This window comes from Streptomyces sp. B21-105, assembly GCF_036898465.1.
Taxonomy (GTDB): domain Bacteria; phylum Actinomycetota; class Actinomycetes; order Streptomycetales; family Streptomycetaceae; genus Streptomyces.
Map to the genome: position 1 here is coordinate 7,619,102 of NZ_JARUMJ010000001.1, position 56,756 is coordinate 7,675,857.

Consider the following 56,756-nt stretch of genomic DNA (forward strand, 5'->3'; position numbering starts at 1 on the left):
CCCGCCTCGGCGATGATCTCCACCTCCACGTGAGGTCCGCCAAGCTGCTGCTGTAGTTCGTGGACCGTCTCGGTCACCGCCTGCCGGGCGACATCGTGGAGCTGTTCGTAAAGGGTGGTGGCACCCTCCGGCACGGCCATCCATCCGTAGCCGGTGTAACGAGCGGGGGTGTAGTCGTAGGCACAGACCGCCCGCAGACCGGCGCCGCGCAGCTGTGCCTCGCGCAGAGCGAAGAGCACGGCGTGCCGGGCGTGCGGGGAGCCGTCCGTGCCGACCACGATCGGACCAGCCGGGACAGGCGCGGGAGTGTCGGTCATCGTGAATCCTTCCAAGGCGGCTCGCGTCGGCCGGGCAGCAATCTGATGAGCGTTCAGGAAGCGGTCATCGCATCTGTTACACCACTACCGGTGCGGCCACTGCCCTTACTGACCTCACTGCACCGGCCGCGATCATCGCCGCTCGCTCAACCGCTCACCGGTGCTCGACGCTGGGGAGGAGAGACTCGAGAGGCACCTGTGGGTCGGTGAGCATGCTTGTGTCGACGGGCTGGGCGGTGCGGACGAGGGCCTGGAGCTGGTCGTTGACGTCCCAAATATTGACGTTCATGGCTGCGAGCACCCGGTTGTCTGCGAGCCAGAAGGCGAGGAACGCGCGTCCGGCCACGTCACCGCGGAAGACGACCTGGTCGTATCCGCCGGGCTCGACGTACCCGGCGTACTCCATGCCCAGGTCGTACTGGTCGGTGAAGAAGTAAGGGACGCGGTCGTACACCGCGTCCTGCCGGCCGAGCATTGCCCTGGCCGCGGTCTGCGGCTGGTGCAGCGCGTTGGCCCAGTGCTCGACGCGGATGTGCTTGCCCAGCAGCGGGTGGAAGGCGTTGGCCACGTCACCGGCCGCGTAGACGTCCGGGTAGGAGGTACGCAGCCGCTCATCGACGCGGATGCCGTTGTCGACCTCCAGGCCCGCCTCCTGCGCCAGCCCGATGTTCGGCATGATGCCGACCCCGACGATGACCACATCGGCTTCGATGCGGGTGCCGTCGGACAGCCGCACCCCGTCCGCCGCGCCGCCGTTGCCGGTGATCTCGGCGACCTGAACGCCGAACCGAAGATCCACACCGTGATCGCGGTGCAGGTCCGCGAAAACCTGCGCGACCTCGCGGCCGAGGACCCGCAGCAGCGGCAGCTCGGCCATCTCCAGCACGGTGACCTCCACACCGGCGATGCGAGCGGCAGCAGTGGCCTCCAGCCCGATCCATCCCGCACCGATGACCACCGCCCGTGAGGCGGACTGGAACGCCTCCTTGATCCGGTCGCTGTCCTCGACCCGCCGCAAATACAGCACCCGCTCCAGGTCCGCACCCGGGACAGGCAGGCGGCGCGGCGAGGATCCGGTGGTCAGCAGCAGCTTGCCGTAGCCCACCCGGCTGCCGTCCGCGAGCGTCACCTCGCGCGCGCCCGGGTCGACGGCGGTGACCGCGATGCCGAGCCGCAGGTCCACGTCGTGTTCGGCGTACCACTGCGGCGGATGGACGTAGATCTGCGCCCGCGCGTCCTTACCCGTCAGGTAGCCCTTGGACAGCGGCGGCCGCTCGTAGGGCCGTTCGCTTTCGTCGCCGATCAGAACCAGCGGGCCGTCGAAGCCCTCATCACGCAGGGCCTGCGCGGCCTTGGCCCCGGCCAGGCTGGCCCCGACGATCACACACGCGTCGTTCGCGGACATCGTCAGTTCCCTTCCCGGGCTGCGGGACGGCTCCGCAACGTTTCGGCGAGTTGCTCGGAGAGCTGCTCCCAGCTGGCGTCGAACTTCGACACGCCCTCGTCCTCAAGGGTCTGCACGAGGTCGCCATAGTCCACGCCGACGGTCCGCAACCCAGTGAGAACCCGCTCAGCGTCGTCGTAGTGGGCGCGGACCGAGTCGGCCGGTACTCGGCCGTGGTCGGCGACCGCGCGCAAGGTGGCCTCCGGCATGGTGTTGACCACGCCGGGTGCGACCAGTTCGGTCACGTAGCGGGTGTCGGGGTAGGCGGGATCCTTGACGGAGGTCGAAGCCCACAGCGGACGCTGCGGATGGGCTCCCGCCCCCCGAAGGGCTTGCCAGCGGGGTGAGGAGAGAACCCGCTCGTAGTGCTGGTAAGCCAGCCGCGCGTTGGCGATCGCCAAACGGCCGCGCAGCTCGACAGCCTGCGCGGTGCCGGTCTTGTCCAGGCGTGCGTCTGCCTCAGCGTCGACGCGGGAGACGAAGAACGAAGCCACCGAACCGATGCCGGACAGCTCGCGGCCCGCATCGCGGGCGCGTTCCATCCCGTCAAGGAAGGCGTCCATGACCTCGTCATAGCGGGCTAGAGAGAAGATCAGCGTGACATTGATGCTGATTCCCTCGGCCAGGCACGCGGCGATCGCCGGCAGGCCCTGCCGGGCAGCCGGGATCTTCACGAACAGGTTGGGCCGGTCGACCAGCCACCACAGCGCCCGCGCCTCTGCGATCGTCGCCGCCGTGTCGTGCGCGAGTCGGGGATCGACCTCGATGGAGACCCTCCCGTCGACACCGTCCGTCGCGTCGTAGACCGGGCGCAGCACATCGCAGGCCCACCGGACGTCGGTGGTGGTCAGCGACCGCAGCGCCTCACCGACCCCGACTCCGCGGGCGGCCAGGTCACGGATCTGCGCGTCGTACGCGTCACCGCTCGTGATGGCCTTGGCGAAGATCGTCGGATTGGTGGTCACCCCCACCACCCGGTCCCGCGCGACCAGGTCCGCGAGGCTCCCGGACACCAGCCGCTCCCGGCTGAGATCGTCCAGCCAGATCGACACGCCGGCATCGCTCAGTGCGTTCAAGGGATTCATTACGCTGCCGCTCCTCCCGCGCGCCAAGCGGACGAACTTCCTGGTGCTCGTCCACGGCCCGCACCAGAGCCTGCCTGTCGCTCCATCGTCTCTGGAAGGTCGGTGGCCCGCATCCGCACACCGGGCCTGGCCGACGGTGTGTCGCCCTGGCTGCACCGTTCACCAATGCCGAATACGTCCGTGTTCGTGACCCTTGCCATCACGCATACGGCTGCCTCCCTGTTCCGGGCCCGGCCGGTACCGGGAGGCAGCCGGGACGAAAGATGAGGCCATGAACTCTCGCCTCGTCAGGGCACGTCGCCGACGCCGTAGGGCGCGTAGAGGTCGAGCAGCCGCACCCGGGCGGATCTGAGCCGGCTTCCGATGACCTCGGCGACACCCACAGCTCGTGCCACAGCTCCGGGTCCTTCCCGCACAGCTCACGGACCACCGTCGCATCGAACTCGTAGGCGCGCACCGGGTGGTGGCCTCGGCTCCGAGGTACCAGTGATGACGAGGACCAGCCAGGACCAACCCAGCAGTTGCCGAACCCGAGTCTCTCGATGACCGCCGCGGGGCGGCCGGGCACGCGGATGTCGAGAGCAACGGTGCCCGTGCGGATGATCCAGAAGCGGTCGCCCCCGCTGCCCTCGTCGAAGATGCGCTCGTCGACGTCGAACGACACCTCGCGAGCGAACGACATGAGCTGGCGGCGATGCTCTCTGGTCAGGGCGCTGAAACGCCGGTCCTTGCAACCACGATCGCCTTCCCCATCGCTTTCACGATGAGAAGGTTGCGCCCCCCCGGCACCACAAAAACAACCGACCACCGTCGGGGCGGCGACCCCGGTGGCTTTCGCGTAGTAGGCCCCTCGCCCCGAGAAACCTTCGGGCCAACCGAGGTGAGAGGCCAGGACTCCTCGGGGGCGGCAATCCCGGAACCGCAGGTCGGCCCCCGTTGGCGCTCCTGTCCATCGAGGGAGAGCCTGGAAAGGCGTAGCACGGACCAACCGGCCTGGAGGTGCCATGTACAGCAAGATCACCATCGCCAGCCACCCTGTTCACCCGATGCTCGTCGGTTTCCCCATCGCCTGCTACACCGGCACGCTGGTGGGTTTCGCCGTCTATGCGGCCAATGGGCAGCAGTTCTGGCTCAACCTGGCCATCGCCCTCAACATCGCTGGGGTCGGCACGGCACTGCTGGCAGCCCTGCCCGGCATGGCCGATCTGGCGTTCGGCATTCCCCGCCGTTCGGCGGCCAAGACCGTCGGCATTGCCCATGGCGGTCTCAATGTCGCGGCGCTGTGCCTCTTCGGTGCGAGCCTTGCCATCTACGCCACCCATTGGGACAGCCCGGCCAACGGCGTCACTGCTGGACTGGCCCTGTCCGCTGCCGGGCTCGCCTGCACGCTCGGGGCTGGCTTCCTGGGCTGGACGCTGGTCCAGGACTACCACGTCGGCATCCGGCTCACACCCCTCCAGGAAAGCGATGAACAGGCGGTGCAGAACGCCGAACTGATCCACCTGCATCGTGGCTCCCACGTGGCGTGAGCGGCATAGCCCAAACCCTGAGCGGCGGGAGCTGTCGGCCGGCCGTTCCACGGACACTTCCTTTCCGCACCCCTGGCCGGCCTCCTCCTCGACCAGGAGGCAGTGGATTAGCGAAAAAGGGCGCCTTCAGGTGACACCTACACCGTCCAGTTCGGGTTCTCCATTGCCGGCACCGGACATGCCCGGGAGCCGGCAGCCGGACCTGCCAGACCTGTCGGACGTCCCGGCCGGCCGACCGGCACGCGTGGACGGATACACGGAACTGCGGAACTATGCGGTGATCGGGGACGGCCGCTGCGTCGCGCTCATCGCCCGGGACGGCTCGGTGGACTGGCTGGCCTGGCCGGACCTTGACTCGCCGACCCTGTTCGCCGCCGTGCTCGACCACGTCCGAGGAGGACGGTTCCTCCTGCAGCCGGAGGCGCCCTACACCGCCTCCCGCCGTTACCTGCCTGGCACCAACGTGCTGGAGACGACGTTCACCACCGCGGGCGGCACGGTTCGGGTGACCGATGCACTAACTATTCCCGGCCCCCGCTCCCTGGCGCCTGGCCGGGAGCTGGTCCGGCGGATCGAGGGCCTGGCGGGCAGCGTCCCCATGAGCTGGAGTGTCCAGCCGCGCTTCGGCTACGGCACGCACTCCCCCCGGCTGACGCGTCGCGCAGGAGTTCCCGTCGTCACCTTCGGTCCTGAGGCGGTCGGGATCTGTGCCTGGAATGCGGGGGAGCCGCAGCCCACCTCCGACGCCGTCGCATCCCGCTTCCGTACCGACGTGGGCACCCGGTCCCTGCTCGCGCTGCCGTACGCACACCGGGAACCGCTGGTGCTCCCCACGCGCGCCGACTGCGAGGCCCGGCTGGACCACACCGTCGCCACCTGGAGGGAGTGGAGTGACGGCCGCACCTACACGGGGCCCTGGTACGAGGCGGTGCTGCGCAGCGCCCTCGCTCTCAAGCTGCTGGTCTTCGCCCCCTCCGGCGCAGTCGCCGCCGCGGCGACTTGCTCATTGCCCGAGGAGCTCGGTGGGCAACGCAACTGGGACTACCGCTTCAGCTGGATCCGCGACTCCGCTTTCACGCTGAACGCCTTCCTCAAGCTGGGCTGCGCACCGGAAGCGACCGGCTACTTCTGGTGGCTCATGCACGCTTCCCAGCTCACCCATCCCCGCCTGCACGTCCTGTACCGACTCGACGGCGGCGCCCGCGCACCCGAGAAGACCCTTCCCCTGTCGGGCTACCGCGGCTCGACGCCCGTACGCATCGGCAACGCCGCCGCCGACCAGCTCCAACTGGACACCTACGGGGAGTTGATGCAGACCGCGTGGCTGTACACCGCCGCGGGCCATCGGCTCGACGCCGACATCGCCCGCCGACTGGCCCAGACCGCCGACTTCATCTGCAGAACCTGGCAGCAGCCCGACATGGGCATCTGGGAGGTCCGCAGCGCTCCCGAGCACTTCACCCAGTCCAAGATGATGTGCTGGGTCACCCTCGACCGCGCCCTCGACCTCGCACAGCGGCGACTGATCCCCGACCGGCACGCACCCGTCTGGCGGCGCGAACGGCAGGCCATCACCGAATTCATCGACGACCGCTGCTTCAGCCCGCGGCTGAACAGCTACGTGCGCTCCGCCGGCAGCGACGAACTGGACGCCGGCCTCCTACTCGGGCTGCTCCACGGCTACCGGTCGCCCGACGACCCCCGCATGCGCGGCACCGTCGCCGCCATCCAGCAGGCATTGCAGGACGGCCCGTATCTCAACCGCTACCTCGGCGCCGACGGAGTTCCCGGCAGCGAGGGCGCGTTCCTCGCCTGCTCCTTCTGGCTCGCCGAAGCCCTCGCCCGAACCGGCCGCGCCGACGAAGCCGCCCACCTCATGGACCAACTAGTGCCCCTCGCCAACGACGTCGGCCTCTACAGCGAGGAGATCGACCCCACCACCGGCGAATTCCTCGGCAATCTGCCCCAGGGCCTGTCCCACCTCGCCCTGATCAGCGCCGCCTGCGCGATCGGGCAGGGCACACGGTGAGCATCTGGGCCGCACTGGCGGGCGGGCTTGTCGGCACCCTGGTCCTGACCACCGGCCTGCGCGCGGCCAACGCCTTCAGCATCACCCGCATCGATCTGCCGTTCCTCCTCGGGACCGCCTTCACCAGTAACCGGACCCGCGCCAAGGCCATCGGCTACGGCGCACACTTCATCAACGGTCTGATCTTCGCCCTGCTCTACTACGCCGTCTTCGTCGCCATCGACTACAGCAGCTGGTGGCTCGGATGCGTCTTCGGCCTCGTCCATGGCCTGTTCGCCACCACCGCGCTCGTCAACATCCTGCTGCCGCTCGTCCACCCGCGCATGGGCCAACCGGAAACCACCGCCCCCCATGTCGCACTGCTCGAACCACCCGGATTCCTCATGCTCAACTACGGGCCCGGCACACCCGTCATCACGCTCACCGCACACCTCGCCTACGGCACCATCGTCGGCGGGTTCCTCACATGGTCAGGCTGAGAACCCGTGACCGCGTCCCCTGATGGAGGGCCTGCTGGACGCTTCCAGCGAGCACGACACGGTCCGGGTAGCGTGGAGACCGGACCGGGAAACCGGGAAACCTCCCAGGGAAGCCCTCGCATCGCGGTCGAAGTCGGTTGGAAGGGGGCCTTATGGCCTACCCACATGAAGCGGCGTCCTCCGGCCCGCAGCCTGCGCATCTTGCACCGGATTCGGAGCCGACGGGTAGCGGACCGGACGCGCGCGGACCCCGGCTGGCCTCGGTCGTGGTGTTCGTTCACGACCACGACGCATCGGCGGACTTCTACGGGGAGCTGCTGAACATGAAGGTCACCGTACGCACCGCGACTGCCGCACTACTCGTGAGCCGCAACGGCTTCCAGGTGTACCTGCGCGCCGTGGGCTCGCACGCCATCCACCCGACGGGCCACGTCGGCGCGCACTACGTGATCTGGACGGCTGACGGCCCCGACGACTTCCAGCGGTGCGAGCGCGTACTCAGAGCCCGCTCCGACCGTGTCGACACCAGGGAAGCTGAAGGCTTCACCCTCATCGAGGGCCGGGATCCCAGCGGTCTGCCGGTCCTCGTGGCATATCCGGGACCTGACGAAGTTGCACGGCTCGAGATCATCTCTCGCTACTACGTGTGATGCCGGAAGAAGCGAAGACTCGGCAGGAGGCCCTTCATGGCACACAAGCGAACGGTGCACGTCCGCCGCGTCTACGACACACCGGCGCAGACCGACGGCGCCAGAGTGCTGGTCGACCGCCTCTGGCCCCGTGGCATGACCAAGGAGAAAGCCCACCTCGACGAGTGGTGCAAGCAGGTCGCACCCTCGGCAGAGCTGCGCAAGTGGTACCTCCGCAACCCCCATCGTTTCGCGGAGTTCAGCCACCGCTACCAGGCCGAGCTCCAAGATCCCGAACGTGCAGATGCCCTGGCGCACCTGCTTGACCTCGCCGAAGACGCCACCCTGACACTCCTCACCGCCACCAGACATCCCGAGACCAGCAAAGCCGAAGTGCTTGCCGCGCTCATCCGGAGCTGACAGCACAGGAAACCGGTGTCAGGTATCGGATGCCGCCGTCGCCCGCGGTGATGCTGCGCGTGGAGCCGTGCGGGAGCCAGAGCAGCATGCCCTCGGCCACGTGCTGCGGTTCGTCGGCCGTGCCGATGCCGACGGTTCCGTCTCCGTCGACGACAACGAGCAGGACATCCAGGTCCGGTTCGGTGTGGGTCTTGATGCGCTCACCGGGTGGCAAGTGGATGAAGTTGGCGTCGAGCTGGCGTCCGGGCTCGGCCAGTTTCCACAGTGCTCCCATGGTTGCGGGCACCTGGCCGGTCAGCACCCGGGTGTCGCACAGGATCTGCGGTACAGCTTCCTGCGGGTCATCGGCGGCGTGCCGCTCAGTCATCCGAGCCCGCCTGCCGGCCGATGCGGACCTGGTCCGATCGCGCAACCGCTCACCAGCCCCGACGTCTCCGATCAACTGGCCGTCGTCCACCTGGAACTGTCCGCGGGCGGCGCCCTGCCCGAACACGACCACGGCGCGCCTCACGGATCGTGCTGATCCCCCTGTCCGGCTCGGTCGAGCTCTGTCACGAAGGAGCGAGACGGACGCTGTCCGCTGGTTCTGCCGCGCACGTCGCTACCGGGGAGCGCGTCAGCCTCGTCAATCCCGGCACGGAACCGGCATCCCTCATGGTGGTGGCTTTCCCGCCGGAATTCGCAGGCCGGCTGGCGTCCTGGCCCGTCGCCTGACCGCGTATGCGCGCCAAGTTGATCCGTAGGAGAAGGGCAGTGCATCGATGAACCACACGTCAGCCGCCGTAACCGGTGCGGCGGCCTTCGTATGGCTCGGGATGGTGCTGGCCATCTCGTTCCTGGAGACGCCGTTGAAGTTCCGCGCCCCCGGAGTGACCGTCCCCATCGGACTGGGTATCGGCCGACTCGTCTTCCGAGTGCTGAACCTCGCCGAGACGGCACTGGCCGGCGTGGTGGTCGTCGCGGTAGCCGTGGGAAGCGCACCCGCTGCGGTCCCCCTGCTGGCCGTCGTCGTGGCCGGCCTGCTCCTCGGCCAGCTGACCGTGATCCGCCCGCGGCTCAACCGGCGGTCCGACCTGGTACTGGCCGGCGAGGACCTTCCGCGTTCGCGCGGCCACCTGCACTACGTGATCGCCGAGATTGCCAAGGTCATGCTTCTGATCGGCCTCGGCATCAGCGTTTTGGCCGTGTGACCCGCCATCAACGCCGATGCACGGCTCAGGCGGCGCCCTCTCGGTAAACTGCGTCGCATTGTCCTGAACTGATCCGGTATTGGCAGATTGGTCCCTGCAGTAGTTCGCCCGGTAAGTGACCTCACGATCCGAGGAGAGTCGCATGAGTGCGACACCCGACGCCGAAGAAGCGGCGGCAACCGCCCCGTTGCGTGCCGGGCCCAGCAGTGTGGGAAGCATCGTGGTCAGTTGGGCGACCACGACCGACCACAAGAGAGTCGGAACGCTGTACATCACGACATCGTTCGCGTTCTTCCTCGTCGGCGGTGTCATGGCGCTCCTGATGCGCGCCGAGCTGGCCCGGCCGGGTCTGCAGATCATGTCGAACGAGCAGTTCAACCAGGCGTTCACGATGCACGGCACGATCATGCTGCTGATGTTCGCGACGCCCTTGTTCGCCGGTTTCGCCAACTGGATCATGCCGCTGCAGATCGGCGCGCCCGACGTGGCCTTCCCGCGGCTGAACATGCTGGCCTACTGGCTGTACCTGCTCGGCTCGCTGATCGCGGTCGGTGGCTTCCTCACGCCGCAGGGCGCGGCCGACTTCGGCTGGTTCGCCTACGCGCCACTGAACAGCGTGGTGCGCTCACCAGGCATCGGCGCCGACATGTGGATCATGGGTCTGGCCCTTTCCGGGTTCGGCACGATCCTCGGCTCGGTCAACTTCATCACCACCATCATCTGCATGCGCGCCCCGGGCATGACCATGTTCCGTATGCCGATCTTCACCTGGAACGTGCTGCTCACCGGCGTGCTGGTACTGGTGGCCTTTCCCGTGCTGGCGGCCGCGCTCCTGGTCCTGGAGGCGGACCGGAAGTTCGGCGCTCAGGTATTCGACGCGGCCAACGGCGGGGCGTTGCTGTGGCAGCACCTGTTCTGGTTCTTCGGCCATCCAGAGGTGTACATCATCGCGCTGCCGTTCTTCGGCATCGTCTCCGAAGTCCTTCCCGTGTTCGCCCGCAAGCCGATGTTCGGCTACGTGGGCCTGATCGGCGCGACGATCGCGATCGCCGGCCTGTCGATCACGGTCTGGGCGCACCACATGTTCGCCACCGGCGGTGTGCTGCTGCCGTTCTTCGCTTTCATGTCGTACTTGATCGCGGTGCCGACCGGGGTGAAGTTCTTCAACTGGACCGGCACGCTGTGGAAGGGCAGTCTCAGTTTCGAGACGCCCATGCTGTGGGCGCTAGGCTTCCTGGTCACCTTCCTCTTCGGCGGGCTGACGGGCGTCATCCTGGCCTCCCCGCCACTGGACTTCCACGTCACCGACTCGTACTTCGTGGTGGCCCACTTCCATTACGTGGTCTTCGGCACCGTGGTGTTCGCGATGTTCTCCGGGTTCTACTTCTGGTGGCCGAAGTTCACCGGGAAAATGCTCGACGAGCGCCTCGGGAAGATCCACTTCTGGACGCTGTTCGTCGGCTTCCACACGACGTTCCTGGTCCAGCACTGGTTGGGCGCGGAGGGCATGCCACGCCGCTACGCCGACTACCTCGCCGCCGACGGCTTCACCGCGCTCAATTCGGTCTCCACGATCGGAGCCTTCCTGCTGGGCTTGTCCACGCTTCCCTTCCTCTACAACGTCTGGAAGACCGCCATGTACGGGCGTGCGGTCAAGGTCGATGACCCGTGGGGCTACGGCCGTTCGCTGGAGTGGGCCACGTCTTGCCCGCCGCCGCGGCACAACTTCCTCACCCTGCCGAAGATCCGCAGCGAGTCTCCGGCCTTCGACCTCCACCACCCGGACGTCGCAGCCCTGGACCAGGCGGAGAACCTGGGCCGGTACGCCGACGCCCGCCGTGGCTCAGCCCCCGCACGCACGAACGGCCTGGACGACGGTGCCAAGGACTGAGGCGGAGGCGGCGCACAGATGGACAACCAACACGGCGCCGGCATCGCCCCGCCACGGCGTGGCGGTGAACCAGTCAGACCTCGATGCGGCGTCCCGGCAGCGAAACTTGCATGGAGGGGCCTTCGGCGGGACCGTGGAAAGGTGTTCCGCTGGCGAGTGTGGCCTCAGCTCATGGCCGCGTTTGCCAAGATGCGCGGAGGGCTGAGGGCAACGCAAAGGCATGGTGCGCAGCCGCCCGACATCGCGATGATGTCGGTGGTGGCGTTGACCGTTCCTCTTGTCCTGCTGGAGCTGGCGATCAGCGACAGCACGGTGAGACTGTCCCTCCCCTCGTAGCGTAGAGACCATGACTGCAGGGGAAGTTGGGAGAGATGCTCACCTACGCCAACCATCTGGGTCTGTACGCCGAGGAGATCAGCCACACCGGCGAGCAACAGGGCAACTTCCCGCAGGCGTTCACCCATTTCGCCCTGATCAGCGCCGCGTTCAACCTGGACCCTGCGCTCGGCTGAGGAACCGGCATCCAGGCCCTGCCCGCCCGGCACCCCGACGCCGAGATCCTGACCGCCCCGAGAACAGGCCGTGCTGATGCGGCTCTGACGAAAAGTGCAGTAGCTGCTGAGGGAACTGGAGCGTTCCCCTGGCTGGGCATAGGCCCAGCCAGTCGACGCCACACCGTCGCCGGCTGCGTCGACGCCCCGTCATGGTGCGGCCGGACACCGTGACCGGCAGCGATCCATCGCGGACCTAACTCATCGCGGGAGTTTCGCGGTGCGCTCGGGGTGGGCCACGGTGATGTACCGCATCGCGGTCTGGGCGCGGATTCCGAACAAGCGCATCAGGTGAAGCGGGTCGTCGACCTCGAATGCCTCGTCGCGGATCCGGTCTTGCCGCAGCGTCGGCATCGTGAGTCCAGTGGGCCGGAAGATGGCGGTGAACGTGGTGCCGATGGGCGAGTGAGTGGTGTCTACCGCGGTCCAGCGGTTGATCAGCAGATGCGGGTTGGTCGTCACCGGCCAGCGGCGGTGACGTTCGCGGAGCCACGCGGAGGCGCAGCGGTGGGTGAGTTCGTCCAGGTAGATGATGTGCCGTTTGCCAGGACGCCGGACGATGAGCCGCTCACGAGACAGGTCGAGGTCGGTGACCGGAAGCCGGCGGATGTCGGTGCCGCTGAGCGCATGGATGCGGTGAATCTCCTGCAGGAGCCCCGGGCGGTCCGGGTTACCCAGGTCTGATGCACTCAAGTCGGCGGCTGGGTGGGGGAGGAAGTCCCGTCCCGCTCAGGCGCGGCGCGGAACGGATTCGCTCCTTGTGGTCCCGGCGGCGATCAGAGCGAAGCCCAGTGCGAGGCGAGCGTGTCGTGCCTTCGTAGGCACGTCAGGCCGATGAGCGCACGCTGGTGCGGCGGGAGTTTGATCCGCTCGCGGCACGGCCCGCGTCGTCGGCGGCCGGCCAAACTTCACGCCGACAGGGGATACGACTGCGACCACCGACGGTGCGAGCGCTGCCGCTTGGTCAGGGCTGTGGGGTGCTGCCCATCTCGGCGGTGAAGATCACGGGGTCGCTGTCGAACCCTCGGACCATCTCGTGGAACTCCCACGTTCCGGAGGTGTCCCTGGTGAACTCCGCGACCGTCGCGGCGGTGTGTCCGGAGAGCTGTGCGAAGTCGTCTTTCAGTAGCTCTCTGTATCCCTCGACAACCAGAACTCCGGCGTTCGATATGTCACCGAAGGTTTTGGGGCCGCTGTTCTGGTGGATCGCCACACCCACCACCACCCGTGCGAAGGAGGGAGCGAGGCGATCGAACTCCAGGGTCATCGCTTCGACGTAGCCGAAGCCCTGCCCGGTCTGGCTGTGCCGACTCATATTGATGGTGCCGTCCGGTGAGCGGCTGTCGAAGTGGACGACGTACACCGGCCGCCCGTAGGGGGCGTCCGCCGAGTAGGTCGCGGCGATGATGTCGAGATGATGAGGTGGCTGATTCCAGGGACTCGGGTCCCACTTGAGCCGTACCTCGGCCTTTCCCGCTCCGTGGTTGTCGCTGCTCACCGGATGACTGCCTCTCCCGTAACGCGCTGTCACGGGATGGTCCCCGCATGGGCAAGTATGGCTCTCGGCCGTCCTGTTGAAGCCTCGCGCGCTTAGCTCGCGGATCGGGCTGGGCGGTGTCAGACGTCTTTGGCGCCGGCCAGTCCAGGGGCCGGTGAGTTTGTGGATGCGTTCCAGGCGATAGTTCAGGGCGCGCACGCTGAGGGTGAGGCGGCGGGCGGCCTCGGCGGCCGGCAGGTCGGCGGCGCGCAGGACGGGGTCGTCGAGATCGAGGCGCTCGGCGAGTTCCGGGGCGTTGAGAGCTTCCTCGTAGGACTGGACGACGCCTCAGGGACCGGGCTGGGGGCGGCCGACGGCGACCCGGCCTTCGCCGGTGGCGGCGTGCGCCTGCTGCCGGGCACGTACAGCGAAGCGCCCGTCACCAGCCAGTACTGAAGGTCGCGCAGCCTCGCGACTTCCCGATGGGCCCGATTTCAGGCGGAGGTACCGGTGACCGCGGTGCCGGACCTGGTCAGTGTGTACGTCAGTCGCGTCCCGCTCCAGAAGTAGAAGGTGAGGGTCACGGCGGCGCCGTCGGTGACATCGCTGAAGAACGCGGTCGGCAAGGTGATCGTGCCCGCGGTGTAGTCCGGCGTGAAGGCCACGTTGAACTGCTTGTATGTCGTCCAGGACTGCGGACCGGCGGGGCTGCCGTCGGCATATACGGCTTCCATGGTCGCCAGCTTGTCCCCGTTGAACGCGGTGGGTATCACCAGCGAGGCGGTCGTACCCGTCGCGCTCGTCAGCACCGGCTTGTCATAGGTGATGACGTTGACGGCCCAAGGAATTCCCTCCGTGAACCGGAGGGACAGGACGGCGTTCGTGCCGTGCTCCTGCGACGCGGTCAGCCGGCCGAGAGTAGCCGCCGCGATCGTCAGCGTGCTGCCGCTGACGGTGTAGTCCACGCCCCGGACCAGATGACGGGTGCCGACATCGACCCTCGTCAGCCTGGTGCCGTTGAGGTTCAGCGTGATCGTCGCGTCCGCCGGGGTCCTGCCCTTGGGCACAAAGAGCTGATCGGTGGAGGCGGTGCCGGAGCGCCCGGTCCAGCTCGAACGTATCTGCGCATAGAGGCTCGGGTCGTTCCATTGCATGGTGCGGCGGTTGAAGCGACTGCCGTTGTCCCACAGCATCGTGGTCAAGCCCCGGTATCGCGCGTAGTGGCCGAGATACTCGAGGTACTTGAGCGTCTCTCCCTCTTCGACCGTGCCGGGGCCGGAGTCCCAGCCGAGCAGCCCGTACTCACCGACGACGGCCGGGATCCCGTTGGCCACGAAGGCCTTATGGACCAGGTCGAACGTGTCGGTCAGGTCCTGCTGGGTGGCCGCGTTGAAGGTCGTGTAGCCGGCGAGGTTCACGCTGAAGGGCCAGAAACTGTAGTAGTGGACCGAGGCCACGAGATTCGGGTCGTCGAGCGCGGCGAAGGTGGCGACCAGGCTGTCGATCTTGGGCTGATCCGGGGTGTCCCCCAAGGTCGGCATGACAAGCAGCCGGTCGGCATTGCCTCCGCCGGTCGAGCGCACAACGGAGTGGAACGTCGTGTTGAGCTCGTTCATCAGAACGGCGTTCTGCTCGTCGCCTGAACTGCCGGTGAAGAAGGGCTCGTTGACGCTCTCGAAAAGCAGTCGGCGCGACTCGTCCCGGAAGGTGGCCGCGATCTGCTGCCAGGTTGCCGTGTACTGGGCCAGGACCGCGTCATGCTGGGCCGGCATGTTCAGCACCCACTGCCACGCGTCGCCGTGCATGTTGATCAGAACGTGGAAACCATCGGCCAAGGCCCAGTCGACCACCTCCTTGATCCTGGCCAGGAACACCGGGTCGAGGGTGTAGGCCGGAGCCGGGCCCTCGTGCTGGCCCCAGGTCACCGGGATCCGGATGCTCCTGAAGCCCTGCGCCTTCAGCCTGCGGAAGAACGCCCGGGTCACCCGCGGGTTGCCCCACGCCGTCTCGTCGGCGCCGATGGCCTCGAATGTGTTGCCCAGATTCCAGCCCGGCTGCATGTCTGCGACCACGTCCAGCGCGGACGCCGACGCGGCGGAACCAGCGGACCGGGCAGCGGCCTGGGCGGCCGATGGGGTGGACAACGCCGCGACGGCGAGGGCCGCGGAGGTCGTCATGGCCTGGCGGCGAGTGAAACCGGCTGAACTCGGCATAGAACTCTCCATTGAGTCGAAAGGCCTGCCCTCATGTCGGCGGCGTCAACGCAACGTCGAAGCGCTTCGACACGTTGCGGGAGCCTAGCGCAGCCTCGCGACGGAGAGAACGGGCCGATCCGCATGGAAACTGCATCGAGTCCGAAAGGACCTGCGTCGAAGCGCTTCCCTGCAGTGGGTTCGTCAGGCGCGGTGTCGCGCAGGCTCGTCGGGGTTCCCTGCTCATCTGCCGCCGACGCCGACGGGATCGGCGGTCGCCCGGCGGAGGATCTCACGCGGAGTGGGTCAGGCCGGGGAGATCTCACGCCTCCACTGCGCCCCGCCCGCGAGCAACGGCCCGGAACGTCCCGCCAAGCCACGGGCTATCGAGACGCTCGGGCTCTGTCCTGGTCCGGGGCAGTGGGTGCGGGGACGCCTGCATATCAGCTGGGGAGCAGGTTGGGCTTGCGTATGGAAACCGATCGGTTTACTGTGATGGAAACCGATCGGTTTCTCATTCTGTGGAGGCAGTCATGACCGCACTCAAGGGCGCCAACGTCTTCGTCACCGGCGGCAGCCGAGGCATTGGCAAGGCCCTGGTGGAAGAGCTGTACGCGCGCGGTGCCGGCAAGGTGTACGCCACGGCCCGCGACCCGCGCACGGTGAGGCACCCGGACGCGGTCCCGGTGGCGCTGGAGGTCACCGATCCGGCCTCCGTGGCGGCGGCCGCCGCGCAGGCGCAGGACGTGACCGTGCTGATCAACAACGCCGGTGCCGTGGTCGGCGCGTCGTACCTCGACTCCCCGGTCGATGACGTACGACGGGAGTTCGAGACCAACTTCTACGGCCCGCTGCTGCTCACCCGGGCCTTCGTGCCGGTCATCGAGCGCAACGGCGGCGGCCACCTCCTCAACGTGCACTCCGTGCTGTCCTGGCTGGCCCTCGGCGGCTTGGGGCGGTACTCGCCCTGACCACCGCGGCCGACCTGCCCGAGCGGGTCCGGCGCGTCGTCGCGGTGAACACGTACGACTTCCCCGGCGGGATCGCCCGGTCCAGTCTCCTCGCCCGGGTGGTGGTCAGCGGTGTCCTCACTCCGGGGGTGGGCCCAGTGGTCGCCGGGGTGGAACCCAAGCCCGTCGTCCGCAGGATCCTGCAGGGCGGGCTGGTCGACAAGACCGCGCTGCGGGAGGACTACCTCGACGAACTCCTCCAGGTGGGCAGCCGCCCCGGCTACTCGACCGTCGCCCGGGCGGTGTACCAGAGCCTGCCCGGCCTCATCGCCGCCCGCTCGCGCTACCCGGAGGTCAAGGCACCCGTCCACCTCGTCTACGGGGAGAAGGACTGGTCCCGTCCTTCGGACCGGCAAGCCGACAAGGAGCTGCTGCCGGCCGCCGATTTCACGCAGGTGCCGGGAGCAGGCCACTTCATCGCCTTGGAACGGCCCGACCTGCTGGCCGACCTGCTCAACGCGGTGGCGTGACCGCCCCGAGGGCGCCGTAGCCACCCCCGTTCGGGTGTAGTGCGGGACGGGGGCCACGTTCGACCATGTGTCCGACAGCGTCGTGGCATGCAAAGGAGCAGGCCCGTGGCAGAGATTCAGATCGAGTTCGATGTTCCGGCTCAGATGCGTGACGGCACGGTGCTGCGCGCCGATGTCTACCGCCCCGGAGGTACGGGGCCGTGGCCGGTGCTGCTGAGCCGGCTGCCGTACGGCAAGCAGATGGCCCTGGCGATCGCCCTCCTCGATCCCCTGGCGGCGGCTCGGCGTGGCTTCATGGTGGTCATCCAGGACACCCGCGGCCGGTTCGCCTCCGAGGGTGAGTGGGAGCCGTGGACGTACGAGGAGAGCGACGGTTACGACACCGTACGGTGGGCCGCCGCCCTTTCCGGCTCGAACGGCTCCGTCGGCATGATCGGCGCCAGCTACTTCGGCAACACCCAGTGGATGGCGGCGCTGTCCAAGCCGCCGGAGCTGAAGGCGATCGCGCCGATGGTCACGTGGTCCGACCCGGACGACGGACTGTGGACGCGCGGCGGCGCGATCGAACTCGGCATCACCGCGCCCTGGTCCCTCATGATGGGCGCCGACGCGCTGATGCGCCGTCACAGCACCGACCCGGCCACGCTCGTGAGCAGCCTCGGCGGTCTCGTGCAGGATCTCGACGGCCTGGCCGACGGCGGCTACGGCGAACTGCCCGCCGGGCGGTTCCCCGCGTTCGTTCGGCATGATCTGCCCGAGCTGGGCTACGAGCGTTCCCGGCGGGAGCCCGAGTGGGCGCGGTCCTGCCGTGTCGCGGGCCGGCACGACGAGGTCGACCTGCCCACCTTCCAGGTCGGCGGCTGGTACGACATCTTCGCCCAGGGCACGCTCGACAACTTCACCGCCATGCGCCGCGCCGGCCGGTCCGCCACGCTGATCATGGGTCCGTGGAGTCACGCCAACCAGCAGCACGTCATCGGCGACGTCAACTTCGGGTTCGGCGCGAACTCCGCTTTCATGGGCATGCGCGGACCCCTGCACGGCCTCCAGTTCGACTGGTTCCAGCGTACGATCGGCGACGGTGAGGCGCTGGAGCCGGACACGGGCAGGGTGCTGCTGTTCCTCATGGGCGTCAACCAGTGGCGCGAGGAGACCGAATGGCCCCTGTCGCGGGCCGTGGACACGGACTTCCACCTGCGCGCCGACGGACGCCTGACGCGGGAGCCGCCCGCTGTCGCCGAGCAGGCCGAGGAGTTCACCTACGATCCGACGGATCCGGTGCCCACCACCGGCGGCGCGTCGCTGCTGTCCGACGAGTTCCGTCCCGGGCCGCTCGACCAGAGGGCCGTGGAGGCGCGCGAGGACGTCCTGGTCTTCACCACCGAACCCCTCGCCGAGGACGTCGAGGTGACCGGCCGCGTCCGGGCGCTGCTCTTCGCCGCCACGGACGGCCCCTCGACCGACTGGGTGGCACGCCTGTGCGACGTAGACGAGAACGGTGTCTCCCGCAATGTGGCCGACGGCATCGTGCGGGTGCGCGCGGCGTCACCGGGCGAGGCGGCCGAGCACGTCGTGGACCTGTGGTCGACCAGCATCGTCTTCCGGGCAGGTCACCGGATACGGGTCCAGGTCACCTCCAGCAACTTCCCCCGCTGGGACCGCAACCTCAACACGGGCGAACCCGAGGAGCGCGCGACCACGGCCCGAGTGGCCCGCCAGCAGGTCTTCCACGACCCCACCCGGCCCTCCCGCATCATCCTGCCCGTGGTGCCTGCGGCCTGACCGCAAGCGACGGGAAGGCCGACCGATCGGCTGCTCCAGTGGGCAAGAGCGCCGGAGCAGTCATGTCGGCTCGGTCGAAGAGCGGCAGGCACCCTGCGGCAGAGGCGATGACCTCCCACGGGCGCCTGCCCCTCGGCAAACGCCGCGGTGAAGATTCCTCGGTCAGCAGACCGACCGGGTTCCGCTCGACCGGCCTGCGATGGCGAGGCCGGATCCGGAGGCGGCGGCCACCCGGTCGAGTACGGCACCGAGGGCCTGGGCCAAGGGGGCACGAGTGGCCCGCCTGCTCGATCTGATGCCAGAGTTGGCCACCGCATGCCAGTACCCGGATCCCGAGGGCGTGCAACAACAGGCCCTGGACCTGGAGTTTGAGCCCAACACGGATCCACTGCGCCGAATGCTCTTGGAGTTCATCGTCGGCAGGCCCGGCGGGCGGATGGTCGAGGACCTTCAGCAGTACACGCTGTTCGAGACGGTCTACCGTCCCGCGCAGGTAATCTCGCTCATCGAGAAGACGCGGGACGGCAAGGTCGTCGCAACAGGGCCACGCCGTGTCACCAAGAAGACCCGGGTGTTCCGTACGCCGAGAAGCCTGGACAAAGCGAGCTTTTTAGGGCTGATACGTCGCGTTGGCGGGTTCCACGGCTTGAGCTGTGCGCGCGGCGGCGAAGACAGCCCTGCGGGCACTGAACGGGTCGTGGGTCGTGGGCAGCCCTGGGTGGGTCGCCAGTACGGCGGCCAGTCGCCTGCACTCTTCCCGGGCTGCGAGCCACCGCTCTCGTTCTGCGTGCGTGAGGTCGATTCGTCCCGCCGCGATGTCCGCTCCCACCGGGAGGGTGTCGGCGAGTGCCTTCAGGCGCTGAAGGGCGGAGTCCAACGCCGGCCTCGCCGCCACTACAGCGCCGGGAATCTCCCAGCCGTCCACGCTCCAAGTGGACCTGTACTCGGGCGGCGGTTCCTTCGACAGCCAGTCGGGGACATCGATGGGATCGCCACTGTCGCAGGGACGCGCGAGGATCGGGTAGATCGCCGTCGGCGCGGCAAACCGGATCCGCTTGATGCTCAGAATGCGGCGCGAGCCGTATTGAGCGGGCGTGCCCGCGCCCGGGCGAAATCGGGCGACGGGCCGGTGCAGATCGCGAGAATGTACAAACTAACGAAGGTGTCGGCCGTCAAAGCGCGCACGCAGGCCATCAATGAGCTCAAGTCCCCCCTGATTACTGCGGATTCTGCCTTGCGGGAAGAACTGGCCGGACTGGGCAATGCCGAACTCTTCCGGACCTGTACGCGGTTCGCCGCGCGAGCAGTTGCGAGGAGGAGGACGGTGAGGAGTGGGTGCTGCAGGCCACTCGGATCACGCTGGGTCTGCTGGCTCACCGGATCGGCCAGCTCTCCGAGCAGATTCGGGAGGTGGACGTTCGTCTGACCCGGCTTGTGGAACGGCATGCCCCACAGCTGCTCGACGTGGTGGGGATCGGCCCGGACACGGCGGTCACGTTGCTGATCACGGTGGGGGACAACCCGGAACGGCTGGACAGCGAGGCGTCGTTCGCCGCGCTGTGCGGTGTCAGCCCTGTCGAGCGTTCCTCGGGACGCAGGCGATTCCGTCGCCTCAACCGCGGCGGCGACCGGCAGGCCAGCGCCGCGCTTCACCGCATCGTGTTCACCCGCCTGCGGGTCGACCCGCGCACTCAGGACTAATACGAGCGGCGGATCAAGGAGGGCGAGACGCGGCGCGAAATCGTCCGCTGTCTCAAACGCTACGCGGCCCGGGAGGTCTTCCACCTGGTAAAACAGCTACAGCCAGCCGTTGCTCAGAGCCTCAGCGGCTCTCAGCATTCCGGGCATTCCGGCCCGGAAGGTCCGTCTCATCACCAGAGCGTGAGGGCTTCGGCTTGAGTACGGTCTCTCGCTTCCGTCTGCCGCTGGTGCGGCAGGGTTGCGCCACCTGCCCGCCCCGCGCTCGCCTTGCGGCGGGGGCGGGTGGCGCGGGTCTTGTGGTCGGCTCCACGAGGCTTCGACACCGCCGGGGCGGTGTCCTGGTCTCCGGCCACTCCGGTACCAGTCACGCAGGCTGCCGCGAGAGCGGCGAGGTTGAGTGCGGCGTTGTCGTCCCGGTCGAGAACCAGGCCGCAGGCGTCGCATTCGTACGTCCGGACGTGCAGCGGCAGCTTGGCTTTCACCGCGCCGCACCCGGAACAGGTCTTCGAGGACGGGTACCAGCGGTCCGCGACCACCATGCGGGGGCGTGGCGCTGGAGGGTCTTGTAGTCGAGCTGGCGGCGAATCTCCCCGAACCCGGCGTCGGCGATACGGCGGGCCAGGCGCCGGTTGCGGAGCATCCCGGCGACGTTGAGGTCCTCGACGACGACAGTGCCGTACTCGGCCGCGACACTCGTGGTGAGCTTGTGCAGGGCGTCTTCGCGGAGGTTCGCGACGCGGTGGTGGACCTTGTTCCGCTGGGCGTTGGCCTTCTCCCACCGCTTCGAGGGCTTCTGGCCGGTCCTGCGGTCGGGGCCCTGGCGGCGGGAGACGACACGGGACGCGCGGCGCAACTGTTTGCGCGCCTGGTCGTAGTGTCCGGGGTTCGCGACGGTGCGGATCTCGCCCGTGCTGTCGGCCGTCACCGCGAGGGTCTTCACCCCGAGATCGATGCCGACCGTCACGTCCGGGCGCGTGACGCGCTCGAGGTCGTGCTTCACCTCTGCCTGGAAGGACACGAACCAGCGTCCGCGTTCATGCCGGACCGTCGCGGACAGGATCCGGGCCGTCCCGCCCTGGACACGGTTGAGGAGCTTGTGCGTCGGCTCGTGGACGCGGACCGTGCCCAGCCGGGGCAGCGTCACGTGCCGGCCGTCGGTGTCGACACGGATCGTGCCGGTGGTGAACCGGCAGGACGGACGAGCCTTCCGCTTCGACTTGAACCGGGGCGCGCCCACCCGCTTGCCGCGACGCTTGCCGTTCTTCGACTTCGCGTAGTTGTCGAACGCGGCCGACGCGTTGGCCAGGCCGGTGCTGTACGCCTCCTTGGAGTTCTCCTGCCACCAGGACGCGAAACGCGGGTCGGTGTACTTGGCGGTGTTGAACGCCTTCCGCAGGGCGGGCAGCGACCACGGCCGCCACTCGGTCAGGTCCTCCTCGGGGACGCCGTAGGTCTCCTCGGCCTTCCGCTGCCACCACGAGGCGGTCACCCAGCCGACAGCCCAGTTGTAGGCGGCCCGCGCGGCACCGCAGTGCGAGCGCGACGCGGCCTCCTGGGCGGCGTTCGGGTCCAGGGCGAAGCGGAACGCCTGGACCACGAACCCGGGCTGCGGCTGGAACTTCTTCACTCGGCGGCCTCGCCGGTCGCTACGGCCACCGCGCGGGCGGCCCGGTTCTTCGCAGCCCGCCGCCCGTACAAGCGCGCACACATCGACGTCAGTACCTCGGTGATGTCCCGCACCAGGTCATCGGCGGTCTCGGCGGGGTCGAGGACGACCAGCCGCCGCCCGGACGCCGATAGCACGGCCTCCAGGTGCTCGACGCCGAACCGGGCCAGCCGGTCGCGGTGCTCCACCACGATCACCGCCGCTTGCGGGTCGGACAGCAGCCGGTGCAGCTTGCGGCGCCGCCCGTTCAGCCCCGAGCCGACCTCGGTCACGACCTGCGCAACCGGCAGGCCGAGCCCGGTAGCTCCTTGGACCACGCGGGCGACCTGCCGGTCAAGGTCCGGCTTCTGGTCCGCCGATGAGACCCGGCAGTACGCCACGACCCGGCCGGATGCCTCCGAGGCGGGCTCGTCGACCAGCCACGTCCCGGATGGCGTCTGGCGCACAGGGACCGGCATACGGCCCTCTTTCGCCCACGCCCACGCGGTCTGGTAGTGCACGCCGTTGCGTGCCGCCCACTCGGAAAGCTTCACACGATCAAGATAGCAGATGAGAAACACTGAGGTTTACTGATGAACCACGCAGCAGTTGTCAGCCCCCCGCTCATAGGGGCTGTGTGAGAGCGGCGTTCGACGAGGAGCCGGCAGGTGCAGCCCGTCGGGGGTTTCTGAGTAGGCGGGGTTGCAGCGTCCGGGGTGGGCATCATTGTCGTCGTCATCATCGGAACAAGGACGCGGCGACGACACGCGGCTTACACCCGATGCACAGTACGTGACTCGGGAACTCTCCGCGACCAACCAGGCTCGATGATTTGTTTATGCAAAGTTCAGCGCTCTTTTGACGGATCTGCTGCACTGCCTGCCCCTCGAGGCCACGCGGGCGCCCATCACAGCACCACCACCGAGCGCAGGACGTTTCCGTGGTGCATCCGCTCGAACGCCTTCTCCACCTCATCTAGTTGGATCGTCTCGGTCACGAACGCGCCCAGGTCCAGGCGGCCTTGCAGGTGCAGGTCGATCAGCATCGGGAAGTCACGGGAGGGCAGGCAGTCGCCGTACCAGGACGACTTCAGCGATCCACCCCGGCCGAAGACGTCCGACAGCGGCAGCTCCAGCTTCATCTCCGGCGTCGGGACCCCTACCAGGACCACCGTGCCGGCCAGGTCGCGGGCGTAGAACGCCTGCTTGTACGTCTCCGGACGGCCCACCGCCTCGATCACCACGTCCGCGCCGAAGCCGCCGGCCAGCTCACGAATCGCCTCGACCGCATCCGTCTCACGGGAGTTGACGGTATGGGTGGCGCCCATTTCCCGGGCCTTGGCCAGCTTGGCGTCGTCGATGTCCACCGCGATGATCTTCGCCGCGCCGGCCAGACGGGAACCCACCACGGCCGCATCGCCCACCCCGCCGCAACCGATGACGGCGACCGTGTCGCCCCGGCCCACATTGCCGGTGTTGACCGCCGCACCGATGCCGGCCATCACTCCGCAGCCGAGCAACCCGGCCACCTGCGGCGCCACCGACGGGTCGACCCTGGTGCACTGCCCGGCCGCGACCAGGGTCTTCTCCGCGAAGGCGCCGATGCCCAGGGCGGGCGAAAGCTCCTGGCCACTTGCGGCGAGGGTCATCTTCTGCCGGGCGTTGTGGGTGTTGAAGCAGTACCAGGGCCGCCCGCGCCGACAGGCCCGGCAATTCCCACACACCGCACGCCAGTTGAGGATGACGAAGTCACCGGGCGCGACATCGGTGACGTTTGCGCCGACCGACTCCACCACGCCCGCCGCCTCATGGCCGAGCAGGAAGGGGAAGTCGTCGCTGATGCCGCCCTGCTTGTAGTGCAGGTCGGTGTGGCACACCCCGCATGCCTGGACCCGAACCACCGCCTCACCGGGGCCGGGACCAGGGATCACGATCGTCTCCACCCGCACAGGCTCGCCCTTGCCCGGAGCGATCACACCACGTACTTCCTGCGCCATGAGGTCAGCTGCCCTTCTCGGAGTAGTCGTGGAAGCCGCGCCCGGACTTTCGGCCCAGCAGACCCGCCTCCACCATGCGCAGCAGCAGGGGAGGCGGGGCGTGCTGCGGGTCCTTGAAGTCCGCGTACATCGCCTCGGCGATGGCGGTGAGGGTGTCCAGGCCGATCAGGTCGGCCAGGCTCAGCGGACCCATGGGGTGGGCGCAGCCGAGGACCATGCCGGTGTCGATGTCCTCCGCGGAGGCGTGGCCGGACTCCAGCATCCGGATCGCCGAGAGAAGGTACGGCACGAGCAGGGCGTTCACCACGAACCCGGCGCGGTCCTGCGCGCGGATCACCTTCTTGCCCAGCACTCCGGTGACGAACCGCTCCGCACGCGCTTGAGCTTGAGGAGCCGTCAACAGCGACGGGACGATCTCGACCAGCTCCAGCACCGGCACGGGATTGAAGAAGTGCACCCCGATCACCTGCTGCGGGCGCGTCGTGGCCGTGCCCAGTTTCATGATGGGCAGGGAGGAGGTGTTCGATGCCAGGAGGGCGTCCTCCCGGGTGACGATCCGGTCGAGCTCGGCGAACAGCTCGACCTTGACCTTCTCGTCCTCCGTAGCCGCCTCCACCACCAGGTCCCGGTCGGCGAGATCCGTGAGGTCGAGGGTGACCCGCAGCCGGTCGAGTGCGGCGTCCCGTTCCGCGCCGGTGAGCTTTCCACGTCGTACGCCCCGGTCGAGCGAGGCGGTGATCCGGGCCCGGCCGGCCTCGGCCGCCCCAGGACTCACCTCGTGGACCACCACGTCCAGCCCCGCCCGGGCGCAGACCTCGGCGATGCCCGCGCCCATCAGACCGCAGCCGACGACCCCGACTCTGCGAATGTCCGAACTCACCGGAAGGCCGCCTGCCCCGTCAGCGCCTGGCCGATCACCAGGGTGTGCATCTCGACCGTGCCCTCGTAGGTGAGGATCGACTCCAGGTTGTTGGCGTGCCGGATGACCGGGTACTCCAGCGAGATGCCGTTGGCGCCCAGCACGGTGCGTGCGGTGCGGCAGATCTCCAGCGCCGCCCGGGTGTTGTTGAGCTTGCCGTAGCTGACCTGCTCGGGACGCAGGCCCCGGTCGTCCTTGGTGCGGCCCAGATGCAGGGCCAGCAGGAAACCCTTGTTCAGCTCCAGGGACATGTCGGTCAGCTTGGCCTGGGTCAGTTGGAAGCCGCTGATCGGGCGGCCGAACTGGACCCGGTCGCCGGCGTAGGCCAGCGCCGCCCGGAAGGCGGACCGGGCGGCGCCCATCGCGCCCCAGGCGATGCCGTAGCGGGCCTCGCTCAGGCAGGACAGCGGTCCGCGCAGTCCCCGCACGCCGGGCAGGACCGCACTGCCCGGCAGCCGTACGGAATCCAGCACCAGCTCGCTGGTCACCGACGCCCGCAGCGACATCTTGTGCTTGATCGCGGGTGCTGAGACGCCCGGCGTGTCGGTGGGGACGACGAAGCCGCGGATGCCGTCCTCCGTACGCGCCCAGACGACGGCGACATCCGCCACCGAACCGTTGGTGATCCACATCTTGCGGCCGTCGAGGACCCAGTCTCCCCCACTCTCGGCTTCGCTCGAGCGGGAGGTGCCCCCACCGTCGCGGCGGGCGGCGGTGCGCATACTGCCGGGGTCGGAGCCGGAGTCGGGTTCGGTCAGGCCGAAGCAGCCGATGGCCGTACCCGCCGCCATCCGCGGCAGCCACTCCTCCTTCTGCTCCTCGGAGCCGAAGGCGTGGATCGCGTACATGGCCAGGGAGCCCTGGACGGAGACCAGGGAGCGCAGCCCGGAGTCGGTCGCCTCCAGTTCCAGGCAGGCCAGGCCGTAGTCGACCGCGCTCATGCCGGCGCAGCCGTAGCCTTCCAGGTGCATGCCCAGCAGGCCGAGTTCACCGAGCTCCTTGGTGAGTCCGCGGATGTCCTCGATCTCCCCCTGCTCGAACCAACCGGCGATGTGCGGGTCGACGCGCCGGTCGCAGAAGGTGCGCACCGCCTCGCGCACGGCGCGCTCGTCCGGCGTGAGCAGGCTGTCGAGTTCCAGAAGGTCGAGGGGGTCGGCCGGTCGCCCGGCTTGCTGAGCGTGCATCACATTCTCCAGGGATCTCGCAGGGGTCAGGCCGTGGCCGTCGGGCTGATGATGAAGTTGCTGAAGCCGCCGTTGCGCACGGCGATCCCGCTGATGGCCTCGTTGACCTGCTCCAGGGGGTACACCTCGTGCTCCAGGGGGCTCAGGTCCAGCAGACCGGCCTCGACCATGTCGGCCATGGCCTGGCCCTCGCCGGAGGTGAACCACGCCGAGCCGATCAGCCGCAGCTGCTGGTCCATCATCCGGTGGATGTCGATCGGCAGATCACCGGCCATGGCGCCGATGTTGACGGCGATGCCGCCGCGCGCCATCGCCCGCATGCCCGCCCGGAACGTCTCGTGCGGGGCGCCCGGGCCGAGGGCGTCGATGTAGATGTCGGCGCCGTAGCCGCCGGTTTCCTCGCGGACCCAGTCGTCCAGCGGGCCGTCGTCGAGGGAGTGCAGGTGCAGCCGGCCGCCCGCCAGCTTGCCGACCTGGTCGAGGAGGGCCTTGTCCCGGCCGGTGCCGTACACGTGGGTGAGGCCCATGGCGGGAGCGAGGAGCGCGGCAGCGATGCCCAGCGTGCCGCTGATGCCGTTGATGAGGATCGTCTTGCCCGGACCGGCCTCGGCCTTGCGCAGTGCCGAGTACATGGTGCCGATGTAGCCGAAGCGGGCGGCGGCCTCGAAGGAGAGCGAGTCCGGCAGCTTCACCAGACTGTACGCCGGAGCCACCATGTACTCGGCGAGGCCGCCCTGGTAGCGGTCGAGCAGGTCGACAGCGGTCGGGGAGAAACCGAAATATCCGGCGAAGGCGTAGCTGGCACAGTTGATCGAGTCACCGCTGCGACACGAACGACAGGAGCCGCAGGAGCGGCCCGGGTTGACGTAGACCCGGTCGCCCGGCTTGAACGCCTGGACGCCCTCGCCGACCGCCTCGACCACGCCCGCCGGATCGAGGCCGAAGATCGCCGGCAGGGTGGGCAGGGGGCTGTGGGGGAACCACGTGGTCCACATGTTCAGGATGTTGGCGAGGTTGGGGACGATGTTGACGGCGTGGACGGCCACGCGGACGTCACCGCGGCCGGGCTCGGGAACGGGCAGTTCCTCGAGCTTCATCGGCTCGCCGACGCGGTGCATCCGCGCGGCTCGCATGGTCGCACTCATGGCGTCTCCTCGGGGTGAGGGTAGGGATGGGGGAGACGGCACCAACGGCGGCGCGGTCTCGGGGTGTTGTAGGAAGATGAGAGAGGGGTTGAGCGGTTGTTCCGACGGGTGGTCAGCCGTCCAGCAGCGTCATCAGCCGTGCGCGCTGCAGCTTTCCGGTGGCCCCGCGGGGCAGGGCGGGCACCACGCACAGGCGGCGCGGCCACTTGTGCCGGGCGAGCCGGCCGTCGAGGTGACCTCGGACGTCGTCCAGGGTCGGGTTGCCGGACTCGGCGACGAGGAAGGCGGTCACGACCTCGCCCCAGAGGGGGTCCGGCGCCCCGGACACGGCGACCTCGACGACGCCGGGAAGGTCGGCGAGGGCGTTCTCGACCTCGGCGGGATCGACGTTCTCCCCGCCGGTGATGATGATGTCCTTCAGCCGTCCGACGACCGACAGCCGGCCGTCCTCGTCGAACACCCCGCGGTCCCCGGAGTGGAACCAGCCTTCGCCGTCGGTCACCGGCACCGGCCCGGCGGCGGTCCAGTACACGGAGGCAACCGAGGGGCCGCGCACCCAGATCTCGCCGGGCGTGCCGGCCGGTGCGGGCGTCCCGGTCGCGTCCACGACCCTCAATTCAGCCTGCGGGACGGGTGGTCCCGTGCAGGTCGCCGGTTCGTCGGGCGCCGAGTACGTCACCCCGGCCGCGGTCTCCGTCAGGCCGTAGGAGTTGACCACACCGATCCCGCGGGCCCGGAACTGCTCGCGGGTGGCGGTCTGGGCCGGTGATCCGCCGGACAGGATCCAGCGCAGGGTGTCGAGGTCACGGCTGCCGAACCGGGGGTGGCGGGCCAGCAGCGCGGACATGGCCGGTACCGCGAAGGCGCAGGTGACCCGGTGGTCGCGGACCAGGTCGACGAACAGGTCCGGGTCGAAGCGCGGGGCCAGGATCACCGTCCCGCGCCGGGCCCAGGTGTACTGCGGGAGCCCGCCCAGGACCGCGACATGGGCCAGCGGGGTGGACACGAGCGTGGTGTCGGTCTCCCCGAAGGGCAGCCGTGCCAGCCCGTTGACCATGCTCCAGTACAGGTTGTCGTGGGTCAGCGCCACGCCCTTGGGCCGGCCGGAAGTGCCGGACGTGAACGCTATGACCGCGACGTCGGAGTCGGCCGGGGCGTCCGGTTCGGGAGCCTCGGGCCCCTCGTCCCCCGCGGGGTGCAGATCCTCCCAGGCCAGCCTCAGGCCCGTGCCCGCAGGGAAGCCCTCGTCGGCGACCACCGCCACCGGCCGGGTCTCCTCGCACACGACCGCGAGCTCGCCGCCGGTCACCTGCGGGTGCAGGGGGACGAGCACCGCCCCCATCCGGGTCACCGCGAACAGCGTGATCAGGGCCTCGGGCCGGGCCGCCCCCTGCATCACCACCCGGTCGCCCCTGCGTACCCCGTACTTGTCGAGGCGGGCGACGGCCCGCCGCACCGCCAGGTCCAGCTCGGCGTAGGTCCACGAGCGGTCCTGGAAGACGAGGGCGGTCCGGGAACCGGCCTCGACCGCGCTGACGGCCAGATGAGCACCAAATGTACGCGTCATGCCCGTACCTCCGCCGCGCGTCTGGCCCGGGCGAGCGCGCCGAGGGTCGTCCCCGTGAGGTCGGAGGCGGTCACCGGGGTCCGCCGTTCGAGGAGCCGGCGGGCCGCGAGATGTTCGGCGGGCCAGTTCAGGGTCTCCACGGCCACGAGCAGACCGTCCCGGAAGGCGTACGCGGCCAGTCGCTCGGGGGAGTCGCCGACCGTCAGACGTACGTCGTCGGAGGGCGCCCGGAGCCCGGCGATCTGCAGCTTGATGTCACCCTGGTCGCTCCAGAACCACGGCAGGCTCTCGTACGGCGCCGATGCCTGCCCGGCGATGCGTCGGCCGACCAGAACCCCCTGGTCGGTGGCGTTCTGCACGGACTCCAGCCGGACCGGTCCGTCCGCGTGCGGGTGGGGGTGGCGGGCGCAGTCGCCGACCGCGGAGATCCGCGGGTCGGAGACCGAGCGCAACTGTTCGTCGACCAGCACGCCGTCGTCCACGGCGAGGCCGGCGTCCCGCGCCAGCTCGTCGCGGGGCGCGGCGCCGATGCCGTACACGACGAGGTCGGCGGGAAGGACGGCGCCGGAGGTCACGACCCGCTCGACCCGGCCGGAGCCCTCCAGGACCCGTACGGCGGTCCCGGTGAGGACGCGTACGCCCGCCCGTTCGTGCCTCTCCCGCACATGCGACTCCACCTCGGCGGAGAGCGCCCGGCTCAGCAACCGGTCGGTGAGTTCCACGACGGTGACGTGGGCGCCACGGGCACGGGCGACCTGGGCCAGTTCGAGGCCGATGAAGCCGCCGCCGATGACGACCACATCGCGGGCCGTCGTCAGTGCCCGGCCGATGGCCAGCGCGTCGTCGAGGGAGCGCAGGGCGTGGACGCCGTCGAGGTCCGCGCCGGGCACGGGGAGGGGGCGGTTGCGGGCGCCGGTCGCCAGGACCAGGTGGGCGTACGGGACGCTCAGGCCGGAGCGGATGCGGACCGTGCGGGCGGCCGGGTCGAGGGCGACCACGTCGTCACCGAGCCGCAGGTCGATGTCCCGCTCGCGGTAGAAGGTCTCCGGGACCAGCGAGACCCGCAGGTCGTCGTGGTCGGTGTGGGCCTTCTTCGACAACGGCGGCCGCTGGTACGGCAGATGGGGCTCGGCCGCGAACACGGTGACCGGACCGCCGTATCCGGAGGCGCGCAGGGTGGAGGCGACGCTGAAACCGGCCTGCCCGCCGCCCACCACGACCACTCCCGGGGCGCCGCTCGTCGTCATACCTGCTCCTCGGGCACGTGGACGACCAGTCCGTCCAGGGCGTCGGAAAGCTGGAGCTGGCAGCTGAGCCGGCTGGTGGGCCGGCGTTCGGAGGCGGTGAAGTCCAGCATCTCGTCCTCGACGTCGTTCGGCGGGCCCGCCGACTCGGACTGCGCGGCGTCGACGTAGACGTGGCAGGTGGCGCAGGAGGCGTTGCCGCCGCACTCGGCGACGATGCCCGGGACGCCGTTCGAGACGGCCGCCTGCATGAGCGCGGTCCCCGACGCGGCGGTGACCTTGCGTTCGGTCCCGTCGGGCAACTGGAAGATGACGGTGGGCATGAAGTCCTCCCGATGGGGACGGCTCAGGCTGCTTGCCAGGTGACGTTCAGCGAGGTCAGCCCGCGGAACACCCAGCCGTCCATGCGGCCTGCGGCGGAGTCGCTGTCGGATGCTGTCGCGCCTTCGGCGAGGCGCAGTCCCTTCAGGCGGCTGAAGACGAGGGGCCAGGCGATCGCGCTGACCTCGTGGCGCGCGACCCACGCGCCCATGCAGAAGTGCGGACCGCCGCCGAAGGCGAGGTGCGGGCGGTGCGGCCGGTCGATGTCGAACTCGTCGGCCCGCTCGAACACCGCCTCGTCCCGGTTGCCGGAGGCGATGACGAGGGCGACGCGGCTGCCGGCCGGGAGGGTCACCCCGGCGATCTCGTACTCCTGGGTGAGCTGGCGCGGGTACATGCCGATCGGCGAGACCCAGCGGGCGGTCTCCTCGAAGACCCGCTTCCAGCTCGCCGGATCCGCCAGGACCCGGTCCAGCACCCCGGGGCGGTTCAGCAGTGCCCAGGCGCCCACCCCGAAGACGTCACGCGGCTCGTTGACGCCCCCGCCGATGATGACCTTGACGTTGTTCTGGATCTCCGCGAGTTCCACCGGCCCGGCCGCGTGGATCATGGAGGAGATCACCGAGCCGTCGGGCTCGCGCCGGGCGGTCTCGGCGGCTTCGGCGACCGCGCCCTCGATGGCCCGGGTGGCCCGCTCGGCGCGGAGCCAGATGTCGGGGTCGTCGGCGTAGTTGCTGTTGCCGGCCATCATCGCCCGCGACCAGTCGGCGATGTCCTCGGCGCTCGCCGTGCGCAGGCCCAGGACCAGGGCCAGGTTGGCGGCGACGAGCGGCTCGGCGAAGTCGGCGATCAGGTCGGCCTCGCCGCGGCCGGCGATGCGGTCGAGCAGTTCGTGCGCGGTGCGTTCGAAGGAGGCCGCCCACAGGTCTCGGACCTGGCGTGGGCGGGTGGGCGGCTCGGCGGCGGATCGCAGCCTGCGGTGGTTCGGGTCGTCCTCGCGGAGCATGTTGGGGCCGACCGTGCGCAGCAGCAGCGAGCCCTCCTCACGGGAGCTGAACACCTCGGGCAGCTTCTCCGCGTGGACGATGTCCTCGTACCGGGTGAGCAGGTGCCGGCCGACCGAGGGCACCCAGGCGAGCGGAGCGGTGCGGCGCAGCTCGGCGTAGGCGGGGTAGGGGTCGCGGCGCAGGTCGGCGAGGTCCAGGTCGACGACCGGAGCGCCGGGCGCCGCCGTCGTCAGGGGGCTCATGAGATGTCGCCCGCGCCGATGAGGACGAAGAACATGGTGGCGGGCTCGGTGCCGTTGTTGCGCCAGGCGTGCCGGGTGGCGTTCTGCACGACGATGTCGCCGGGCCTCAGGACCGCTGTCTCGCCGCCGTCGAGGTCGAGGACGATCTCGCCGCTCAGGACGACGCCGTAGTCGACGGTCGGGGTGGTGTGCATGCCGGGGTTGTCGGGCTCGAAGAGCTCGGCGAGACCGGGGCTGGCCTCCAGTTGCTCGTCCGCCGCGGCGATCGGGTCCCAGGACGGGTCGGCGTAGACGCTGCCCGGCGCGAAGGTGACGGTCAGGGCGACCGTCTCGCCGGGAGCCGGGACGAAGTTCGTGAGGTCTGCCGTCGGGTCCTCGGACGGGACGGCGGGAGAGGCCGTGTTCCACACCACGGAGCGGGCGAAGCCGGGGGTGTGGGTGAACTGACGGGTGCGCGGCGGCTCACCGTCACTGACGATCACGGGCTTGCCGCTCGGGCTGACTCCGGTGACGACACGACGGACCATGACTCTCTCCTTTGAGGAACCGACGCGAAGGGCGTCAGGGGAAGGTGGCTGAACGTTAAACGGCCTCGGGGAAACTCGTTAGAGGTTTGACGGTAAAAGTTCTGACGATCTGAGAGGCCGCGTTGCAGGGGATGCCACAGGGGCTCCGCGCAGGTGCAGGCCGGGCTCGTCGGGCTCAGGCGTCGTCGGCCGGGGTCTCCTGGTTGACCAGCGTACGCAAGAGATGCACCAGCTCACTGAGCTGGTCGTCACGCAGGACGCCGGTCCAGGCCCGCTCGCGCTTTGTCTGGGCCTCGATGGCCTGCCGCAGCGTGTCGCGACCCTCGGAGGTGAGCTCGACGCACAGCTGACGGCGGTCGGACTCGACGCGTTCACGGGTGATCAGGCCGCGGCTCTCCAGCGTCGTCAGCGCGCTGGAGATGCTGGCGCGGGTGGATCCGGAGACCCGCCCGATGTCCTGCTGGGCGAGGGGGCCGTAGACCCACAGGGCGTTCAGGATCCTGAAGCCCGCCCAGGTCAGCCCCAGGGGCCGGTGGACGTGTTTCTCGAAGTCCTTGGTCAGCCGGGCTTCGAGCCGGGTGAGGTCGGTGACCATCTCGATCGCGTCGAGGTCCCGGGGATCGGTCGTGCCCAGCTCGCGATGGTGGTGGCGCAACAGTTCCGAGAACGCCCGGGTCCGGCTGGCGCCCGTGGCCTCTTCCCGCACGGAATCCGTCACGATGTCCCACCCTTCTTCGGCCGGCCCGGCCGGCATCAGCCGGCGACGACCGGATTGACCATGGTTCCCACGCCAGTCACCTCGGTCCGCAGGACCTTACCTTCGGTGAGGTAGAGGCGAGGAGTGCGGCGGACACCGCAGCCGGCCGGGGTGCCGGTGAAGATCAGGTCGCCGGGCTCGAACGTCACCCGCTTCGACAGCCAGGCGATCAGCTCGGGCACGCTGAAGATGAGGTCCGAGGTGCGGCCCCGCTGCACTTCGAGGTCGTCGACCCAGCCGGCCACCTCGATGTCGTCGGGGTCGGCGAACTCGTCCGGCGTCACCAGGTACGGGCCGATCGGGCTGAAGGTGTCGTACGACTTCGGCAGCGTGAACTGGTTGATCGGCTTGCGCCACTGCTCCTTGCGGTCGCTGATGTCCTGACCCGCGGTGACGCCGGCGACGTGGGACCACGCGTCGCCCTCGGGAATGCTCTTGCCTGCCCTGCCCATGACCACGACGAGCTCGGCCTCGTAGTCCACTTTGTCGTACTGCGGCTCCACCACGATCGAGTCGTAGGGGCCGACCACGGACGAGGCGAACTTGGCGAACACCGACGGCTCGTCCGGCACGGGGAGGTTGGATTCCTCGGCGTGCGCGCGGTAGTTCAGGGCGACTCCGATCGCCTTGTACGGCTTGGCGACGCGGCCCAGGTCGTGCGGGTCGAAGGGCTTCCAGTCGGCCTCGTCGGCGCGCTCGGCGATCGCGCGCAGTTCGTCGTGGAGGGCGAGGTCGCAGAGCACCTCCAGGCGCGGCTCGATCGCTCCCTTGCTGGCGTCCACGATGTCGAGGGCGAGGTCGTCGCGGACGACGACCGGGCGGCCGGCGAGGTTGGCGAGCTTCATGCGGCTTCTTCCTTCTGGTCACGGGGCCGGGGCAGGGGCAGGGCGAGCTCGCCCTCCACGTGCACACCGAGCGTGTTGATGACGGTGGCGATGGTCAGGTACTGGCCGACGGTGTAGAGGACGTCGATGACCTGCTCGGTGCTCAGGCGGGCGGTCAGCCGGCCCCAGAGCTCGTCGTCCACGCCCTGGTGGTCCAGGAGCGAGTCGGTGGCGGTGAGCAGCACCCGGTCCAGCTCGTCGAGCCCGTCCCAGTCGCCGTTCACGGCGGCCAGGATCGTGTCGTCGGCGAGCCCGGCGCGGCGGGCGATCCGGACGTGCTGGTCCCACTCGTACGCGGCCTGCGCACGGGCCGCGATCCGCAGGATCATCAGCTCGCGGGACAGCAGCGGCAGGGTGTTCTTCCCCAGCACATGGTTGCCGAAGACGATGAAGCGGCGCAGCGCGTCCTCGTGGTGGGCCAGGGTCGCCCAGATCGTGTAGATCCGGCCGTCCTGATCGCGGTACGGCGCCAGCGACGCCAGTGTCTTCTCGTGCAGCTCGCTCTCGTCGACGGGCTGCAGGCGGGCCTTCTTCTCGGGCACTTCTCCCGGCATCGGAGACCTCCTCGGCTCGATGGCGTCAACGTATTCGTATGAGTCTTGACCGTCAAGGGTCTAACAAATACCGTCTTCGCCATGACGATCCAGAGCCTTGGGTACGTGGGCATCGGTGCGCCCGACCCGACAACATGGGCTGAGTACGCCCGCACAGTGATCGGCCTCGCGGTCGAGCCCGGGACCGCATCCGACAGCGGTTCAGCCGCGGGCGGCGATCACGTCCGCTACCGCCTGCGCATGGACCAGCACCCCTTCCGCATGTGGCTGACCGAGGCGCCGACGGGCGGCGTGACGGTCATCGGTTGGGAGGTCCGCGACCCGGCGGCCGTCGAGGAGATGACGGTGCGCCTCAAGGAGGCCGGAGTCGACGTGTCCGTCGGCACCGATGAGGAGTGCCAGGACCGCCAGGTGGCCCGGATGGTGCACTTCACCGGCCCCCTCGGCATCCGAACCGAGCTCTTCTGCGGCCGCCGCCTGGCCCCCAGCCAGTTCGTCTCGCCGCTGGGCGTCGACTTCGTGACCGGAGAGCAGGGGCTCGGGCACGTGGTGATGAAGACGCCGCACGTGCAGGCGGCGGTCGACTTCTACTGCGACGTCCTGGGATTCCGGCTCAGCGACACCGCCGACTACCCCTGGGGCACCTTCTACTTCCTCGGCTGCAACCCAAGGCACCACAGCATCGCGTTCATCCGGTCGTACAAGAACGAGGGAACCCACCACATCCTGTGTGAGGTGACCAGCCCGGAGGAGGTCGGCCGCGCCCTCGACCGAACGCGTGAGCACGACGTGAAACTCATGGCCACGCTCGGCAAGCACGCCAACGACGGGATGTTCTCCTTCTACATGACCTCGCCGGCCGGCTTCGGCATCGAGATCGGCGCGGGCGGCGTGCAGGTCGACGAGAGCACCTGGGTCAGCCGGGTCTACACCGCCGACATCTGGGGCCACCACCCGGCCGAGTGAACGGCGCACCTTCCGTAACCCTCCTCGACGTTCTCGAAGAAAGCGGGCCCCACCATGCTCCAGAGCTATCTGCAGGACACCTGGGTCACCCCCACGGCCACGGACGGGTCCGCGACCGACGTGCACGACGCGGTCACGGGAGACCTGGTCTGCCGTGTCTCCTCCGCCGGCCTCGACCTCACCGGGGCGTTCGGCCACGCCCGCCGCGTCGGCGGCCCCGCGCTGCGGGCCCTGACCTTCCACCGGCGGGCCGACCTCCTGGACGCCGTCGCCGCCGCCGTCCGCGCCCGCCGCGAGGAGCTCTACGCCCTCTCTGCCCGCGCCGGAGCCACCCTGAACGACGCCCGCTACGACATCGACGGCGGCATCCGCGTCCTGCGCGACTACGCCGACCGAGCCCGCACCGAACTCCCGGACGCCCCCTACCTGGTCGAGGGCCCCGCCGAACGCCTCGCGCGGGGCGAGGACTTCCTGGGCGTCCACCTCGTCACCCCCTCCCCGGGGTTGATGCTCCAGGTGAACGCCTTCAACTTCCCCGTCTGGGCCCCGCTGGAGAAGCTGGCCCAGGCCGTGCTGGCGGGCATGCCGAGCGTGGTGAAGCCGGCCACCCCGACCGCGTACCTCACCGAGCACCTGGTCCGGATCCTGACGGAGGCCGGTGTCCTGCCGTCGGGGACCCTCCAACTGGTCGTGGGCTCGGTACGGCCGGCCCTCGACCTGCTCGGCGAGCAGGACGTCCTCTCCTTCACCGGCTCCGCCGCCACCGCCGAGACCCTGCGCACCCATGCCCGCCTGGTGTCCCGCTCGGTCCGATTCAACGCCGAGGCGGACTCCGTCAACGCGATCGTCCTGGCCCCCGACGTCACACCCGGCTCACCGCTCTTCGACGCGTTCGTGCGCGAGGTGGTGACCGAGATGACGGTGAAGGCGGGCCAGAAGTGCACCGCGATCCGCCGCGTCCTCGTCCCCCGGGAGCAGGAGTCCGCCGCCCTCGACGCGATCTGTGCCGAACTGGCCGGAGTGACCGTCGGTGACCCCGGCGCCGAGGGCGTCCGGATGGGCCCGGTCGTCAGCCTCGCCCAGCGCGACGACGTACGGCGCGCGGTACGCCGTATCGCGGGGTCCGGCCGCTTCGTACACGGCGACCCGGCGAAAGTGCGGGCGGTCGACGCCGACCCCGAGCGGGGCGCCTTCCTGGACACCCTCCTCATCTCCGCCGACCCCGAGGCCGCCGCGCCCCACGAGGTCGAGCCGTTCGGACCGGCGGCGACGGTGCTGGCGTACCGCGACACCGGGCACGCGGCGGATCTGTTGGCGCGGGGGCGGGGCAGCCTCGCCGCGTCGACGGTGAGCGACGACGTCGACTGGACGAGCGCGTTCGTATGCGAGACGGCGGCCTGGCACGGGCGGCTGCACCTGCTCGACTCGCTGACCATGGGGCAGACCACCGGACACGGGTCACCGCTGCCGGGGCTGCGGCACGGCGGCCCCGGGCGGGCCGGTGGAGGGTCGGAGATGGCGGGTGTCAGAGGTGTGGTGGACCTGATGCAGCGGACGGCGGTGCAGGGGTCCCGGCGGGCACTGGACTCGCTGGGAGCGTAGGCGCGCTGATGGTGCGGGCGGCTGAGGCCGCCCGCCGCGGACGGCTGAGCTTGGAGTCACCGTCGGTCAGCGCATCGCGGTCCACTGCCGAATCCGCAACCGGCGGAAGCTCGGCTCGCGAGGTGGCCGGACACCGAAGTGCGACACGCCTGAGCGGCTGAACACCGAGGCATCCTTGGCCGCCCTTTGCGGAGTCAGCCCCATCGAGTACTCCTCTGGCCGTCGGAGCACGCGTCGGCTCAACTACGGCGGGGACCGCCAGGCCAACGCGGCCCTGTACCGCATCGTGTTCACCCGCCTGCGCCACGACCCTCGCACCCAGGCGTACTACGAACGCCGCGCCCAGGAGGGCAAGACCCGCCGTGAGATCATCCGATGCCTCAAGCGATACGCAGCCCGCGAGGTCTTCAACCTGGTCAGACCGGTTTCCCGCGCCCCCGCGTTATAGGGGCGTCCGTGATACGTGAGTGAGACACCGTCGAACACCCTGCAATACCGCTTTGACGGGCCAGAAGAGGCTCCCGTCCTGATCCTGGGTCCCTCCCTGGGTACCACATGGCACAGGTTGTAGAGACCGTCCGTGGGCGTCCAGGCCGGTCCAAGATGAGCGCGTAATGCCAGGTCAGGGCATTCCGGTCCGGTGGAGTCGGCTCAGTCGGTGATAGGCGTGTGAGAGCGGAGTGCGACGAGAAGCCCCGCAGGTGCGGCCCGGCGGGGCTTCTGAGTAGGTGAGTTTCCGCGTCCGCCTTGAGCCCCGTTGCACTCGGTGCCTCCTCTCTCGAGCACCCGACGCAAGGGCGCGGTGACGACACGCGTTTTACGGCCGATGCGCGGCATCAGACCTCGGAATTCTTCGCGAGCAACCAGGTCGCAGCGTTAGCCCCTGCAAAGCCCAACGCCTTGGGAGGCGTCTGCGGCACTGCCTTTCCCTCCGACATTGCGGGGACCGCGTGGATCGACCGTCATGGGACTGCTGGCGCGGCGGTCGCCAGCCCGTCACCCGTCACCGCCTAGTATTTGCCCGCTTCATCACGCGGCCGCATCGCTCCGCTGGCCTGGTAGTGGGTGGCATCCCTACACGCAGCCCGCTGCCGATCGCTACCCGCTACCCTGGACCTGACCTGGGACGTCAGGGCAGTTGTACCGCAATGCGGTCCGCTTTCCTGCAGGCACGCCATACGGGCTCCTGCGCACGACGAAGCCCCGCCGAGCCCGGCGGGGCTTCGTCGTGCGCAGGAGCTATGACGGAGTGCAGCGGCTGGCGTGGGCAACGTTGTACTCCGGCACTCCACTTTCGAGCACGCGGAGCAAGGACGCGGTGACGATACGCGTGCTACGTCCGATGCGTAGCACGCGGCACGGGAACTCCGCGCGACGCACCAGGTCGTAGCCCTTCGCCCGAGAGAACCCCAACGCCCTGGAGGCGTCTTCCACGCTCCCCGTTCCGTCCCAGGTGGCGCGGATGTGTGTAGGGCTGTAACGGGTGCTTTGCATATCGTTGGTCTGTCTGTGCAATTCGGATGCTCCAGTTGCTAAGGCGGTGCGGCTTGCGTGCAGCCAATGGGATTTGAAGCTGCTCAATATGTGTGGCGCCGCGCGGCAGGGTCGGTAGGTCCCGGTGCTGACCCGGGAATGATCAAAAAAGCAAGTGACGTAAGTGAGGGTCGGTCACCACACCTTGCGCGCTGAGGTTGATGCCGATGAGTAGGCCACCCCGCCCGAGGTCAGCTTGGGATGCTGCGACGCGCTTCGAGCGAACTTGAGCGCCCACGGCACCCGTTCCACGGAAACTCTGCGGTAGCCCAGATAGCCGACAGTCGCGCGACGCTTTGAAATTACAGCCGTCTTGGTGTTTCCTTTCGACGTAGGTGCAGGTCGTGGCGGTGGACCATCAATGATCCGGGGAAACGCCGGTTTGGCTAACCGGCGATCCCGCGCTATGTTGCTGCGCTTCGAAGCTATGCCTGTGCGCCCACTCGTGTAGTCAGCTGTTTCTGCGCTGTCTCCTCCCAGGGAGCTGCCGAACAATAACTCCTCGTTCTTGGTGAGGATCACGGGGGTGTGAGGTCGTGCCCGGCGATCTCGGCGAGCTGTTGGGCCGTGGTCACGGTGAGGGCGCCGGTCGAGACGATGTGCCCGAGCGCGGCGAGGACGGGGGTGGCCTCCCGGAGGGTGGCGCCGATCCTGCTTTTGGGCAGGCCGGTTGCCTCGGCGAGCGGTGCCTGGTCCATGGACCAGCGCTTCTTGAGGAGGAAGACGACGAGCTGGTCGGCGACGGAGAGCCGTCTGCCGCCGGCGCCGGGGCCTCCGTCGGGGCGCTTGCAGGGCAGGAAGATCGGCGGGTGCTCGGTGCACCAGGCTTGCTAGCGGGCGGTGAGCTCGTCGAAGGCGGCGGGCTCGAGTCCGGTGAGGCTGGGGTGCCGCAGCCAGGCAGGCAGCTTGTCACCGGCCGGGAAACGCCCGAACTCGGCACTGGGCGGGGGCGGTTCAGGGGCGAGGGGTTCGGGGCGCAGGGTGTAGTTCCACGTGCCGTGCCAGTCGTGTGGCGTGAGGGGCAGGCGGTCCATGACACTGTCGGGGACGGTGACCCCGGTGGGGTAAGTGCCAGGGTCGAAGTCGGCGTGGACGGACAGTCCGTTACGTGTGGTGGTCGCTCCGATGGTGCTGACGACGACTTCGTGGCTGGTCAGGGGCCTGCCGCGCCAGTTGATGCTGATCTGCGAAAACAGCCGGTGCTCTATTTTGTTCCACTTCGAAGTTCCCGGCGGAAAGTGACAGACCGTCACCTCGACGCCCGTCTCATAGGCGAAGTCCGCGAGTTCCTTCTTCCAGGCGCGCACGCGGTAGCCGTTGGAGCCTCCGGTGTCGGCGGTGACCAACAGGCGGGAAGCGTGCGGGTAGCGGCGTCGCCCCTCACCGTTCCACCAGCGGCGCAAGGTGGCCACGGCGAAGGCGGAGGTGTCCCCGTCGCAGCCCACCGACACCCAGCCGGCGTCCGCGCCGATGTCGTAGATTCCGTAGGGCACCGCCTTCTGGGCGCCCTTCTCGGGAAAATCGTGCGCGCGGACCTGCACCGGCTGCCCGTCGGCGAGGTATGCCGTGACCTGGTCGTTGATGTAACGGAACTGGGCGTCCCGGTCCGGGTGCCGGGCTCCCTCGGTGGTCCTCGCGGTGCCCTGCAAAGAGAACCCCTCCGCCTTCAGCAGTGAGGCCACCGTGTCCGAGCCGACCCGGCGCCCCTGCCGCGTCAGCTCGGCCGCCAGATTCCGGGTGGACTTCACCGTCCACAGCAGCGGAGATTCCGGGTCGCCCCGCTGGTCCGGCCCGACCAGCGCCAGCAACGCGGGCACCAGCCCCGGATCCACCTCCCGCAAGGACTTCCGCCCCGCGCCCGGCGCCCGGACCCGACCCGCGGACTCCTCCGCGTCCTCCAGCTCCCGCTTCCCGCGCGACACCGTGGACTCAGCCACCCCGGCCGCCCGGGCCACCCTGCGAATCCCTCCATGGCCCAGAACACGGGCCGCCGCACCCAGCGTCAGACGCTGCTGCCGCTCATCGAGATGTGGCAGCAACAGCCCGAACACATCCACCAACTTCGCCTTCGTCCCCTCCGACACCACCGCATCCTACGACCCAACAGCCCACGAATAGCGAGGAGTTATTGTTCGGCAGCTCCCAGGGCTTGATCAAGTTCCTTGAGTGTCTGGGTTGTTGGTGATGCCCAGGATGGCGAGTGCTCGTTCGGGTTCGTGGCGAATGGCGCGGGTGGTCTTGGCGATGTTGTCGGCTCCGAGGATCTTCAGGGTGCCGATGGCGAGGTTGCGGATGGTGGCCATGGCGCGGGGTGCAGCGCCGGTGTGAATGGTCGAGGCGTCCTCAGCGAACGTGACATCTCGGATGTAGTGGGAAGAATTTTCGATTCCCCAATGCCCGCGAATGGCGGCGTGTCGGCGTACACCTGAACGCAGGGTCTTTGAGAAGTGATCTTGTGTCCGGGTTCGTCATGCCAGCCCGAGGGCGGTGAGGGGCCGTAGGTGGTCACGGGCGGTGCGGCGGAGGGCGGCTGCGATGTTGGTGTGTCCGTCCTGGCGGTGGATACCGATGGCGAGGTTGCGCAGGCCGGCCATGACGCGGGGCAGGCGGCGGGTGCGGGTCTTCGAGGCGTCCTCGTGGAAGGTGCGGTCGCGGACATGGTGGAGCTGGTTCTCGATGCGCCAGTGGCCACGGATCCAGGTGGCGAGTTCGCTGCCCGTGGCCGCGCCGGGTGGCAGGCTCGTGACCAGGTAGATCCGTTCGATCGTCAGCTTGCCCGTGCCCAGATCGCGTCTCCAGCGCACGACTTGGAGGGCCTGGCGGGCATGGGGGTAGTCGAGGTGGGCGAACGTGGCGGTCTTCAGACGGCGGATCTCGTCGCGGTGGTGGGCCCGTCCGCGTTCGTAGTGGTCCAGGCGGACGTCGCGCCAGGGCAGGCGCCGGACGCTCTCGTGGAGAGCGGGGTGGTTCCTTTTCACCACGGCGAGGTAGTGGGCTCCGCGTTTGTGCAGGTAGGTGGCGTGGTCGTGCTGGGTGTGCAGGGCGTCGGCGGTGATGACGGCGCCGGTCAGATCGATGCTGTCCAGGAGTGGAGCGAAGGCCGGGATCTCGTTGCTCTTCCCGTCGATCTGTCGTTGGGCGAGGACCTGGCCGCTGTGCGTCATCGCTGCGATCAGGGCGACGGCCGGCTGTTTCGCGGTGCGGGAACCGCGGAGAGTCTTGCCGTCGACGGCGATGATCTTCCGTCCCGAGGCTGGGGCCTTGCGTTCCTGGAGGAAGTGTCCGATGGCGCGGTCCAGTGCGTCACCGTCCGCGGCGGCCAGGACGAGGCGGATGGTCGTGGCATGGGGCGGGCGGATCAGGCCGGTCAGCGGATCGGGCCGGAACCCGAGCAGGGCCAGGACGCGCTGCGGGGCGTCGGCGACCCACTCGCCGATCGCTGTGATCGAGGCAGCGCCGGCCAGAACGGCGGCAGCCGCAGCGGTGAGCAGGGCCGTCCATGGGTGACGGATACCTCGACGGGCCCGTGGGTCAGGCACCGTGGCTAGATAATTCCGCAGGTCAGCGACCGTTTTCAGCGGGGCAGGCCCGGAGGCGTCCCCCAGTTGCTGGAGACATGACGGCATGCGGGAAGATGGGTGCGCAGGCATGGACTCGCTCGGTGGTCATACGGACTCGACACCCACATGATCACCAGCATCCATGCCTGTTCTGCGTCCAGGGTCGCTGCCGACAGAAGCTGACAAGACGTCACATCCGGTGCTCAGCAGGCGAACCGCCCACCTCAAGACTTCTCAAGGGCCCTGCACCTGAACGTCCCCACCCGCGTACGGATGAACGCGGCCAGTTCCTGAGACGGTGAGGAACGCCGGTGGGCACTCTGCTGCGTAATCGATGTGCTGCGGCAGGGGGTGGTCGGCGGTGGTGTTGGATCCGCGTCGCTGGTCGGAACTACGGCGGTTTCGGGGGTTGTTGGAGTCCGGCGCGATGAGCCTGTCGGAGATCGCCCGGGAGACGGGGCTGGACCGAAAGACGGTCCGCAAGTACCTCGCAGGTCCGGCGACTCCGCCGCGTCGCTCGGCCAGTGGCCAGTTGGTGCCCAGGAAGATCGATGAGTTCGCGCCGCTGGTCGATGCGATGTTGCGGGCCGAGATCCTGATGAAGGCGTCAGTGATCCACGAGCGGCTGGCTGCGGGGTACGGGTTCACCGGCAACTACCAGCGCGTCAAGCTCTACGTTCAGCAGGCCAGGCCAAGAGTCGCCGAGGAACTCGGCATCACGCCGAAGGAGTTGGCGGGGCTGCACCGCCGTTTCGAGGTCGTGCCGGGAGCTCAGGCCCAGGTCGACTGGGGCGACGAGGGCAAGATCCTCGCCCACATGGGCATCCCCAAGGTCTACTCGTTTCACATGGTGCTGTCGTACTCGCGCGACCCGTTCTGCTGCTTTACCACTGGCCAGGACCTGCAGACCTTCTTCGACTGCCACCGGCGGGCGTTTGCGCACTTCGGCGGGGTGCCGATGACGATCGTCTACGACCGGACCAAGACCGTCGTGCGCCGGCACGTCGCACCGGGCGAGGCGGTTCCGCTGCATCCGGAAGCGGTCGGCTTCGCCGGTCATTACGACTTCGACATCGACGTCCTGGCCGCCTACCGGCCCACGGGCAAAGGCCGGGTCGAGCGTCAGGTTCTCATCGTCCGTGACCATGTCCTGTCCGGGCGCGCGTTTTCCTCGCTGGGGGAGATGGATTCCGCGTTCGCCGCCTGGGTGCCCCGGCGGCGGGATCAGATCCACAAGACGCACCGGGAAGTCATCGGGATCCGGGCCGCCCGCGACCACGCGGCCCTCAAACCGCTGCCGCCCACCCCTTATCTGGTGGCCGAGCGTCATCTGCGGCCGGTCGGCAAGGACTGTCTGGTTGCCTTCGCAGGGAACCTCTACTCGGTGCCCGCCCGCAGGGTCCGCCCTCGCCAGCTCGTCGAGATCCGAGCGACAAAGTCCCAGGTCATGCTGCACTCGACCGTCGCCGATGCCAGCGGCGAGACCTTGCTGTCCACCCATCCCCGGGCGGTCGGCCGCGGCGCTGTCGTCAAGGACGACGAGCACTGGGACGGTCTGCCCACCGGCAAGAACCGCCGCACCACGACGGGCGACGTGACACCACCAGTGCGACGCGAGCCGCCCGCGGGCGGCCAAGTCGGGCCGCTGCAGACTCTGTTGAACCGGGCCGCGGCCGCCCGTGTCGAGGTCGGACGGCGGCCTCTCTCGGTCTATGACGAACTGACCGGCACCCGGCCCTTCACCACCAACTCCCCGACGAAGGAGTCCTCTTGAGCGAGCTGACCGGCAACCGCATCCGCACCACGGCCGGCAAGCTCGGCCTGCCCCACCTGGCGGAGACCATCAACGAGTACACCCGCCGAGCCGACGAGGCGAAGATGGGCTACCTCGACTTCCTCGACCTGGTCCTGTCCGAAGAGCTCGCCGTCCGCGACGACCGCCGCTTCCGCCAGGGCCTGCGGCTGTCCAGGCTGCCGCACCACAAGACGCTGGACGAATACGACTTCTCGTTCCAGCCCGAGCTCGACCCGCGCAAAGTCAAAGACCTCGCCAGCCTCTCCTTCGTCGACGGCAAGGCGAACGCCGCCCTGCTCGGGCCGCCCGGGGTCGGAAAGACACATATCGCCGTCGCCCTCGCGGTCGCGGCCTGCCGGGCCGGCTACTCGATCTACTTCACCAGTCTCGATGACATGGTCCGCAATCTGAAGGCCGCCGAGTTGGCCGGACGGCTGGTCAACAAACTCGGCACCTACCTGCGGCCGAGCGTCCTCGTGGTCGACGAAGTGGGCTACCAGCCCCTCGAACGCGCCGAGGCGAACCTGGTCTTCCAGGTCATCTCCAAGCGTTACGAGAAGGGCTCCATCATCCTGACCTCGAACAAGACCTTCAGCGAATGGGGCCAGGTCTTCGGCGACGAGGTCTTGGCCACCGCCATCCTCGACCGCCTACTGCACCACTGCGAAGTGATCGCGATCAACGGTCCAAGCTACCGGCTCAAGAACCGCCTCCAGGCCATCGAGCGAGAGACGGAAGTGGCCTGACAGCTGGGGACGTTCGCCCGTACGCGGCTGGGGAGAAAAGACCGTACGCCGACACGGCGGCGAGGTCGATGGGGCGGGTTTGATGGGCGGCGAGGCTGGTGACCGCGTAGACGTTCTCGCGGGTTTCGGGCCGGCCGGTGGGCTTGCGGCGGCGGTGGACCCGGATGGCGAGGTGGGCGTGGGGGAAAGCGATGCCGCCGAGGTTGTCGGCGATAGCGCAGGTTTTGATCGAGCGGGACTGATGTTGGCCTTCACCGAGTGGAGGGCATCGAAGGTGACGACGGTGTCGGCGAGGTCGAGCGGTGCCAGCAGGGGTTTGAAGTGGCGCACTTCGTTGGTCTTTGCACCGACTTCGACCTGGGCAATCGTGGCGACGCGGTCGTGGGTGACCGCCGAGAGCAGGTGGCGCCGCGGCGCGGCCAGGCGGGCTGAGCCCTTGAGGGCCTTGCCGTCCACGGCGATGATCTGCCGCGATCGGGTCTCGGGCATGTCCGCGGACGCGGTGATGCGGTGCCGGTCGGCCAGGTAGGCGCCCACAGCCTGGTCCAGGGCGTCGCCGTCAAGTGCCTGAAGGACGCGTCCGCGAGTGACCGGCTTGGGGCTGCGCCGCCAGCCGAGCAGGTGACGGCGTACCCCGAGGGATGCCAGCAGCGAGTTCGTGGCCCGCTCGCCGAACTCGGCGAGTTCATCGATGCTCTTCGCACCGCAGACGGCCGCGCAAGCACACATCAGCAAGATCGCCGTCAGCGAGTACCACCGGCCCCGGCGTGAGCGTGGATCCGGAACCGATTCGAGGTAGGGGCCCAGGTCAGCGATCCGGTCCGCATCCAGCGGCCCCAGCTTCTCCAGCACGGCAGGGATAGGGGAAGATGCAAGAGCAGGCACGGGACGTCCTCGTGATCATCTGGCTTCGACACCACAATGATCACGAACCCCCGTGCCTGCTCTGCTATCCGCCCCTACCGGCCTGATCGTCAACCCTCCACGCAAGCACGGAACTTGACGGAGCCCTGGTTTCCTCGGGGCCTCCCCCTGAGTGGTGGACACGCTGATACTGGATCTGCTTGATCCGGAGGAAGCGAGAAGACCGCCGATGGCGATGAAGGACTACTCGGACGAGTTCAAGGCCGATGCCGTGGCCCTGTACGAGTCCACACCCGGGGCTACCTACAAGAGCATCGCCGCTGACCTGGGCGTCAACCGGGCGACCGTGCGCGAGTGGGTGCTGCGAGACCGTGAACGCCGTGGCGTCAGCGCCGCGGCTGCGAAGCCGGCCGCCCGACCTCGGGAGGCGGTGGCGTCCGTTGATCCGGACGAGCGGGTGCGGCAGTTGGAGGCCCGGGTGGCAGAACTCGAGGCGAGTGAGCGCAAGCTCGCCACCGAGCGGGACATACTCCGCAAGGCGGCCAAGTATGTCGCCGGAGAGACGAACTGGTGAGGAGCCGCTTCCAGTTCGTTGACGACCACCGGGACACCTACGAGGTGAAGCGGCTCTGCCAGGTCCTGGACGTGAACCGGTCCAGCTACTACAAGTGGCTCGCCGGGGCCGAGGCCCGGGCCGCCCGGCAGCACAAGGACCGGATCCTGGCCGAGGAGATCCGTCAGGTCCACAGCGAGTCCGGCGGCGCCTACGGCTCCCCGCGAGTGACGGCCGAGCTCCGTGAGAAAGGGCGGCGGGTCAACGAAAAGCGGGTTGCCCGGATCATGCGGACGTTCTCCATCACCGGAATCCGCTTGCGCAGACGCGTCCGCACCACGATCCCGGACCCGGCAGCCTCACCGGTCCCGGACCTGTTCCAGCGGGACTTCACCGCCACCGAACCCGGCCTGAAATACATGGGCGACATCACGTATCTCCCGGTCGCAGGAGGGGAGTTCCTCTATCTCGCGACCGTGCTGGACTGCTTCAGCCGCAAGGTCGTCGGCTGGTCGCCGACCACATGCGCACCAGTCTGGTCGCTGACGCACTGCGGATGGCGGCCTCGACCCGTGGCCGCCTGGACGGCGCCGTGTTCCACTCCGACCACGGGGCCCAGTACGGCTCCCGGTCCTTCGCCGGTCTCTGCGACCAGCTCGGGGTCGCCCGGTCGATGGGTGCGGTCGGCACCAGCGCGGACAACGCGGCCTGCGAAAGCTTCCACGCCTCCCTCAAACGCGAGACCCTCCAGGGCGCCCACGACTACGGCGACTCCGGCACCTGCCGCAGGACCGTCTTCGCCTGGCTAACCCGCTACAACACCCGCCGCCGACACTCTGCCAACGGCCACCTCAGCCCCAACGAATACGAACGCCGACACCACACCGCTAAACTCACGCTCGCCGCGTGATCAATAACCGCGTGCCCACCTTCACGGGGGAAGGCCCCTCGTCACCTGTCATCACCCCTGCTCATCCCTACCGTGCTGGATTCGTGCTGGGAAGGATGAGAGAGCCCGTGCTGGGGGCGGGCACTGTCCAGAGCCTGGCGGCGGCAGGAAGTGCCGGGCGAACGACCTCCCTACGCCTTCTTCGCGGCTCCGAGGTCGAAGTGGATCTGCAGCCGTCCGAATGACCTCCCCAGAGTGGCCGCCGAGGTGATTACGCAGAGGTCGTCGGCGCGGGCCAGGGCATGCCAGCCGGTGAGCGTGCGGTCACGCAGCACAGCCTTGGCCGGGTCGTGCAGCGCCCGCCGCTGGCCGACGTGCCCACAGCTCCGACGCTTCACGTACGACCCGCTCCGCGGTCGACCGGCGGTCACCGTCTTCGGGCCCGGTCTGCTGTGCCCGTCCTCTGGTGGCAGGACGGGGCCGACGGCTGCTTCGGCGGGGGCTCGCAGCGAGCAGCACGCTCTGACTCGGGCAACGGAACCGGGCGCCCACCCGACAACGACAGTCGGCCCGTTGGTCAGCCCGCATCAGGCACGTGGAACACGAAAACGTTCCGCGGACTCTGTCAGCGGATCGTCACGAAAGATCAGGGCCAACAAACCACCGGAAGTGAGGGAATCCTTCACGATCAGCTCGACAAACGGATGAAATCTACAAGTTGTCGCCCCCTCGCTGGAGCCGGGAAACAAGAGTCGCCACGCTGATCGAGCCAGAAAACTCTGGCCACCTTCGATTGAACGGGAGTGATTGAGCATGGCTGCCGATATTGCCGCCAACGACGATCTGACTCTGGATGCTGCGAAGGGACGCATGCTGGAGTTTCAGAACGGCCTGAGGCTGGCGCATCTGCTGTACAGCGTGGCGGAGTTGGGCGTGGCCGATCAACTTGTCGCAGGTCCGCTGCCGGTTGACGAAATCGCCAAACGTGTTGACGCACATCCGGGCACCCTGTATCGCGCGATGCGGGCCATCGCCAGCCGGGGGGTGTTCACCGAGGTGGCCCCGAACACCTTCGCGCTCAACACCATGGCCGAGACATTGCGCTCAGACATACCGGGTTCGCTGCGGGATCATTTCCGGTATGAGGGACAGCCGGCGTTGCAACAGGCGTACGCTGCGCTCGGACACAGCATCCGGACCGGACAGAGCGCTTTCGAGTACGTGCACGGTACCGACCTGTTCTCGTATCTGACGGCTCGTCCGGAGCTGGGCGAGGTGTTCAACAGCGCGATGGGTGAGATCGTCAGCCACCTCCAGAGTGTCGCGGTCGCGGCCTACGACCTGTCCGGAATTCGGCAGATCGTGGATATCGGTGGCGGACATGGCTACCTGGTGGCTCGGATACTCCAGCGCTACCCGGAAATGCGCGGTGTGGTGTTCGACCTGCCCGAGGTCGCGCCGGGAGCCATCGAGGTACTCACCGAATCCGGTGTCATCGACCGCAGCGAGACGGTCGGCGGTGATTACCTGAGCTCTGTGCCCGCCGGGGCTGATGCCTACGTGATTTCCCATGTGGTGCACCAGCTGAGCGATGCAGAGGCGATTACCGTCCTGAAGAACATCCGCGAGGTCATGGACCCCGCCGGCCGGGTCGTCATCCTCGATCCGGTGATTCCGGAGGGTGATGTCCCGCATCCCGGGAAGTTCCTGGACATCGTGATGCTGGCACTCACCCCGGGACGGGAACGCACTGAGGCCGAGTTCGTCAGCCTGTTTCAGGCGGCTGGGCTGCGCCACGTGGAAACGGTGGCGCTTTCCGCACCGTCAAGCGTCATCGTAGCAATGGCCGATTGAGGCAGGGGAGTGAGCGAAGCCTTCGAGAAGGAGATCTCCGGGAGGAACTCCGCTGGGAGTAGCAGGAGACCCACCACCGGGTAGTCCTGAGACTGAGACCATGGTGGCGTGCCTGGCTGAACCGTTCGGGCGGTGTTGTCCATCCTGCACGGCAGGATGGACAACACCGCCCTAATGAAACTTGCCACGGAAGGCGACGGTCGTCTTCTTCCTCCACGGCCTGGGCATGGCGCAATCACGCCGCCCGTCCCCGATTTCATCATGCAGGCGCTGCCCCGTGAGAAGGCCGCCTCGGCTCCGCGCTCAAAACACCTTCCGCGAGGTCGGCAGCGCCCTGGGCATCGAGGTGCTCGGCTCGGTTCTGTCCACCGTGCACCGCAAAGGCTTCAAGGATCACTTCGGCGTGGTGGCCGCGAGCGCGCGGGAGGCGGGGCGAACCCATCGAGGCGGCTCTCGGCGCGACCGGGTAACTCGGCGCCGCAATACGGTCGTTGACTGCCCCAGCTCAGGACACATGCCTGCACGCCATGCACATCACCGGCGCATGGCTCGGGGGGTGTGGCCGGACTCGGCACGATCGTGGTGGCCCTTTTCGTGCCGGCCGCCCCGCACTGGCGGGGCGGCAGAGCAAGGAGTTGACGAGCATGGGCCAGCGCAATCAGTCAGCGACACGGGGCAGGCCCCGAAGCGAGGCCGTGGAGCGGGCCATCGTCGAGAGCGTTCTGCGTCTCTTAGAGGAGGGCGTTCCGCTCTCCGAGCTGTCCATCGAGCGCATCGCCCGGCACGCGAGCGTCGGCAAGGCCACCATCTACCGGCGTTGGAAAGGGAAGGAAGAGCTGTTCGCCGACGTACTCGGTGCGGTGGGCGAGCCCGAGCCGCCGCTGCCCGGCACGTCGATCCGTGAGGACCTGGTGATCACGTTCGAGGCGATTCGCAGGCGCGGCCTGGTCAAGCGCACATCGGCCCTGTTGCACGGCCTGCTCGCCCAGGCCAAGAGCTATCCGAAGCTCTGGGATCTCTATTACGACACGGTGGTGGAGGCCCAGCGCCGCCGGATCCTCGAGGTCCTCGCCCGCGGCACCGACGCCGGCGAACTGCGCGATGACCTCGACCCCGACCTCATGGTCGATCTGCTCTGCGGGCCCATTCTGTCCCGCGTCATCCTGCAGAACGACGCCCCGCTGCCCGACGGACTCGCCGAGACCATCGCCGACGCAGTACTGGAGGGGCTGCGTCCGCGCCCATGAGTCCCGGTTGGAATGTGCGTGTTCGACCTTGTCCCTCTCTGGGTGCGGCCGTCCCAGAACGGCAGAGGGGGCCACCACCTAGGGTCGGAAGCACTTCTCGGACCGCGGGGACGGTGCGCAGGCCAGGACAGTGAGGTAATGACAGCCCTGATGCCAGTGCTCCGCCCAGGGATTGGTGCTGACTCGCAGTGCTGCTCGGCTGGCCTCGGCCTCCTTACCCGTGGCGGGATGACCTGGGCGTGGAAGCGGTTGTGCCCACGGCTTTGAGGGTTCGCAGGACAGGCGCTGTCTCCAGGGTGCGGATTGCCTTCACGGCGCCCAGGCCGTGGGTGAGGTAGTGGTACAGCGCTGCGCTGTCCCTGCACAGGGCGTGAGCTACGAGGTTGGTGGGGCCCGTGGTGTGGGCTACAAAGGCGAGTTCGTCATGATGGGCCAACGTTTTGGCCACCTCATCGAGATGGGCGGGAGCTACTGCCATCCACAGCAGGACCCTGGTGCTGCCTCCCAGGAGTGCGGGGTCGATCTCCACATCGAAGAAGATCGCGCCGCAGTCGCGGAGGCTGTCCAGCCGGCGGGACACTGTCGCGGGCGACCAGCCTGTGGTGGCTGCGAGGTCAGCGACGCTGGTTCGGCCGTCGTGTCGCAGGGCCTTCAGCAAGGCGTGGTCCGCAGGGGAGAGCTTCACCTGTTCGTACCGCTCCAATGGTGGGGGCTCGTTGTGACCAGTGAGTTGTGTCCCTCCAAATAGGCGTTGTTGTCGTGGTTTGAGGGCGTTGGCGCTCATGCGCCAGGGCGTACGCCAGCCGACATAGGTGTGCAGCAGATGGTGGGCGGATACAGCGGTGAGTCCGATGCTGGGGGGCAGTTCGTGCAGGAGCAGGGAGTGGCCGTGTGCCATGCCGAGCGGGGTTTCGAGCACTGCGACGATCTCCGTGCCGCCACCGGTGAGGTAGACCCATGATGTGTCCTGGCGCCGGACCAGGGCGTGGGCGAGATCCAGCGCGGTCTCGGGCGCGGCGGTCAGCCGCAGCAGCCACTGCTCGTGGCCCGTCAGGTGAGGGTCGGGCAGCCCGACGACTCGGAGTGCAGCGTGCTCGCGCAGCCTGTCGTAACGACGGGAGACCGTCTGCGTGGAAACCGCGAGCACGTTGGCTATCTGCGTGAAGGAGGCGCGTCCGTTGATGTGCAGCGCATGGATCAAGGCACGATCGAGGTCGTCGAGCATTCGCACACCATCCTTCACGCACCGCGTGGCAGGCGTGGCAAGTCCCTGGGGGCGATGCCTGCACACGTCGGTACTCCGCTCGGTCTGGACCCGGGTCCGGTGGCCCGGAAGCCGACGAGGAGGAGGCGCCTCCCGTCGGCGTGGCGGCGAGCGTTCGCCACCACAGGAGTGCTCAGTCCCTGATCACTGACTTGCAGCGCATCAGGAACTCGGCGAGATAGCCGTCGTGTGGCATGCCGGACTCCATCCAGTATGTTCGGTGATCTCCTATGTATACGTTGCTGATGGACGGTTCTTGCACCAGCTGTTCCACAAGCCCGGCATCGTGTGTGATAGCTGTCAGGACGAGGCTGTTCCTCAGCGGCGCGATGCCTGCCTCACGTGTCCACGGAGCGACCCATACGCAAGGGAAGGGGAGCTCGACGGAAGCCTGTGGCGCATCGGGCCGGTCCAGCTGGTGGACGGCGGGGCGAAGTACGGCGCTGCCGTCGCCCAGTTCGGCGATGATGCCGTCGCCGCCGAGCCACGGCTTGGCTCCCGACGCTTTGTTGAGTAGGTGTGCCTCGAACGCCTTGGCTGTCGCGAGCGGTTGGACGGGGAAGACCGACTCGGGATCTTCGGGAGGCCGGCTGGGGACCGATGAAAGGCGCTCGGCGAGCGCCTCGCAGAGCGCGGTCGGGTCGCCCTCAACAAATACGGCTGTCGTGTTGACGCAGCCGGTGCCGCCCTTGCCGCTCACCGAGTCAACGATCGTGTCGAGATGGCTGCGCCAATCCATCTCCTCGGTAAGGAGAATCTTCGACCGGCCCGGGCCCTGCGGGAGGATCGACGGGTCTGCGGCGTACTTGCGCACCACGTCGTCGCCGCCGTAGACCAGCCCCAGGTCGGCGCCCCGCAGCAAGGTGTCCGCGGTGGCGTGGTCGGTGGGCAGCAGTGCCACCTGGTCGTTGCCGAAGCCGGCGCTGCGCAGTGCGGTGACCAGTCGGTGCGGGGTGAACGGCTCGCGCCGGGAGGGCCGGACCGCGACGCGGTAGCCCAGCGCGAGCGCCTCCGGCCAGAGGCTGTGCGGCCCGGGGTGGTTGCCGGCCGCGTGCACGGCGAAGACGCTCCCGCGCCGTGCCCACACCGCACGGCCGGTGCGGGTCAGCGGGTCGTCCCATCGCATCACCGCTCCGGTCGGACGGGCGTGTTCCACGCTGTAGTGGGCCTTCTTCATCCGGGCGGCGATGACTCGGGTGGTCGCCCGCACCACGGAGATCGGTATCCCCCCGACCCGACTGACCTGGTACTCGTACTCCTCGACCGACTGGTCACCCAGCGTGGCGGTCGAGAAGAGCTCGGCGGCACGGCCGATCATCCCGATCCGGTCGTCGACGGGGGGAGTGGAGGCCCGGTGCAGGGCCTTCATCGTGCGGTCGACGAACAGGGAAGGCACCAGGCTCAGTTCGGCGACCTCCTGGCCCGCGACATCGTGGACGGGCATGCGGTTGCGGGCCCTGAACTGGCCTTGAGGCCCGAGGGCGTCGAGCTGCAGCGCATCGGTGTGGGGGTTCGCCATTAGTAGACTCCTTCGATCACGGCTTCGTTCTCGAAGGTCGCCACCGGAGCGATGTCCGCCACCGCGTCGCCGATCTGTCCGGCCAGGGGCTCGATCCGGGTTGCCACATCCCGTTCCAGGTTGTTGGGCAGGAAGAACGACTTGCTGACGTGGTGGACCAGGACGCGGCCGCGATCGCCGTATGCGACCGGTCGGAGCGTTTCCGGATCGACGACCGAAAATGTCACGTAGGGGCTGTAGGAGTCGAAGACACAGCCTGCGTCCTCCGGGAGGTCCGGGCGCTCACCGGCGAACCCCAGGATCATGGTGCTGCCGTAGTTGCCGCACAGGACCGTCTTGGGGAAGACCTCGGTCTTGTAGAGGTAACGGGAGTCGGGATCCAGCTGAGTGCCTCCCCAGCGGACGGCCCGGACCTTCTCGTTGACCAGCTCGGCCAGGTCGTCCCGCCGTGCGATGCGCTCCAGCAGTGGGGGCGTGATGGTCAGAACGCCTATGTCCTGGGTGCGCAGCACGAACGCGGCCTGGTCGATGAGGTGTTCGGCGTAGGCATCGGCATCGGCGCTCCGTCCGCCGGAGATCAGCTTCTTCACCCATCGAGGGTCGAGATCGATGGTGAATCCGCGGCGGCCGTGGCTGGTCGCGGACCTGCGGAAGTACTCGCCGACGATATGCGGGCCTGTCGGGACGAGGCCGAGCCAGTTGGCGCCGGCAGGGAAGCCGTGGGCATCGAGGTTGGTGTTGCTCCAGTGGACCATGCGCTGTAGCCAGTCCTGGAGCAGGACGACTCGCTTGGGCGCTCCCGTGGTACCGCCGCTCTCGAACACCCCGATGACGTCAGGGCGTTGGCCGTAACCTCGCGGGATCAGGTCCTCGGCGCGGACGTCGCGCAGTTCGGCCGCTACGTTGGGGAAGAGCTTCAGATCTTCGTGGGTGCGGACGTCACTGCGGGGATCGAAGGGCAGGGTCTTGGCACGCTCCAGCCAGAACCGGGAGCCGGTATCGGGATTGAAGTGCCACTCCATGGCGGCCTGGACCAGTTCGTCCGGCTCGGGACGGACATCGAGCGGGAGGTCGAGGACCTGTGTGATGGCTCGCGGCACGGTGACTCCTTCTCGGCGTGTGAGGTGAGGGTGGGCGCCGGGCGGAGGTGCGGGAACCGCCGCCCGACTCACGGGAGTTGCGTACGAACGGATTACGGAGCTACAGCTCGACGATGACGGCACCGACGTGCCGCCCGTCGATCACATCCAACAGAGCCTGAGGAGCATGTTCGAGGCCCTTGATCCGAGCGTGGGGGAAGACCATGTCCCCCGCTCGAAGCCACGCACCGAACCTCTCGGTCCACTCCTCCTCGCCGTCGAAGTCGTCCGAGCTGAAGCCACGCATCACGATCCGCTTGCGGATGAGGGGCATGGAGTCCAGCTGGACGGGGGCTTCGGTTCCTGTGCCGTACTCGGAGAGCTGTCCGGACAGAGCACCGATCAGGATGAACCTGGCGCCCGGACGTGCCGCCTCCACAGCGGCCTGGAGCTGTTCGCCTCCGACGTTGTCGAAGAAGACGTCGATGCCGCCCGGTGCGGCCTTCGCAAGCTGTTCGGTGAGGGGTGCGGCACCGCGGATGACGGCCTCGTCGTAACCGAGTTCGTTCACGAGACGGTCGGCCTTCTCCCGGGAGCTGGTGCTGGCGATGACACGGCCGGCGCCCAGCCGCTTGGCGATCAGCCCAGCCATCGCGCCGATCCCGCTGCCGCCCGCTGAGACGAACACCGTGTCCCCGGGGTGGAGTTCGATCCCTCGCGTCAACGCTGCATAGGCCGTCCACCCCCGCTGAAGGTGAGCGATCGGGTCGGGGAGCGCCTCGTCGTCCAGGCGCGCACACTCGCCGGTAGGTACGACGGCATACTCGCGCCAGCCCAGCCCGTGCGAGACCAGGTCGCCGGGCTGTAGCGCGCTGCCCTCCGGAGCGCGGACGACCTCACCGATCGCCGCCCCGACCAGGGGGTCACCGGGCTGAAGTACGGGGAACGGTGTGTCTTGCGTGACAGCCGCGATGAGCAGGCGCAGCGTGGCGAAGACTTGGAAGAAGCGATTGCGGATCAGTACTTCGCCTTCCCCCGGTGAGGCCAGGGGTGTCTCGACGAGAGTGAAGTGCTCCAGCCGTGGAAGCCCGTCGGGCTTGGCAAGGAGGCGGACTTCTCGCTGGGTAGCGGGCAGGGCTGCCATTCATGCTCCTGAGCAGGAAGGACGTATGGATGTGAAGCCCTGGTGCACGCGGGGTGACCAAGGGATCCCAGCGTGCGGCGATCACACCCCTGGCTCCAGCCGCGGTGCCGTACTGGCACATTTCTTCCATCCGAGGCGACTGGGTGAAGGAAGCGCACACCGCGAGCCAGCCTGCTCGTCCCGTCCACGGCAGCGACGACCCTCTGGCTGCCCCGGGGCCGCGCGTGGGAAATCGCCACCGCGGGCGCCCGCCACGGAAGGAATCTTCCATCTCCCCGCTCTGGCTGGAACCTCCCCGATCCGTCCCTCCACGCTGAGTCGTGGTCGAGCTCGATGCCCTGATCCCATGGGATCGAGTCGGCGTGTCGACAACGGTGGAGAGGAACCCCGATGAGTGCTGAGCGCGTGCTTGCGCCGACTCCCACAGCGGCGTACCGATGGCGGTGGCTGGCGCTCGCCGCCCTGCTGCTCGGTGAGGCCATGAACCTGTTGGACGCGACCATCGTGCAGGTCGCCGCACCGGCTATCCATGGCGACCTGGGTGGGTCGGTGTCCGACATCCAGTGGTTCACCACGGCCTACACCCTCCCGTTCGCGGTGCTGCTGATCACCGGTGGCCGGCTGGGCGACATCGCCGGCCGGCGGCGGGTGTTCGTCATCGGCGTCACGGGATTCATGCTCGCGTCCGCCGCGTGTGCCCTGGCCCCCTCGGTTGGACTCCTGATCGCCTTCCGCGTGGTGCAGGGAGCCTCGGCGGCCATGATCATTCCCCAGACCATCGGTCTGATCAAGACCATGTTCTCCGGCGACGAGATGTCCAAGGCGCTGGGCAGCATTGGCCCCGTGATGGGCCTTGCCGCGGTCTGCGGTCCGGTGCTCGGCGGCGTCCTGACCCATGCCGACCTGTTCGGCTCGTCCTGGCGCGCGGCATTCCTGGTCAACGTCCCGGTGTCGCTGGTCGTGCTGGCCATCACCCCCAAGATGCTGGAGAACCGCGCTCCGAAGCGGCCCACGCTCGACATGACCGGCACTCTTTTGGCCGTGATCGGTACCGGGCTCATCGTCTACCCCCTCATCGGTGGCGACATCGCCGCGATGTCCGTGTGGAGCTGGGGGGCCATCGCCGCCGGACTGATCGTGATGGTCGTGTTCGGACTGCACCAACGCGGCGTGGCAGCGGGCGGCCGCAGCCCGCTGGTGGAGCCGAGCCTTTTCGCGCATCGGAGCTTCCCGGCCGCCTTGGTGACGTCGGCATCTTTCTTCGCGGTGACGAACGGTCTGATGATGGTCATCGTGCTCCAGCTTCAGCTGGGACTCGGCACCGACGTACTCAATGCCGGGCTGACGCTGGCTCCGTGGTCGGTCGGCCTGGCCATCGCGTCGTGGGTGGCCGGTGCCCACCTGGTCCGGCGCTATGGGCACCACACGATGTCCCTCGGCCTCGCCGTACTCCTGGTCGGAGCGCTGGCTGCCATCGCCGCATACCACACGGCGGACCCCACGGCCTACCCCAGGCCGCTGCTGATCGCACTGGGTGTCGTCGGCCTGGGAGTCGGCCTCTTCGGCCCTGCCTTCTTCACCATCGCCCTGAAGCCGCTGCAGCCGCAGGAGATCGGGTCGGCGGCCGGACTGCTGAACTCCCTCCAGCAGCTGGGTGCCACGCTCGGGGTCGCCGTCCTCGGCAGCGTTTACCTCAGCAGCGCAGAACCCGGCGGTCCTGCGGAGTCTCTGCACGCAGTCCAGGTTGCCTTCTGGGTTGCCATTGTGCTGGTGGTGGTGAGCTTTGTCGGCAGCAGGCTGATGATCGAGAAGGAGGCTTCGGACAAGGCCGGAGCACAGCACTGATCGAGCCTCATTCCTGGGCACTCCATGCGGCGGCCGCGCGGTCGCCGCATCGGCGTGTGTAAGGGCACGCACGCCTTCACAGCCGTACGCGCGCCGCCGGAGCCGGCC

Annotated in this window: 50 protein-coding genes and 7 pseudogenes (2 of these 57 running past the window's edge); 23 read left to right on the forward strand and 34 right to left on the reverse strand. The window is 68.6% G+C overall.

What is annotated here, in order from left to right; all coding sequences use genetic code 11:
- The 3 genes from QA802_RS34120 to tal form a co-directional block, all read right to left on the reverse strand.
- Positions 1-317: the 5' portion of a universal stress protein gene (locus QA802_RS34120; RefSeq protein WP_334530971.1), read on the reverse strand. Its footprint begins 178 nt before the window's first position; only the first 317 of its 495 coding nucleotides appear in the window; it begins with the start codon at positions 315-317; its stop codon lies beyond the left edge, outside the window.
- A 154-nt stretch (positions 318-471) separates the two neighbouring features.
- Positions 472-1,722, reverse strand: a complete 1,251-nt coding sequence (locus QA802_RS34125; RefSeq protein WP_334530974.1) for an NAD(P)/FAD-dependent oxidoreductase — start codon at positions 1,720-1,722, stop codon at positions 472-474.
- A 2-nt stretch (positions 1,723-1,724) separates the two neighbouring features.
- Complete coding sequence (gene tal / locus QA802_RS34130) at positions 1,725-2,846, reverse strand: transaldolase (RefSeq protein WP_334530977.1); 1,122 nt, start codon at positions 2,844-2,846, stop codon at positions 1,725-1,727.
- A 1,004-nt stretch (positions 2,847-3,850) separates the two neighbouring features.
- Here tal and QA802_RS34140 point away from each other — a divergent pair.
- From QA802_RS34140 to QA802_RS34160, 5 genes are all read left to right on the forward strand, one after another.
- Positions 3,851-4,375 carry a DUF2231 domain-containing protein gene (locus QA802_RS34140; RefSeq protein ID WP_334530980.1) on the forward strand — a complete coding sequence of 175 codons (525 nt, stop codon included), beginning with the start codon at positions 3,851-3,853 and terminating at the stop codon, positions 4,373-4,375.
- A 244-nt stretch (positions 4,376-4,619) separates the two neighbouring features.
- Entirely contained in the window at positions 4,620-6,404 is a 1,785-nt protein-coding gene (locus QA802_RS34145) for a glycoside hydrolase family 15 protein (protein WP_334530982.1), read from the forward strand.
- Positions 6,401-6,883: a hypothetical protein gene (locus QA802_RS34150; RefSeq protein WP_334530984.1), complete on the forward strand. Its 483-nt coding sequence runs from the start codon at positions 6,401-6,403 to the stop codon at positions 6,881-6,883. The genes QA802_RS34145 and QA802_RS34150 overlap by 4 nt, the downstream gene beginning before the upstream one ends.
- Positions 6,884-7,035: 152 nt before the next feature.
- Positions 7,036-7,533 (forward strand): VOC family protein, encoded by a 498-nt coding sequence (locus tag QA802_RS34155; RefSeq protein ID WP_334530986.1) that lies wholly within the window; start codon positions 7,036-7,038, stop codon positions 7,531-7,533.
- 36 nt (positions 7,534-7,569) lie between these two features.
- Positions 7,570-7,932 carry a DUF488 domain-containing protein gene (locus tag QA802_RS34160; protein ID WP_334530989.1) on the forward strand — a complete coding sequence of 121 codons (363 nt, stop codon included), beginning with the start codon at positions 7,570-7,572 and terminating at the stop codon, positions 7,930-7,932.
- Here QA802_RS34160 and QA802_RS34165 read toward each other — a convergent pair.
- Complete coding sequence (locus tag QA802_RS34165) at positions 7,919-8,389, reverse strand: hypothetical protein (protein WP_334530992.1); 471 nt, start codon at positions 8,387-8,389, stop codon at positions 7,919-7,921. The two genes, QA802_RS34160 and QA802_RS34165, sit on opposite strands and share 14 nt — an antisense overlap.
- Before the next feature lie 304 nt (positions 8,390-8,693).
- Between QA802_RS34165 and QA802_RS34170 the strand changes: the two genes are divergently transcribed.
- Positions 8,694-9,122 (forward strand): hypothetical protein, encoded by a 429-nt coding sequence (locus QA802_RS34170; RefSeq protein ID WP_334530995.1) that lies wholly within the window; start codon positions 8,694-8,696, stop codon positions 9,120-9,122.
- A gap of 142 nt (positions 9,123-9,264) precedes the next feature.
- A complete protein-coding gene (gene ctaD / locus QA802_RS34175; protein WP_334530997.1) occupies positions 9,265-11,013 on the forward strand; it encodes an aa3-type cytochrome oxidase subunit I in 1,749 nt (582 codons plus the stop codon).
- Between the two features lie 164 nt (positions 11,014-11,177).
- Here the strand turns inward: ctaD and QA802_RS34180 are convergent, their stop codons facing one another.
- Complete coding sequence (locus QA802_RS34180) at positions 11,178-11,324, reverse strand: hypothetical protein (protein ID WP_334531000.1); 147 nt, start codon at positions 11,322-11,324, stop codon at positions 11,178-11,180.
- 57 nt (positions 11,325-11,381) lie between these two features.
- Here QA802_RS34180 and QA802_RS34185 point away from each other — a divergent pair.
- Positions 11,382-11,525: pseudogene (locus QA802_RS34185) on the forward strand (glycoside hydrolase family 15 protein); the annotation flags it as partial.
- 240 nt (positions 11,526-11,765) lie between these two features.
- Here QA802_RS34185 and QA802_RS34190 read toward each other — a convergent pair.
- Positions 11,766-12,257 carry a hypothetical protein gene (locus QA802_RS34190; RefSeq protein WP_334531006.1) on the reverse strand — a complete coding sequence of 164 codons (492 nt, stop codon included), beginning with the start codon at positions 12,255-12,257 and terminating at the stop codon, positions 11,766-11,768.
- Positions 12,258-12,428: 171 nt separating this feature from the next.
- On the opposite strand from QA802_RS34190, the pseudogene QA802_RS34195 reads away from it, so the two are divergent.
- Positions 12,429-12,509: pseudogene (locus QA802_RS34195) on the forward strand (IS5/IS1182 family transposase); the annotation flags it as partial.
- 19 nt (positions 12,510-12,528) lie between these two features.
- On the opposite strand, the gene QA802_RS34200 reads toward QA802_RS34195, so the two are convergent.
- On the reverse strand, positions 12,529-13,062 hold the full coding sequence (locus QA802_RS34200) for a TerD family protein (protein WP_334531009.1): 534 nt from the start codon (positions 13,060-13,062) through the stop codon (positions 12,529-12,531).
- 162 nt (positions 13,063-13,224) lie between these two features.
- On the opposite strand from QA802_RS34200, the gene QA802_RS34205 reads away from it, so the two are divergent.
- On the forward strand, positions 13,225-13,497 hold the full coding sequence (locus QA802_RS34205; protein WP_334531012.1) for a hypothetical protein: 273 nt from the start codon (positions 13,225-13,227) through the stop codon (positions 13,495-13,497).
- A gap of 38 nt (positions 13,498-13,535) precedes the next feature.
- Here QA802_RS34205 and QA802_RS34210 read toward each other — a convergent pair whose 3' ends face one another.
- The gene (locus tag QA802_RS34210) at positions 13,536-15,254 is read right to left on the reverse strand and encodes a cellulase family glycosylhydrolase (protein WP_334531015.1); all 1,719 of its coding nucleotides are present in this window, start codon (positions 15,252-15,254) and stop codon (positions 13,536-13,538) included.
- Positions 15,255-15,766: 512 nt separating this feature from the next.
- Here QA802_RS34210 and QA802_RS34215 point away from each other — a divergent pair.
- The 3 genes and pseudogenes from QA802_RS34215 to QA802_RS34225 all read left to right on the forward strand — a co-directional run.
- Positions 15,767-16,183 (forward strand): annotated as a pseudogene (locus QA802_RS34215) (SDR family NAD(P)-dependent oxidoreductase); the annotation flags it as partial.
- Positions 16,183-16,713, forward strand: a pseudogene (locus QA802_RS34220) (alpha/beta fold hydrolase); the annotation flags it as partial. The pseudogenes QA802_RS34215 and QA802_RS34220, both read left to right, overlap by 1 nt.
- Before the next feature lie 105 nt (positions 16,714-16,818).
- Positions 16,819-18,495 carry a CocE/NonD family hydrolase gene (locus tag QA802_RS34225; protein WP_334531018.1) on the forward strand — a complete coding sequence of 559 codons (1,677 nt, stop codon included), beginning with the start codon at positions 16,819-16,821 and terminating at the stop codon, positions 18,493-18,495.
- 610 nt (positions 18,496-19,105) lie between these two features.
- Here QA802_RS34225 and QA802_RS34230 read toward each other — a convergent pair.
- The gene (locus QA802_RS34230; protein WP_334531021.1) at positions 19,106-19,420 is read right to left on the reverse strand and encodes a DUF8825 domain-containing protein; all 315 of its coding nucleotides are present in this window, start codon (positions 19,418-19,420) and stop codon (positions 19,106-19,108) included.
- A gap of 410 nt (positions 19,421-19,830) precedes the next feature.
- Here QA802_RS34230 and QA802_RS34235 point away from each other — a divergent pair, with 410 nt between their 5' ends.
- Entirely contained in the window at positions 19,831-20,196 is a 366-nt protein-coding gene (locus QA802_RS34235) for a transposase (protein WP_334531023.1), read from the forward strand.
- Between the two features lie 170 nt (positions 20,197-20,366).
- On the opposite strand, the gene QA802_RS34240 is transcribed toward QA802_RS34235, so the two are convergent.
- The 15 genes from QA802_RS34240 to QA802_RS34310 form a co-directional block, all read right to left on the reverse strand.
- Complete coding sequence (locus tag QA802_RS34240) at positions 20,367-20,678, reverse strand: zinc ribbon domain-containing protein (protein WP_334523451.1); 312 nt, start codon at positions 20,676-20,678, stop codon at positions 20,367-20,369.
- Positions 20,675-21,823 carry an IS607 family element RNA-guided endonuclease TnpB gene (tnpB, locus tag QA802_RS34245; RefSeq protein ID WP_334531026.1) on the reverse strand — a complete coding sequence of 383 codons (1,149 nt, stop codon included), beginning with the start codon at positions 21,821-21,823 and terminating at the stop codon, positions 20,675-20,677. Before tnpB ends, QA802_RS34240 begins: the two co-directional genes overlap by 4 nt.
- Positions 21,820-22,395 carry an IS607 family transposase gene (locus tag QA802_RS34250; protein WP_334523457.1) on the reverse strand — a complete coding sequence of 192 codons (576 nt, stop codon included), beginning with the start codon at positions 22,393-22,395 and terminating at the stop codon, positions 21,820-21,822. Before QA802_RS34250 ends, tnpB begins: the two co-directional genes overlap by 4 nt.
- Positions 22,396-22,748: 353 nt before the next feature.
- On the reverse strand, positions 22,749-23,837 hold the full coding sequence (locus tag QA802_RS34255; RefSeq protein WP_334531029.1) for an S-(hydroxymethyl)mycothiol dehydrogenase: 1,089 nt from the start codon (positions 23,835-23,837) through the stop codon (positions 22,749-22,751).
- Between the two features lie 4 nt (positions 23,838-23,841).
- Positions 23,842-24,717 (reverse strand): 3-hydroxybutyryl-CoA dehydrogenase, encoded by an 876-nt coding sequence (locus tag QA802_RS34260; RefSeq protein WP_334531032.1) that lies wholly within the window; start codon positions 24,715-24,717, stop codon positions 23,842-23,844.
- The gene (locus QA802_RS34265; RefSeq protein WP_334531035.1) at positions 24,714-25,940 is read right to left on the reverse strand and encodes an acyl-CoA dehydrogenase family protein; all 1,227 of its coding nucleotides are present in this window, start codon (positions 25,938-25,940) and stop codon (positions 24,714-24,716) included. Before QA802_RS34265 ends, QA802_RS34260 begins: the two co-directional genes overlap by 4 nt.
- A gap of 26 nt (positions 25,941-25,966) precedes the next feature.
- Positions 25,967-27,085 carry an alcohol dehydrogenase catalytic domain-containing protein gene (locus tag QA802_RS34270; protein WP_334531038.1) on the reverse strand — a complete coding sequence of 373 codons (1,119 nt, stop codon included), beginning with the start codon at positions 27,083-27,085 and terminating at the stop codon, positions 25,967-25,969.
- A 112-nt stretch (positions 27,086-27,197) separates the two neighbouring features.
- Complete coding sequence (locus tag QA802_RS34275; protein ID WP_334531041.1) at positions 27,198-28,652, reverse strand: class I adenylate-forming enzyme family protein; 1,455 nt, start codon at positions 28,650-28,652, stop codon at positions 27,198-27,200.
- Positions 28,649-29,899 carry an NAD(P)/FAD-dependent oxidoreductase gene (locus QA802_RS34280; protein ID WP_334531044.1) on the reverse strand — a complete coding sequence of 417 codons (1,251 nt, stop codon included), beginning with the start codon at positions 29,897-29,899 and terminating at the stop codon, positions 28,649-28,651. Before QA802_RS34280 ends, QA802_RS34275 begins: the two co-directional genes overlap by 4 nt.
- Positions 29,896-30,219, reverse strand: coding sequence for a 2Fe-2S iron-sulfur cluster-binding protein (locus QA802_RS34285; protein ID WP_334531047.1), 324 nt, complete (start codon positions 30,217-30,219; stop codon positions 29,896-29,898). The genes QA802_RS34280 and QA802_RS34285 overlap by 4 nt, the downstream gene beginning before the upstream one ends.
- Before the next feature lie 23 nt (positions 30,220-30,242).
- On the reverse strand, positions 30,243-31,466 hold the full coding sequence (locus tag QA802_RS34290; RefSeq protein WP_334531050.1) for a cytochrome P450: 1,224 nt from the start codon (positions 31,464-31,466) through the stop codon (positions 30,243-30,245).
- Positions 31,463-31,993 carry a cupin domain-containing protein gene (locus QA802_RS34295; protein WP_334531053.1) on the reverse strand — a complete coding sequence of 177 codons (531 nt, stop codon included), beginning with the start codon at positions 31,991-31,993 and terminating at the stop codon, positions 31,463-31,465. The genes QA802_RS34290 and QA802_RS34295 overlap by 4 nt, the downstream gene beginning before the upstream one ends.
- A gap of 175 nt (positions 31,994-32,168) precedes the next feature.
- On the reverse strand, positions 32,169-32,711 hold the full coding sequence (locus QA802_RS34300) for a MarR family winged helix-turn-helix transcriptional regulator (protein ID WP_334531056.1): 543 nt from the start codon (positions 32,709-32,711) through the stop codon (positions 32,169-32,171).
- A gap of 35 nt (positions 32,712-32,746) precedes the next feature.
- Entirely contained in the window at positions 32,747-33,595 is an 849-nt protein-coding gene (locus QA802_RS34305) for a fumarylacetoacetate hydrolase family protein (RefSeq protein WP_334531059.1), read from the reverse strand.
- Positions 33,592-34,188, reverse strand: a complete 597-nt coding sequence (locus tag QA802_RS34310; RefSeq protein WP_334531062.1) for a carboxymuconolactone decarboxylase family protein — start codon at positions 34,186-34,188, stop codon at positions 33,592-33,594. Before QA802_RS34310 ends, QA802_RS34305 begins: the two co-directional genes overlap by 4 nt.
- 81 nt (positions 34,189-34,269) lie before the next feature.
- On the opposite strand from QA802_RS34310, the gene QA802_RS34315 reads away from it, so the two are divergent.
- The 3 genes and pseudogenes from QA802_RS34315 to QA802_RS34325 all read left to right on the forward strand — a co-directional run.
- On the forward strand, positions 34,270-35,154 hold the full coding sequence (locus tag QA802_RS34315) for a VOC family protein (protein WP_334531065.1): 885 nt from the start codon (positions 34,270-34,272) through the stop codon (positions 35,152-35,154).
- A gap of 54 nt (positions 35,155-35,208) precedes the next feature.
- The gene (paaZ, locus tag QA802_RS34320; RefSeq protein WP_334531068.1) at positions 35,209-36,756 is read left to right on the forward strand and encodes a phenylacetic acid degradation bifunctional protein PaaZ; all 1,548 of its coding nucleotides are present in this window, start codon (positions 35,209-35,211) and stop codon (positions 36,754-36,756) included.
- 142 nt (positions 36,757-36,898) lie between these two features.
- A pseudogene (locus QA802_RS34325) lies at positions 36,899-37,204 on the forward strand (transposase); the annotation flags it as partial.
- Positions 37,205-38,807: 1,603 nt separating this feature from the next.
- On the opposite strand, the pseudogene QA802_RS34335 reads toward QA802_RS34325, so the two are convergent.
- From QA802_RS34335 to QA802_RS34345, 3 genes and pseudogenes are all read right to left on the reverse strand, one after another.
- Positions 38,808-40,346: pseudogene (locus QA802_RS34335) on the reverse strand (ISAzo13 family transposase).
- A gap of 96 nt (positions 40,347-40,442) precedes the next feature.
- A complete protein-coding gene (locus QA802_RS34340) occupies positions 40,443-40,592 on the reverse strand; it encodes a hypothetical protein (protein WP_334531071.1) in 150 nt (49 codons plus the stop codon).
- A 165-nt stretch (positions 40,593-40,757) separates the two neighbouring features.
- Positions 40,758-41,939 (reverse strand): ISAs1 family transposase, encoded by a 1,182-nt coding sequence (locus QA802_RS34345; protein WP_443042216.1) that lies wholly within the window; start codon positions 41,937-41,939, stop codon positions 40,758-40,760.
- Positions 41,940-42,276: 337 nt separating this feature from the next.
- On the opposite strand from QA802_RS34345, the gene istA reads away from it, so the two are divergent.
- Both istA and istB read left to right on the forward strand, forming a co-directional pair.
- The gene (gene istA / locus QA802_RS34350) at positions 42,277-43,623 is read left to right on the forward strand and encodes an IS21 family transposase (protein ID WP_443042217.1); all 1,347 of its coding nucleotides are present in this window, start codon (positions 42,277-42,279) and stop codon (positions 43,621-43,623) included.
- On the forward strand, positions 43,620-44,390 hold the full coding sequence (istB, locus tag QA802_RS34355) for an IS21-like element helper ATPase IstB (protein WP_334531079.1): 771 nt from the start codon (positions 43,620-43,622) through the stop codon (positions 44,388-44,390). The genes istA and istB overlap by 4 nt, the downstream gene beginning before the upstream one ends.
- Here istB and QA802_RS34360 read toward each other — a convergent pair.
- Complete coding sequence (locus QA802_RS34360; RefSeq protein WP_334531081.1) at positions 44,295-45,242, reverse strand: ISAs1 family transposase; 948 nt, start codon at positions 45,240-45,242, stop codon at positions 44,295-44,297. The two genes, istB and QA802_RS34360, sit on opposite strands and share 96 nt — an antisense overlap.
- 241 nt (positions 45,243-45,483) lie before the next feature.
- Between QA802_RS34360 and QA802_RS34365 the strand changes: the two are divergent.
- Positions 45,484-46,717 (forward strand): annotated as a pseudogene (locus tag QA802_RS34365) (IS3 family transposase).
- 170 nt (positions 46,718-46,887) lie between these two features.
- Here the strand turns inward: QA802_RS34365 and QA802_RS34370 are convergent.
- The gene (locus QA802_RS34370) at positions 46,888-47,094 is read right to left on the reverse strand and encodes a hypothetical protein (RefSeq protein ID WP_334535226.1); all 207 of its coding nucleotides are present in this window, start codon (positions 47,092-47,094) and stop codon (positions 46,888-46,890) included.
- A 415-nt stretch (positions 47,095-47,509) separates the two neighbouring features.
- Between QA802_RS34370 and QA802_RS34375 the strand changes: the two genes are divergently transcribed.
- Both QA802_RS34375 and QA802_RS34380 read left to right on the forward strand, forming a co-directional pair.
- Positions 47,510-48,550: a methyltransferase gene (locus QA802_RS34375; RefSeq protein ID WP_334531083.1), complete on the forward strand. Its 1,041-nt coding sequence runs from the start codon at positions 47,510-47,512 to the stop codon at positions 48,548-48,550.
- A 644-nt stretch (positions 48,551-49,194) separates the two neighbouring features.
- Positions 49,195-49,797, forward strand: a complete 603-nt coding sequence (locus QA802_RS34380; RefSeq protein ID WP_334531086.1) for a TetR/AcrR family transcriptional regulator — start codon at positions 49,195-49,197, stop codon at positions 49,795-49,797.
- A gap of 214 nt (positions 49,798-50,011) precedes the next feature.
- On the opposite strand, the gene QA802_RS34385 is transcribed toward QA802_RS34380, so the two are convergent.
- The 4 genes from QA802_RS34385 to QA802_RS34400 all read right to left on the reverse strand — a co-directional run bounded on the left by QA802_RS34385 (position 50,012) and on the right by QA802_RS34400 (position 54,803).
- Positions 50,012-51,022 carry an Lrp/AsnC family transcriptional regulator gene (locus QA802_RS34385; RefSeq protein WP_334531089.1) on the reverse strand — a complete coding sequence of 337 codons (1,011 nt, stop codon included), beginning with the start codon at positions 51,020-51,022 and terminating at the stop codon, positions 50,012-50,014.
- A gap of 172 nt (positions 51,023-51,194) precedes the next feature.
- Positions 51,195-52,580 carry an aldehyde dehydrogenase family protein gene (locus QA802_RS34390; RefSeq protein WP_334531093.1) on the reverse strand — a complete coding sequence of 462 codons (1,386 nt, stop codon included), beginning with the start codon at positions 52,578-52,580 and terminating at the stop codon, positions 51,195-51,197.
- Positions 52,580-53,680 carry a phenazine antibiotic biosynthesis protein gene (locus QA802_RS34395; protein WP_334531096.1) on the reverse strand — a complete coding sequence of 367 codons (1,101 nt, stop codon included), beginning with the start codon at positions 53,678-53,680 and terminating at the stop codon, positions 52,580-52,582. Before QA802_RS34395 ends, QA802_RS34390 begins: the two co-directional genes overlap by 1 nt.
- Positions 53,681-53,780: 100 nt before the next feature.
- Entirely contained in the window at positions 53,781-54,803 is a 1,023-nt protein-coding gene (locus tag QA802_RS34400) for an MDR family NADP-dependent oxidoreductase (RefSeq protein ID WP_334531099.1), read from the reverse strand.
- A gap of 390 nt (positions 54,804-55,193) precedes the next feature.
- Here QA802_RS34400 and QA802_RS34405 point away from each other — a divergent pair, with 390 nt between their 5' ends.
- Positions 55,194-56,648 (forward strand): MFS transporter, encoded by a 1,455-nt coding sequence (locus tag QA802_RS34405; RefSeq protein ID WP_334531102.1) that lies wholly within the window; start codon positions 55,194-55,196, stop codon positions 56,646-56,648.
- Positions 56,649-56,724: 76 nt separating this feature from the next.
- On the opposite strand, the gene QA802_RS34410 is transcribed toward QA802_RS34405, so the two are convergent.
- Positions 56,725-56,756, reverse strand: the 3' end of a protein-coding gene (locus QA802_RS34410; protein WP_334531105.1) for an Lrp/AsnC family transcriptional regulator. The gene runs 988 nt beyond the window's last position; 32 of the gene's 1,020 nt are visible here — the last part of the coding sequence; its start codon lies off the right edge, out of view — the gene reads right to left on this strand; the stop codon is at positions 56,725-56,727.

What these genes read in the sequence shown, in the direction of transcription:
- QA802_RS34125 (WP_334530974.1), bottom strand. Translation starts at nt 1,722, where the DNA reads ATGTCCGCGAACGACGCGTGTGTGATCGTCGGGGCCAGCCTGGCCGGG.
- tal (WP_334530977.1), bottom strand. Translation starts at nt 2,846, where the DNA reads ATGAATCCCTTGAACGCACTGAGCGATGCCGGCGTGTCGATCTGGCTG.
- QA802_RS34140 (WP_334530980.1), top strand. Translation starts at nt 3,851, where the DNA reads ATGTACAGCAAGATCACCATCGCCAGCCACCCTGTTCACCCGATGCTC.
- QA802_RS34155 (WP_334530986.1), top strand. Translation starts at nt 7,036, where the DNA reads ATGGCCTACCCACATGAAGCGGCGTCCTCCGGCCCGCAGCCTGCGCAT.
- QA802_RS34160 (WP_334530989.1), top strand. Translation starts at nt 7,570, where the DNA reads ATGGCACACAAGCGAACGGTGCACGTCCGCCGCGTCTACGACACACCG.
- QA802_RS34170 (WP_334530995.1), top strand. Translation starts at nt 8,694, where the DNA reads ATGAACCACACGTCAGCCGCCGTAACCGGTGCGGCGGCCTTCGTATGG.
- ctaD (WP_334530997.1), top strand. Translation starts at nt 9,265, where the DNA reads ATGAGTGCGACACCCGACGCCGAAGAAGCGGCGGCAACCGCCCCGTTG.
- QA802_RS34210 (WP_334531015.1), bottom strand. Translation starts at nt 15,254, where the DNA reads ATGCCGAGTTCAGCCGGTTTCACTCGCCGCCAGGCCATGACGACCTCC.
- QA802_RS34255 (WP_334531029.1), bottom strand. Translation starts at nt 23,837, where the DNA reads ATGGCGCAGGAAGTACGTGGTGTGATCGCTCCGGGCAAGGGCGAGCCT.
- QA802_RS34265 (WP_334531035.1), bottom strand. Translation starts at nt 25,940, where the DNA reads ATGCACGCTCAGCAAGCCGGGCGACCGGCCGACCCCCTCGACCTTCTG.
- QA802_RS34270 (WP_334531038.1), bottom strand. Translation starts at nt 27,085, where the DNA reads ATGAGTGCGACCATGCGAGCCGCGCGGATGCACCGCGTCGGCGAGCCG.
- QA802_RS34275 (WP_334531041.1), bottom strand. Translation starts at nt 28,652, where the DNA reads ATGACGCGTACATTTGGTGCTCATCTGGCCGTCAGCGCGGTCGAGGCC.
- QA802_RS34280 (WP_334531044.1), bottom strand. Translation starts at nt 29,899, where the DNA reads ATGACGACGAGCGGCGCCCCGGGAGTGGTCGTGGTGGGCGGCGGGCAG.
- QA802_RS34285 (WP_334531047.1), bottom strand. Translation starts at nt 30,219, where the DNA reads ATGCCCACCGTCATCTTCCAGTTGCCCGACGGGACCGAACGCAAGGTC.
- QA802_RS34290 (WP_334531050.1), bottom strand. Translation starts at nt 31,466, where the DNA reads ATGAGCCCCCTGACGACGGCGGCGCCCGGCGCTCCGGTCGTCGACCTG.
- QA802_RS34295 (WP_334531053.1), bottom strand. Translation starts at nt 31,993, where the DNA reads ATGGTCCGTCGTGTCGTCACCGGAGTCAGCCCGAGCGGCAAGCCCGTG.
- QA802_RS34305 (WP_334531059.1), bottom strand. Translation starts at nt 33,595, where the DNA reads ATGAAGCTCGCCAACCTCGCCGGCCGCCCGGTCGTCGTCCGCGACGAC.
- QA802_RS34310 (WP_334531062.1), bottom strand. Translation starts at nt 34,188, where the DNA reads ATGCCGGGAGAAGTGCCCGAGAAGAAGGCCCGCCTGCAGCCCGTCGAC.
- QA802_RS34315 (WP_334531065.1), top strand. Translation starts at nt 34,270, where the DNA reads ATGACGATCCAGAGCCTTGGGTACGTGGGCATCGGTGCGCCCGACCCG.
- paaZ (WP_334531068.1), top strand. Translation starts at nt 35,209, where the DNA reads ATGCTCCAGAGCTATCTGCAGGACACCTGGGTCACCCCCACGGCCACG.
- QA802_RS34340 (WP_334531071.1), bottom strand. Translation starts at nt 40,592, where the DNA reads ATGGCCACCATCCGCAACCTCGCCATCGGCACCCTGAAGATCCTCGGA.
- QA802_RS34345 (WP_443042216.1), bottom strand. Translation starts at nt 41,939, where the DNA reads ATGCCTGCGCACCCATCTTCCCGCATGCCGTCATGTCTCCAGCAACTG.
- istA (WP_443042217.1), top strand. Translation starts at nt 42,277, where the DNA reads ATGAGCCTGTCGGAGATCGCCCGGGAGACGGGGCTGGACCGAAAGACG.
- QA802_RS34375 (WP_334531083.1), top strand. Translation starts at nt 47,510, where the DNA reads ATGGCTGCCGATATTGCCGCCAACGACGATCTGACTCTGGATGCTGCG.
- QA802_RS34380 (WP_334531086.1), top strand. Translation starts at nt 49,195, where the DNA reads ATGGGCCAGCGCAATCAGTCAGCGACACGGGGCAGGCCCCGAAGCGAG.
- QA802_RS34385 (WP_334531089.1), bottom strand. Translation starts at nt 51,022, where the DNA reads ATGCTCGACGACCTCGATCGTGCCTTGATCCATGCGCTGCACATCAAC.
- QA802_RS34390 (WP_334531093.1), bottom strand. Translation starts at nt 52,580, where the DNA reads ATGGCGAACCCCCACACCGATGCGCTGCAGCTCGACGCCCTCGGGCCT.
- QA802_RS34400 (WP_334531099.1), bottom strand. Translation starts at nt 54,803, where the DNA reads ATGGCAGCCCTGCCCGCTACCCAGCGAGAAGTCCGCCTCCTTGCCAAG.
- QA802_RS34405 (WP_334531102.1), top strand. Translation starts at nt 55,194, where the DNA reads ATGAGTGCTGAGCGCGTGCTTGCGCCGACTCCCACAGCGGCGTACCGA.